Here is a 57671-nt window from a genome sequence, read left to right as displayed (position 1 = left end):
ATTCGTCGCATTTCTGGAATATAATTCAAAGAATTAGGTAAGGATTCGTTTGGCATGGTTTTCTCTTTTTGATAGTCGGTTTTATTATTCATTAATAATGAATGCGTATGAATGTGGTAATTTTAGACAAAAAAATTATTGTAACACACTTTATTTGTTTTTGTAATTACATGGCGTATTTATGATTTCACCAAATATTTCCAAATTTCATCAGCGACCAATTCAGTGGATTTAGGCATGGCTAACTGACGGGCTTTTTCTGCCATTTGCAAGCATGTGTTACGGTCTAAACCTTTTAAAATTTTCTGCAAACTTTCACCATTTAAAGTATTTTGAGGCATTAAAATACCCGCTTGATGGTCGGTCAACGATTTGGCATTGGCGGTTTGATGGTCATCCACTGCATGAGGCAGGGGCACAAAAATTGCTGCGATACCTGCATTACTAATTTCGGTTACTGTTAAAGCGCCCGCTCGACATATCACCACATCTGCCCATGAATAAGCTGCTGCCATATCATCAATGAATGGCAATAATTCTAAAGTATGTAAACTGGTATTAATATTTGCTTGAGAGTAAGCAACCAGCATTTCTTGATGATTAGCTTTGCCACATTGGTGGCGTACCGATAGGGGAAAATCACTTATTTTTAACAGTTCAACCACTGCTTTATTGATGGCTGCCGCTCCAAGCGAACCTCCTACTACCAAAACTTTTAATGGGGTTTGGTCATTTAAATTGTATCGCAAACTTGGTTGAGCAATGCCAGTAATATTACCACGCACAGGATTACCCACCGTCATAGGTGGACTTTTTAGAGTGCTTGCCATGCCATCAAATACACCCGGGAAAGCCTGGAGCACCCTATCTGCATAACGCGCCAAATTGCGATTACTCATACCACCTATGGCGTTTTGTTCATGAATAATCAATGGTTTTTTGCTTAATTTAGTTGCCAAACCACCAGGCGCGGTAACATAGCCACCAAAGCCAACACTAACAGCAATGTCATTTTCTTTAATGATATTTTTTGCTTTCAGTACCGTTTTTAACAACATAAATGGCAATTTAATCATACGCAATAAGCCCTTGCCGCGAAGCCCTTGCATATCAATGGCGTGAAACTGATAGCCATGCTTTGCCACCAATTCATTTTCCATGCCCGTTGGTGTCCCCAACCAATGAATGGTTGCACCGCGCTTTTGTAATTCATCAGCAACCGCCAAAGCAGGAAATACATGACCGCCCGTTCCTGCTGCCATCATTAACACATTTTTTGTCATTTGCTGCCCTTATTTAACTTATTTTCAATGAACACGATAAAATCAGTGGCAATCGTTGTACCACACTGCTCATCAATCTCACGCACACATGTTGGACTGGTTACATTAATTTCTGTGATTTTTGCCCCAATTAAATCCAGACCCACAAAATATAAGCCTTTTTGCATTAAAACAGGCGCAACTTTTTTAGCAACTGCCATTTCTTCTTCGGTCAAAGCCATGGCAACACCGCGACCACCTGCTGCCAAATTTCCTCTTGTTTCACCAGCTTTTGGAATTCTTGCCAAGCAATAAGGCACAACTTCACCACCAACAATCAATACACGCTTATCACCATCTTTGATTTGAGGCAAATATTTTTGTGCCATAATTGGTAAACTTTCTTGCTGGGTAAGCATTTCAAGCGTTGAACCGATATTGGGATTGTCCGCTGTTAAACGGAAAATACCCATACCGCCCATACCATCTAAAGGCTTAACAATCACATCCTGATGTTGCTCAATAAATGTGCAAACATGGGCTTGTTTGGCAGTTACAATGGTTGGGCTCATCTCATCACTAAACCAAGTGGCAAATAATTTCTCATTGCAATCACGAATTGATGATGGATTATTAACCACTAAAACACCCGAAGACGCAGCTTTGTCCAAAAGATAAGTGGTATAAATAAAATTCATATCAAAAGGTGGGTCTTTACGCATTAAAATCACGTCAAAATTTTGTGCTGGTTGTGTGCTTTTTTCACCCAACTCATAAAATTTTTCTGGATTTTTAAAAACATGAACAGACTGACTATCCACCTGCAACTCGCCCATATTTAACCACAAATCATGGATTTGACAATAAGATACGCTATGTCCGCGCTCGCAAATTGCCCACATCATCGCAAGTGTGGTATCTTTTTTATAATTAATGGTTGCAATGTCATCCATCACAATTAAAAACTTTAACATCATTATAACCCCCTTTTTATACACCGTATTCATTTCGATAAGCTCGCATTTTTTCCAAAATCTGATGCTCACCTTTATTACGCAAAAACTCAATAATATCGTCAATATCCACTAAAGAAAATACGGGCACGCCTAGGTCTTCTTTGATTTGTTCAACCGCTGAACGTGTGTCCTGACCCCGCTCTTTTCTATCAAGAGCAATGACAATCCCTGCTAATGTTGCTCCTGCACCACCTAAAATATCAACCACTTCACGCACTGCGGTACCAGCAGTCATAACATCATCAATCACCCAAACCGACTTGCCCAATAATGGGGCGCCAACTAAATTACCACCTTCACCATGCGTTTTAGCTTCCTTGCGGTTATACCCCCAATCCACATCAATTTGATGCTTTTGCCATAATGTTTGAGCTGTTGCCGCCACAAATGGAATGCCTTTGTATGCCGCTCCAAAAATTGTTGGGTTTGATGCATCTTTTAATTGTTTGGCTAAAATATCTGCATAGCCTGAGGCTAGCATATCCAAAGCTTTAGCTGATGATAACAGTCCTGCGTTAAAAAAATATGGACTTACGCGCCCAGATTTGAGTGTAAATTCACCAAATTTTAATACTTGATAATCTAATAATAGTTGAATAAATGTGTTTTTGTTAAAAGCAGTCATACTGTTCTCTCAAATAAAAATTGAGATTATTTTACCTTTTTTTGAATAAAATTTCTTGTAAAATTTAACCACCATTCTCATTAAAGCCCATATTAAAATCTTTAACACGAAACAAAACCCAGTAATAAACTGGGCTTTGATATAATAATTTAAAAATGATTAATTATTTGGCAGCAGCAGCCTGAGCAGCAGCAACTTCAGCAGCAAAGTCTTCTTGTTTTTTCTCAATGCCTTCACCCACTTCAAAACGTCTAAAGCCAAGTACAGTTGCACCTTCAGCTTTTAATACGTCGCCAACTTTTTGCTCGTTGTTCATAACGTAAGGCTGATTAACCAAAGTAACTTCGTTTAGATACTTTTGCAAACCACCAGTAATCATTTTTTCCATAACGTCTGCAGGTTTCCCTGATTCTTTGGCTTTAACTTCAATAATATCTTTTTCACGCGCTAAAACATCAGCAGGCACACTGTCTTCATTAACTGAAATTGGGTTAAATGCCGCAACTTGCATCGCGACCGCTTTGCCTACTTCTTCGTTTCCACCTTCATAAGATACCACCACACCAATACGGATGCCGTGTCTGTAAGTGGCAAGTGTCGCTCCTTCAATAATTTCAGCGCGACGAATTTGGATATTTTCACCGATTTTTTGTACCAAAGCAACACGGGCTTCTTCAACTGATACACCATCTTCATAGTTAAGAGCAGATAAAGCAGCAACGTCAGTTGTGTTGTTGTCCAAAGCAATTTGCGCAACTTTGTTAGCAAAGGCGGTAAAGTTTTCATCTTTAGCAACAAAATCGGTTTGACAGTTTACTTCTAAAAGCAAGGCTTTACCAGCAGTTTGGGCAATGATGATTGCGCCATCAGCTGCAATATTACCCGCTTTTTTAGCAGCTTTTGCTTGACCTGATTTGCGCAGATTGTCAATGGCAAGCTCAATATCACCACTAGCTTCTTCTAATGCTTTTTTGCATTCCATCATACCAAGACCTGTACGGTCTCTTAATTCTTTTACCAATTTGGCTGAAACTTGAGTCATAATTTAACCTTAATTCTTGATTTTTAAATTAAAATTTATTTTAAAATTAAAAGGCGCGAAGCATCTTTATTTGATACTGCACGCCCTTCATTTATTGATTAATTTGCCAAATTATTCGGCGGCAGCTTGCTCAGTTGTTTCTTGATTTTGAGCTTTACCTTGAGTTTTGGCATACTCTTTACCTGCAATGATAGCATCTGCCATAGCGGTAGCATATAGGCTAATAGCGCGAATAGCGTCATCATTGGCAGCAATTACATAATCTACATTGTCAGGATTTGAGTTAGTATCAACCACACCAATTACTTTGATGCCTAAGTTTTTGGCTTCTTTGATGGCAATAGCTTCGTGGTCAACGTCAATTACAAATAACGCATCTGGCAATCCGCCCATGTCCTTAATACCACCCAAGGCGCGCTCTAATTTTTGCATATCGCGAGTGCGTTCAAGAGCTTCGCGCTTAGTTAATTTAGCAAAAGTACCATCTTCAGCTTGTTTTTCAAGCTCACGCAAACGAGTGATTGATTGACGAATGGTTTTCCAGTTGGTCAAAGTACCGCCAAGCCAACGATGGTCAATATAAGGCATGCCAGCGCGAGTAGCTTGTTCACGAATCACGGCACTTGCCGCGCGTTTTGTACCGACAAATAAAATCTTATTGTTGTTAGCAGCTTCTTTGTTTGCAAAGTTTAGGGCTTCACTAAATTGTTTTACGGTGTGTTCAAGGTTGATAATATGAATGCCGTTACGAGCACCAAAAATGTATTGGTTCATTTTTGGATTCCAAAAACGAGTTTGGTGTCCAAAATGAGCACCGGCTTCAAGCAAATCACGCATTGCAACTTGAGTAGGGTTTGACATAAAAAAAGTCCTTAAAATTTTGGGTTATGCCTCCACAAACCAATTAACAAATCCAGCCAATCTTAAATTAGCCAAACACCCTGCTAACTTTATGGGTTTGTGTGTGTCATCTAGTCTGTTAAAAATACACAGAATTAAAATTATAACAAATTTTTTATTGTTTGACAAATCCAAATAAAAACACCAATTAAAAAAATTGGTGTTTAATAACGACTTGCAAACTAATCAGACATGTAATACAAATTACAAAATGCCATAAGCAACCAAAGCATTTGCAACTTGAGTAAACCCTGCAACGTTAGCACCTGTCATATAATCCACTGCGCCCTTTGTTGTGCCATATTTTTGAGCAGCTGCCAACGCATTATCATGGATGTTTTTCATGATTTGTTGTAATTGCACGTCAAGTTCTTCAAATGTTTTGTACTGACGCACTGAGTTTTGACTCATCTCAAGACCAGACACGGCAACCCCGCCTGCATTGGCAGCTTTACCAGGAGCGTAAGCAATGCCTGCATCACGCACTACATCAATTGCTTGGGCGGTCAGTGGCATATTTGCCCCTTCAGCAACGTATTTGACGCCCAATTTTACCAATGCTTTGGCATTGTCTTCATCCACTTCGTTTTGGGTGGCGCAAGGTAAAGCAACTTCGGCTTCAAACTGCCAAGGTTTTTGACCTTCTAGCCATTCACCACCAAATTTTTCAACATAGTCTTTTAAGGCAAAACCATTGGCTTTATGCTCTTTAACCCAATCAATTTTTTCTTGGGTAAACCCTGCTTTGTCCACCAAAGTACCTTTAGAATCTGAAAATGTAATCACCTTTCCACCAAGCTGCATGGCTTTTTCAGCGGCGTATTGAGCTACGTTACCTGCGCCTGATACCAGCACAGTTTTACCTTGTAATGTATCATTTTGAGTTTTTAACATACTATCCAAAAAGTACACAAGCCCATAACCTGTAGCTTCAGTACGAATCAAGCTACCGCCATGCCCCACGCCTTTACCTGTTAAAACTCCTTCAAACTGACGGGTTAGGTTTTTGTACATGGCAAACATATAATTAACTTCACGGCCGCCTACGCCAATATCACCTGCAGGAACGTCCATATCCTGACCAATGTTTTTATACAGTTCACGCATAAAGGCATAACAAAAACGGCGAATTTCAGCCTCTGATTTGCCTTTGGGGTCAAAATCAGAACCGCCCTTTGCACCACCCATAGGCAAGCCAGTCAAAGCATTTTTAAAGATTTGTTCAAATCCTAAAAACTTAAGCACACCCTCATTGACCGTTGGATGAAAACGGATACCGCCTTTATAAGGTCCAATGGCGTTACTAAATTGCACACGCCAACCGCGGTTTACCTGAACTTCACCTTGGTCATCTTCCCAATTCACCCGAAAATTAATGATGCGGTCCGGTTCACACAAACGCTCAAACACCTTTAAAGATTCATATTTTGGATTATCTGCATACACCTTTTCAACGCTCATGGCAACTTCCTGTACAGCCTGAATAAACTCAGGCTGATGAGCGTAATTTTTTTGTACTCTCTCAATGGCTTGCTGAATGGTCATAGTGACACCTTTTGTTTGCGATTAAAATAAAATTATCAGTTTTATCAAAAAAACTCATTAGGTCATAAGTAAATAAGATAATACCACTTTGTACTAAAAACACAAGGGTTTTTTAACGCTCATTTATGGATAATTATAATCTAAAGTTAATATTTTATAAATTTTTATGATAAATTTATTTAATATATTGATATTTAAGTAAAATTATTCTTTAATTTTGAAAAAATTGGACTTCTTTTTAAAATCATGTTAAGTTAAATTTTATTTGGATTTATGTAATGGTTTTACCCGTAAAATTTTGTGGACTGACACACTCTAAAGACATTGAAGTCGCTGTCCGTCTTGGCGTCTCTGCTATTGGGTTTGTTTTTTATCCACCAAGTCCGCGTTATATCACCCCACAAATTGCCCAAACTCTAGTTAAAAAAATTCCTGCATTTACCACCATCGTTGCTCTTGTTGTTAATATGGAATTAAATGAATTAAAAATTTTAAGCCAAACAGTGGCTTTTGATGTGATACAATTTCATGGCAACGAAAGCGCCAATGATTGTCAGCGGTTGGCAAATGCTATTAATAAACGCTGGATAAAAGCCATTCAAATAAACAGTGATTTAACCAGTGATGAGATTTTAACTAAAATTGATGAGCTTAAAAAATATGGGGCTAGCGGCGTGATTTTGGACGCCTACCACCCCAACAAACTCGGCGGTACGGGCACTGTTTTTGATTGGTCAAAAATCCCCAAACATTCACCTTTACCCATTTATTTGGCAGGTGGTCTCACACCTGATAACATTTCTGATGTTGTCCAAAACACTGATTTAACCAAAAAAATCTCGGGGGTTGATGTTAGTGGTGGTATTGAAAGCCAAAAAGGCGTTAAAGACGAATACAAAATGGATTTATTTATCAAAAACTTAACAACAGGTGGATTATGAACATTTTAATTACAGGTGTTACTTCAGGTTTTGGCAAACAAATTGCTATTGATTTGGTCAAAGCAGGTCATCAAGTGATTGGTACGGGCAGACGTCAAAGTAAACTTAATGAACTAAAAGATGAGCTTGGCGATGGTTTTACCCCCTTGTGTTTTGATGTGTGCGATACTCAAGGCGCACGTCAGGCTCTGCACAGTGTAAATTTAAGTGATATTGATGTCTTAATCAATAACGCAGGATTGGCATTAGGTTTGTCATCGGCAGACAAAGCCGATTTTTCTGACTGGCAAACGATGATAAATACCAACATTATGGGACTGACTTTAGTAACGCACGAAGTACTGCCTTTTATGACTGCCAAAAATGATGGTTATATTATCAATATTGGTTCAATCGCTGGTAATTATCCCTATTTTGGGGCAAACGTCTATGGAGCAACCAAAGCTTTTGTCAAACAGTTTAGTTTAAATTTACGAGCTGACCTCATTGGCAAAAAAGTTCGAGTCACTAACATTGAACCTGGACTTTGTGGGGATACTGAATTTAGTCAGGTACGCTTTAAGGGCGATACCAATAAAGTCTCACAAACCTACGCAGATATAAACTATATCACCCCTCAAGACATTAGTAATATGGTGCTTTGGCTTATCAATCAACCCAAACACATCAACATCAATCGTTTAGAAGTCATGCCAACCGCTCAAACCTTTGCAGGGCTTAGCGTAACTAAAAATTTATAAGGCATTAATCACAGGATAATCACAGGATTTTTTATGACTGATTTTACACAATTTCCTGACTCATTGGGTCATTTTGGTGTACATGGTGGGCGTTTTGTATCTGAAACGCTGATGGCAGCCATTGAAGAACTCGAAAAAATTTACAATCAAGTTAAAAGCAACCCTCAATTTTGGGAAGAATATCATCATGATTTAGTAAATTATGTTGGTAGACCCACGCCATTATATTTTGCCCAACGTTTAACACAAGAAACAGGTGGTGCCAAGATTTATCTAAAACGAGAAGATTTAAACCATACAGGCGCTCACAAGGTCAATAACACCATCGGACAGGCACTATTGGCAAAAATTGTTGGCAAAAAACGCGTCATTGCTGAAACAGGAGCGGGTCAGCATGGCGTCGCCACAGCAACCATCGCCGCACGACTGGGATTGGAATGTGTGGTGTATATGGGCGCTGATGACGTTGAGCGTCAAAAAATGAATGTTTATCGCATGCAGCTACTTGGAGCTACCGTTGTACCTGTTACTTCAGGTTCGCGCACTCTAAAAGATGCAATGAACGAAGCCATGCGAGACTGGGTTACAAATGTTGATGATACCTATTACGTCATTGGTACTGTAGCAGGCCCACATCCTTATCCGCAGCTTGTGCGTGATTTTCAGGCGATTATTGGTCGTGAAGCTCGCCTGCAGCACCTTGAAAAAGAAGACAAACTTCCTGATGCTTTAGTGGCCTGTGTTGGTGGCGGCTCAAATGCCATGGGGCTTTTTTATGAATTTTTAAACGATAAAGATGTTGCTATGTATGGTGTAGAAGCTGGCGGCCTTGGCATTGATACCGGCAAACACTCCGCTCCGCTCAATGCCGGAAAAATTGGCGTACTGCATGGCAATCGCACTTATTTGATGGCAGATGACGAAGGGCAAATTTTAGAAACTCACAGTATCTCAGCAGGGCTTGATTACCCCGGCGTTGGTCCTGAACACAGTTTTTTAAAAGATATGAAACGAGTAGAATATGCCGTTATCAATGATGATGAAGCGTTAGACGCCTTTCGTACTCTGACACGCACCGAAGGCATCATTCCTGCACTAGAAAGCTCTCACGCTGTGGCTTATGGTCTAAAACTTGCCAAAACCATGACCAAAGACCAATCCATTATCATCAATGTTTCTGGACGTGGTGATAAGGATTTACATACCGTAATGCGACTTGATGGCTTGCTAGTGGACTAACCTAAAAAATTAATAGACATTTACTTACCGCCCAAAAGTTTTTGGATTTTTGGGTGTTTTATTTATGGATGATTGTGATGACTTACGATTTAGATTGGTTAAAAAATAAACATAAAAATGGTGAAAACTTAAAATACATTTATTTTTGGGGACATACTCCAAAACATACACAAAAACTTGACGTTAGCTGTTTTAGCCAGTGGTGGCCTGCCAATTTTACTGTGGATGGTATTTTATACCCAACCGCTGAACATTATATGATGGCACAAAAAGCCAAGTTATTTGATGATGATAAAATATTTACCAAAATCTTAATGAGCAAACACCCCAAACAAGCTAAAGATTTGGGGCGAAAAATTCAAAATTTTGACGATGGTCGTTGGCAAAAACATCGTTTTGACATTGTAACTGCTGGTAATTTTGCAAAATTTAGTCAAAATCCAGACTTAAAAGCCTATTTACTGAATACAGACAATCGCATTTTGGTAGAAGCAAGTCCTGTAGATAGAATTTGGGGAATTGGTATGGCAAAAGATAATCCCAATATTCATAATCCCCACCATTGGCAGGGATTAAATTTACTAGGATTTGCTTTAATGACGGTTAGAGACCAATTGCATCAAGATAAATCAAATCAAGATTGACAATGTTTTTAATTTATCTGATAAGATTTACTCAAAAAATACTTTAATAGTTTTGCCTGTCAGTTGTCTACCCATAAATGGCGTGTTTTTACCTTGAGAAAGTAGCGATTGACTATCAACAAGCCAACTTTGTTTTGGGTCAATCAGCACCGCGCCTCCAATTTGGGCGTAATTGTCAATACCTGCAATCTTAGCAGGGTTTAGGCAGATTTTTTCAATCAATTGTTCAACCGTTAAAACACCATCGTGAACCAGTTTACATCCCAATGCGACAAAAGTATCAAAGTTACTAATGCCAGGTGTGCTTTCAGCAAATGGCGCTTGTTTGGCGCTTGATGATAATGGTTCATGATGGCTACAAATCGCATCAATCGTGCCATCTTGCAAACCTGCAATCAGTGCTTTTTGGTCTGTGTTTGAACGAAGAGGCGGCAGCACATAAGCATTGACATTATAACCTTCTATATCGTCATCAGTTAAATGAAGCTGATGCATAGCAACATCACATGTGATAGGCAATTTACGGGATTTTGCCCAACGAATTAGCTCAACTGAGGTTCGGCAGCTGATTTGACTAAAATGAGCATGAATGCCCGTTTCTTCCACCATTAAAATTTGCTTGGATAAAGCAATGGTTTCTGTCAGCCATGGAATGCCTTGTAGCCCGTGAAATGATGCAATATAGCCATCATGAGCTACGCCTCCTGCCAAAAGACTGGGTTCATTGGGATAAAAAAACACCTTTAACCCAAAGGTAGCAGCATATTCTAATGTGCGAAGCATTACCAAATCATTTTGAAAACCTTTACTGGCATTGGTCACAGCAATTGCTCCGCCCTGTTTTAACCCGGCAAGATTAGCAGGTTTTTCGCCATCCAATCCTGCCGTCAGAGCGCCTAAAATATGTAAATGGATTTTGCCATCAGCATACGCCTTTTCGCGAAGTCCTTTGAGTAGCGAACCATTTTCCAAAACTGGGTTGGTATCAGGCGGCAAAACCACATGCAAAATGCCATTTTCATAAGCCGCTCGCCCTTCACTGGCAAGCGTGCCATGCGACTGATAGCCAGGTTCACGAAGTCTTGCACATAAATCCACAATCGGTGGAATCAGCCACATGTCTTTTGTGTCTAAGCCTTGACTGGCTAAATCATTCAGAACGGTTTTATCAAATTGCCAGTCTTTTGGTAGTAAATTTTGCATAAGTTTTCCTAAATCTAAAGCTTGTATTCATCGTTTAACAATGGCTATTTATGGTTACAATAAACCATTTTTCTGTTCTTGTCCTTTTATTGCCATTGCCATAACCGCCATACGTACTGCAATGCCATTATTAACCTGCTTTAAAATGACTGACTGTTTACCATCCGCTACACCTGAGGCAATCTCAACACCACGATTCATTGGACCTGGATGCATAACCAAAGCATTTGGCTTGGCAAGTTTTAAGCGATTTTCAGTGATGCCATACATTTTAAAATACTCACTGGTAGATGGCAAAAGCGGAGAGCCAATGCGCTCGTTTTGAATGCGAAGCCCAATAATTACATCCACATCCGCCACGCCTTTGTCAATATTTTCAAATACACTAACTCCATAACGACTAATGCCTTTGGGCAGTAAAGTTTTTGGTGCAATCACTCGAATGTCTTTAACACCTAAAGTTTGCAAAGCACTGATATTCGAACGCGCCACTCGGCTGTGTTTAATATCGCCAATGATTGCCACTGATAACTCATCAAAAGGTTTTGGAGCTTCACGATAAATGGTGAGCATATCCAACATCGCTTGAGTTGGGTGAGCGTGCCAGCCATCGCCTGCATTAATAATGGCAACATTTGGAGTGACTTCTGTTGCCATAAAATGCGCTGCACCACTGGCAAAATGGCGTACGACAAACATATCTGCACTCATCGCCTCCAAATTCCAAAGCGTATCGCGTAAGGTTTCACCTTTATTGGTACTTGAGCGTGCAATATCTAAATTAAGTACATTTGCGCCAAGGCGTTTTTGGGCAGCCTCAAAAGTGGTGCGAGTGCGGGTAGAATTTTCAAAAAATAAATTCATCACCGTTTTTCCCGCAAGTTCAGTAGTATTGGTTAATCTGCCGGTATCATCAAAATAACCCATAGCCTTTTGAATGATGTTTTCCAACTGAATGCGACTTAAACCTTCTACTCCCAAAAAATGACAAATTCCGCCATCACAGGTAAGCTCTGGGCGACCTAAAGTTTGATTAAGACGTTCTTTGATATGATTTTTTGGCATAATACACCCCTTAAAGGATAAGCGTGGACTGTTATTTATAGTGCAAATTTGATAAAATTACTCAAATCCACGCTATAGTTTAGCGTATTTATGACCAACTAAAAAGTAAAAATCATGTAAATTTTTTTACTATTTTTAAAATAAGGACTTTTATGATAACACTGGCTCAATATCTGCAAACTCATGCCACACCTGAACTTGCTAGTATTATTACCACCCTTGCCACCGCAAGTGTTTCCATCAGCCGGCTTTTGGACAAAGGTGCTTTGGCGGATATTTTAGGAGAAGTTGGCAAAGAAAACGTTCAAGGCGAAGCCCAAAAAAAATTGGATTTAATTTCAAATGACTTGTTGCTATCTGCTTTGATTGGCAATCCAAACTGCGCAGGGGTTGCTTCTGAAGAATTAGAGGACATCAATCCTGCCAATGCCGATGGCTCAATGCTGGTATTATTTGACCCATTGGACGGCTCAAGTAATATTGATATTAATATGACCGTTGGGACGATTTTTTCTATTCTACCCCATCAAGCAGTAGGACAAAATGTAACACAAGCTGATTTTTTACAAGCAGGCAATCATCAGCTGGCAGCTGGTTACTTTATTTATGGAACCAGTACCATGCTGACTTTGACACTTGGCAAAGGTGTGGTGATGTTTAGTTTTGACCCTGTTAGTCAAACTTACTTACTTATCAACGACAACGTCAAAATTAGTCGCGAAACTGCTGAATACGCCATCAATGCTTCTAATGAACGTTATTGGCTAGCCCCAATAAAACAGTATATCCGCGAATTGGTAGAAGGCGATTTGGGTGTACGAAAAAAAGATTATAATACACGCTGGGTAGCAGCAATGATTGCCGATGTACATCGCATTTTGATTCGTGGCGGTGTATTTATGTATCCATTTGATACTAAAATTCCGGGGAAGGCTGGCAAACTTCGCTTAATGTATGAAGCCAACCCAATGAGTTTTGTAATTGAACAAGCAGGTGGTGCTGCCACCGATGGTGTGGCTCGCATTATGGACATCACGCCTGTACACATTCATCAGCGTGTACCCGTTGTACTTGGAGCAATAGAAGAGGTAGACTATGTTGCTACACTTCATAAACAAGCTGGGGTTGTTGCTGATGGCACAGCTTTAAATACCGACCGATAATTGAGCAATCTATATTGGACGTATCATGCACACAATCATCACATCCAAAGATAATAAAACCATTAAACACGTTCAGAATCTACTGACCAGTCATCGTAGTCGCAAAAAATCTTTGCAAACTGTGATTGAAGGTGTGCATTTACTAGACACCTATCTTAAACAAAAACTTTTGGTGGATTTGGTGATTGTAAGCGAAAAATCACAATATCATCACGAAGTTATGGATTTACTCACCAAAATTGATAACAAAAAAATTCTCATTGTTAGCGAATCTTTATACAAAAACATTCGCACACTTGGTGATGGCGTGGATGTGATGGCAGTGATTCCAATAAGCGTACCAAAGTTTGGTGATATCAACCAAGATTGCTTGATATTAGATGGACTGCAAGATGCTGGCAATATCGGCACACTGCTTCGCACTGCCAGCGCCATTGGTATCAATACAATTATTAGTACGCCAAACACTGCTTATCTTTGGTCGCCAAAATGCCTAAGAGCTGGTATGGGTGCCCAATTTTCTCTGCAAATTTTTGAACAAATTAGCGTTGACGAAATTCTGCAAGCAGTAAAAATTCCTCTGTTTGCTACCAGTTCCCACACCCAAAAAACAATTTATGATTATAATTTAACTAAAAAAATTGCTTGGGTTTTGGGTCATGAAGGGCAAGGCGTTTGTCGGGATTTTTTACAAAAATCAAATCTGGTAACCCTGCCCCAACCAAATGGACAAGAAAGCCTAAACGTTGCTGTGGCTGGGTCTGTGTGTTTTTATGAAATGTTAAGACAACGACAATTTAGCTAATAAAAATTAATGCACTGGTTTATTTATGCAATTTTTCAAGCTCCAGCAATGTTTTTTTAATTGCAAGCCCGCCTGTATATCCACCAAGCGTGCCATCAGCGGCAATAACCCTATGGCACGGCACGATTAAAGAAATCCAGTTTTTACCATTGGCATTTGCACAAGCACGAAAAGCAGTAGGCTTACCTATTTTTTCAGCAAGTTGTTTGTAACTAATGGTGGTACCGTAAGGAATTTGACACAGTGTTTGCCAAACTTTAATCTGAAAATCAGTACCATGTGATAAATCCAATGGCACATCAAATGTTTGTCTTTTGCCCAAAAAATATTCAGTCAGCTCACTTATGGTTTGCTGAGCAATTTTCTGGTCAAAGTTGTCAGGATTAAGATTGGACGGCTCAATAAATGCACTGTTTTGATTAATCTGATCAAATAATTTCGCTGTTTTGTCATTATACCAATCTAAAAGCAACAATTTTCCTTCTTTAACCGTAAGACTGATAGCGGGCAGACCATTAGGAGGAGTGTATTGAGTGCTAATCATGTTATTTTGCCACTTTAATCATTGTGTTCATTGGTTTAATGATTGAATATCATCAATCAAACATTCAACCATCTTTTGTGTAAATTGTTGTATGCCTGACACACCAGACTCTCTGGGTCCAGCAAAATTTAATTTTTGGATATGATATTGCTGAATAAACTGCAATAAATAGCTAACAGATAATTTTACATCAAAAACATTCATATCAATCAAAAGATAAGGTTTATTTTTGCTGATGCAGGTTTTTAGAGTTAATTCTGTACCACTTTTAGGCGCGATTTGGCTATGATAAATAATAACCGTGGCATCACTATCTATTACATTTTGACGGGTACGCTCACGGTAGCCTGCTTTTAATAAAGGCACAAGTGGATACTTATCATCTATCACACCGTCTTCCGCTCGTCTATCCTTTGGACAACAGCCGCCACACAATGCGCCTTTATTTAAAGCACCGTCTAAGGCACCTCTATCCACACCAGTTTGACCGCCAGAAATAATCATTGGAATTATCATTTTAAACACCTTTGTGTCATTACTTAGTTAATAATAAATCGCTGAATAAATCATGCAATCTTTTAGATGTTTTTTTTAATTCCTATTTTTCTTCAGTAAATAAAGCATCTACAAATTCTTTAGGATTAAAGGGCTGTAAATCATCAATGCCTTCACCCACACCAATATAACGAATGGGGATGTTGGTATTTTGCGCAACATTAAACACCACACCGCCTTTGGCTGTGCCATCAAGCTTGGTAATGCTGATACCTGAAAGCGGAGTTGCCTCACTAAAGATTTGCACTTGATTGATGGCGTTTTGACCTGTACCTGCATCTAGGACAATCATACATTCATGTGGCGCTGTAGGGTCGGCTTTTTTCATCACACGCACTACTTTTTCAAGCTCATTCATTAAATAAGTTTTGTTTTGCAAGCGCCCGGCAGTATCTGCAATCAACACATCAATGCCTTTGGCTTTGGCAGATTGCATTGCATCAAAAATGACAGACGCACTGTCAGCACCATTACCTTGAGCAACTACTGGAATGTTATTGCGTTCACCCCAAATTTGCAATTGTTCAGTTGCTGCCGCCCGAAAGGTATCGCCGGCTGCCAACATCACCGATTTTCCTTCTTTTTGCAAACGTTTAGCAAGTTTACCAATGGTTGTGGTTTTGCCAACACCGTTTACCCCAACCATCAAAATGACAAATGGTTTTTTTTCTGTATCAATGGTCAATGGCACGACTTTTGGTTCTAAAATATCCACCAATTCTTTTTTTAACGCTTTATACAAAGCATGTGAATAAATCAAATCTCCACGCGCAGTAGCTTCAGTTAAATTTTTAATAATGCGATTGGTTGCATCCACACCAATATCGGCGACCAATAATTGGTCTTCTACTTCTTCAAGCAGTTCATCATCGATTTCTTTACCTCCAACCAAAACATTCATCAAACCTTCTGTTAGGCTTTTACTGGACTTAGACAGTCCTTGTTTCATGCGTGCAAACCAGCCACCTTTTTCATTTTCACTCATAATATGCCTTTTTAATTTTGTTAAAATTTTACTATTTTAACACGCTTGTTGTAATTTTGCCTTATAATGAGCACTTTTATCTTTTTGCTATCTTGTATCTTTTTTCCACCTATGAAAAGACCTTTTATTTATTTAAAGCTTACTTTATCAGCCCTGCTTGCAATCCATTTAAACGCCTGTCAAACCCTCACAGCTCAAAATAACACATCGGCTGATTCTACCTTTTTGACACACACTGATTTTACCTTAAATCAAAATACCCAAAAACGCACTTTAGATAATGGTTTAACCGTCATCATCAAAGAAGACCATCGCGCACCAATCGTCATGACTCAAGTTTGGTACGATGTTGGTTCAAACAAAGAACCCATTGGAAAAGGTGGGCTTTCACATTTTTTAGAACACTTGATGTTTAAAGACACCCCAAAAGTATCGGGCGATGAATTTAGTCAATTAATCAGCTATTATGGCGGTAATAACAATGCCTATACCAACCAAGATGTTACCGTTTATCACGAAATTTTACCCGCTAATCGCTTTGAAATGACTTTAGAACTTGAAGCTAATCGCATGAAAAATATCATTTTTGATGATGATAAAATTCAAAGTGAACGCAATGTTATTTTAGAAGAACGCCAAAGCCGAACCGATAGCAATCCCAACGCTCGTGCTTTTGAAAAAATTTTAGCATTTTTATACGGCAAAAATCCCAGAGCCAACCCCGTCATTGGCAGTCGGCAAGATATTTTAAATTTAAACAAACGCGATTTACAAAACTGGTATCAACGCTGGTACGCTCCTAATAATGCTACCGTAGTTATTGTTGGTGATGTTGATACCAATGAAGCGCTATTGGCTGTGAAACGTTATTTTGGTCAAATCAAACATCAAACTATTGACAAAACTAAACCTGATTTGACATTAACCGCTCCAAGCACCCCAAAACATTTGGATATTTATGAAGAAGTTACGGTGCCAAACATTGTGTTGGCTTGGCAAGTGCCAACTCTAAAAAGCCCAAATAATGCTCAGGATAGTTACGCTTTGTCGTTATTAGCCGATGTTTTTGATGGTGGTATGTCAGCACGTTTTGAAAATAATCTCATCCGTAAGGGCAAATACATCAGCTCTATTGGTGTTTCTTATGACGATTTGCAATATGGTGATGGCTATTTTATTATCAGCGCCACGCCCAAAGATGGTGTCAACCCTGATATGGTTAAAACAGCAATTTTGCATGAAATTCACAATATTTTGACTGGTGACATTCATGATGATGAACTAACCCGCCTGCCTATTGCCATCAAAGTATCAGACGTTATGGAAGCAGATAATATCGCAAGCCAAGCTCAAACATTGGGTAGACTGCATTATTTAGACCTGCCCTTTCATCAAAATCAAATCCGTTTGGAAAAAATTGGCAAATTAACTGCAAATGATATAAAAACGGTTGGCAAAAAATATCTTAATGAACAAAAATTATACAGTATTTATATTCTGCCAAATTCAGCCAAGCCTGCCAATCACCCCTAAGGAATGTTATGTTTTTTAAACGTTTATTTTTAACACCCATCATCACTGCCATCTTTTTGCTTTGTTCACCAACGTTATCTTTTTCCAGTGTACAAATAGCAACCGATACCGAATTTAATGCACAAAATTTGCCCAAGCTTGATAGTTTAAAAAAAGACAAACCACTTAATTTAAACATTCCAAAAATGCAGCGTTTTACCACAACAAACGGTGTACCTGTGATTTTTACAGCTGTACATGAACTGCCAATCGTGGATATCAGTATTTTATTTGATGGTGGAAGTAGTAAAGATAGTGAGTTAAAAAAAGATGGTTTTGGTATTGCTAATATGACAGCAAATCTGATGACCAAAGGCACTAAAAATTTAAATGAAGATGCATTTAGCTGGCAAGCAGAACGACTTGGGGTAACATTAGGCGCAAATGTCAATCAAGATAGTTTTGCTTATATTTTTAGAAGTTTGGCAGGTGATGATGAACTTTTGCCCGCCTTATCGCTCTTTACCAATATGATTGCCAATCCCTTATTTGATAAAGACACTGTCAAACGCGCTAAAGAAACCACCTTGATTGGCTTAAAACTTTCTGAACAAAGTGCTGATTATTTAGCAACCACAACTTTTTTAAATGCTATTTATGGCACACATCCCTATGCCAAAGACACCATCGGCACACAAAGCAGTGTTGCCAACATTAGCGCAGATGATTTAAAACATTATCACCAAAAATACCTTGTTGCTCAAAATGCCTACATCAGCATCACAGGCGATTTAAGTGAACAAAAAGCACGACAAATAGCTGAACAATTATCTATGGTCTTACCAAATGGCAATAAAGCGACTTTAACTCCCGCCCCTAAAAAACCTAAACCTACTCATATACACGTTGATTATGACAGCCCCCAAACCGTCATCATAATAGGTCATCTGGGCGCAAAAGATGCCAAAACTGCCAAAGAGATTGAACAAGAACTTAATTTTCGTTTGGGTAATAAAGTTTTGGCAGGTGGCGATTTTAACGCTCGCTTAATGACCGCTATTAGAAAACAAGGCGGTTATACCTATGGCATTACAGGTTCTATGATTACATATGCCCAAAATGGCATTTATCGCATTCGTTTTTCTACCACCACAGATAAAGCCAAAGAAGCCATTGAAAAAACCCTAAAAATTGTCAAAGACACCCTAGAAACTGGAATTAGCGAAAACGAATTACGTTTAGCCACGACCAGCCTACGCCACGCCTACCCAATGACTTTATCTAACAATCTTGCCATTCACAATATGGCAACTTATCTAAATAAAGAAAATCTGCCCGACAGCTATGTATCAGGATTTTTATCAAGATTGGATAATGTTACTGTTGCAAGCGTCAATCATGCTCTAAAAAGCCAGATTCGCCCCGATGAGTTTATCATTGTTACGGTTGGTAAACAAAAACCTGATTTGTCTGATTTATTTTGACCGCTAGACAAACAACCAAAATGCAAATGAGTAATATTTTATGAGATTTTTTGTTGATGCCGTTTTAAACACCGATAACAACCTAACTCTTCCTGATACGGTTTATCATCATTGGGTAAAAGTTTTGCGCGCCAAAATTGGTGATAAGGCGGTTTTATTTAATGGTCAAGGTGGTGAATTTACCGCCACATTAACACAGATTAATAAAAAAACCGCCGAAGTAATAATTGGTGAATTTTGTTCAAATAATCGCACCCCACACCAAAAAATCACCCTAGCCCAAGCCATCAGTAAAGGCGAACGTATGGATTACACCATACAAAAAGCCTGTGAAATGGGCGTATCATGCGTTTATCCAATTATCAGTGAACGCTCCGAAAGGCTGCGTTATGAGCGCGATACTAAAAAACAAACTCATTGGCAAAACGTTGCCATCAGTGCTTGTGAACAGTGTGGACTTAACATCATACCTAAAATTATGTCGCCTGTAACGTTTGATGAATTTATCCAACACTGTCAAGATGATTTAAAACTTATCATGACATTACCATCCAATCATACCGCTTTTCACCCCAAACTTCCCCTACCCCAAAAAATCAGTATTGTCGTAGGTCCTGAAGGTGGTTTTTGCACCGATGAACTCAATCTTGCCCAACAAAATGGGTTTTTAGCTTGGGCAATTGGCGAACGAGTTTTACGCACCGAAACTGCTGGCATTGTGGCAATGGCGGGGCTTTTTGTTTTAGCCCAGCAGTCCAATTTATCAACATAATTATATAATTATAAAGACAGTTTATTTTTCATCAAAACTTTATTATTCATTAAAACAAACTTCAACCTAAAAAACCCCAAAATCTTATTTTGGGGTTTTGGTGTTATTGCAATTAAAGTACATCAATCGCCTTGATAACCTTTTAATTTTAAACGTGCTTTATGTAGCAGCGGCTCAGTATAACCAGATGGCTGAGTTTGACCTTTAAAAATCAAATCGGCTGCCGCATGAAAGGCAATGTTGTTTTCAAAATCATCTGCCATTGGACGGTAATTTGGGTCAGATGCATTTTGCTCATCCACCACTTTTGCCATGCGTTTTAACACTTCCCAAACTTGGTCTTTAGTAACAATACCATGACACAACCAGTTAGCGATGTGCTGACTTGAGATGCGTAACGTAGCACGGTCTTCCATCAAACCAACGTTATTAATATCAGGCACTTTTGAACAACCAACACCCAAATCCACCCAACGCACCACATATCCTAAAATGCCCTGACAGTTATTCTCAAGCTCACGAATTTTTTCTTCTTCACTCCAGCCTGTATCATTTGCCAAAGGAATGGTTAGCAGTTTATCCAAATCAGGAGGGGCAATTTGACGCAGTTCATCTTGACGACGAGCAACATTACACTGATGGTAATGAATCGCATGAATCACCGCTCCTGAAGGTGAAGGTACCCAAGCACAACTGGCACCTGCTTGAGGATGTTCAATTTTTGTGCTATACATTTGCGCCAACTCATCAGGTTTTGGCCACATACCCTTACCAATTTGAGCCTTACCACGTAGTCCTGCTTGCAAGCCAATAGCAACATTTCGCTCTTCATACGCATCAAACCACGTTTGAGCTTTAATATCGCCTTTTTTAACAAAGGCGCCTGCAAGCATTGCGGTATGAATTTCATCGCCTGTTCTGTCCATAAAACCAGTATTAATAAAGATAGTACGGTCTTTGGCTTTTTCAATGCAATTTTTCAAATTGGCAGAAGTTCGTCGCTCTTCATCCATAATGCCAATTTTAAGAGATTTTTCAGGCAATCCCAATGCCTTTTCAGCGCGCTCAAAAAGCTCTACTGCAAACGCCACTTCTTCAGAACCATGCATTTTTGGCTTAACGATATACATTGAGCCTGTGCGAGAATTACGCAAAGCGTTCTCACCGCGAATATCAATGGCGGTCAGCATTGGCGTAATCAAAGCGTCCATAATCCCTTCATAAATCTCTTTACCATCAACCAAAATGGCAGGATTAGTCATCAAATGCCCAACATTGCGCAAAAGCATCACCGAGCGCCCGTGCAAGGTTTGTAAATTACCATTTAAATCAGTGTAAGTGCGGTCAGCATTTAAAGTGCGATTGATGGTTTTGCCATTTTTTTCTAACGTTTCTGACAAATCACCCTTCATCAAGCCCAGCCAATTGCGATAGCCTTCAACTTTTTCTTCAGCATCAACCGCTGCTACTGAATCTTCTAAATCCTGAATGGTGGTTACTGCCGCCTCTAAAATAACATCTTTTACGCCCGCTTTATCGCTTTGTCCGATGACACTGGTTTTGTCAATAACAATAATCGCATGCAGTCCATTGTTTTTTAAAATAATTTCTGTTGGGTTTTCTTTATCGCCATTAAAACCTACAAGCTGTTCAGCGTTTTTAAGTGTGGTGATTTTATCATCAATTTTAGCCAATAATTGACCATTATCAATCTGATAAACCGTTACATCAGCGTGTGAACCGTCTTGCAAAGCAAAGGTTTCATCAAGAAAATTTTTAGCAAAAGCAATGACTTTTTCACCACGTTTTGGATTGTAACCCTTAGTTTTTTCCGCTCCGTCTGTCTCAGGGATAACATCAAAACCATACAAAGCATCATAGAGCGAACCCCAACGAGCATTGGCGGCATTTAAACAATAACGAGCATTACGCACTGGCACAACTAACTGCGCTCCTGCAATGGTGGCAATTTCATCATCAACATTATCCGTGGTAATGGTAAAATCAGCAACCTCAGGTTCAAGATAGCCAATTTCAGTTAAAAACTGCTTATAAGCACCCAATTCATAAGCGTTATTTTTATGCCAATCGTCAATTTTGGCTTGTAATTCATCACGACGAGCAAGTAATGCTGAATTTTTTGGAGTTAAATCCAATACGACTTGCTCAAAGTTTTTCCAATAAGTTTCACTGTCAATTTTTGCTACCGGCAATGCTTCATTTTCAATAAAATCGTATAAAATTTTATCAATTGCTAAACTGCCTTTTTGGACACGTTGAGTCATTATTTCTTCCTTATATTTTGCATCAATTTAATCTGGATACAAAAACGGTGTTTTATTGGAAACCCAAGAAAACACCGCTTTTTATTAATTTGTAAACGATTTACAAAATTAGTTACCGAATTGGTTCATGGTGTTTTTGCTAGCATCGCCTGCTTTTAGGGCATTTTCACCAGAGAAGATTTCTTTGTGGTCATCACCAATGTCAGAACCCGCCATCGCTTGGTGTTTTACGCAAGCAATACCGCCACGGATTTCTTTACGTTGAACACCAGCCACATAAGCCAACATACCTTCTTCGCCAAAGTAACCTTTTGCCAATTCATGGGTAGAAAGCGCGGCAGTATGGTAAGTTGGCAACGTGATTAAATGATGGAATACGCCCGCTTCACGCGCAGCATCGGCTTGGAAGGTACGGATTTTTTCATCTGCATCGCGAGCCAATTCACTATCATCGTATTTTGCATCCATCAAGTTTTCACGTTCATAAGCAGACACATCACGACCTTCAGCTACCCAACGGTCATAAGCTTGTTTACGGAAGTTGATGGTCCAGTTAAATGATGGTGAGTTATTGTACACAAGTTTGGCATCAGGTACTTGTTTTTTGATGTCGTTCACAAAACTTGCAATGCCTGCTACGTCTGGAGTTGGGGTTTCAATCCAAATCATATCAGCGCCATTTTGTAGTGAAGTTACGCAGTCTAATACTACACGGTCGTGTTGTGTGCCTTCACGGAACTGATAAAGACCCGATGGCAAACGAGTTGGGCGATGAAGTTTGCCATCACGTTTGATTAGAATTTCATCTTCTTTGGCTTCAGAAATATCAATTTCGGTAGTTTCTAAGTAACTGATGTATTTAGAAGCCAAATCACCAGGTTCGCGGCTTACAGGGATTTTTTGGGTCAAATCCGCACCTTCAGAGTCAGTACGAGCAACAATAACACCTTCATCCACGCCCAATTCAAGAAATGCGTAACGAACAGCATTAATTTTAGCTAGGAAATCTTCGTGTGGTACGGTTACTTTACCAGCTTGGTGTCCGCATTGTTTGGCATCGGATACCTGATTTTCAATTTGAATGGCACACGCACCGGCTTCTATCATTTTTTTAGTTAAAAGGTAAGTGGCTTCTTCGTTACCAAAACCTGCATCAATGTCTGCAATGATTGGCACAACGTGCGTTTCAAAGTTGTTAATTTTATCTTCAAGTTCTTTTACTTTGGCATTATCGCCAGCAGCTTCTGCTTTTTGTAAGGCACGGAATAAGTCGTTTAATTCTTTAGCATCAGCTTGACGAAGGAAAGTATAGATTTCTTCAATCAATTTTGGTACGGCGGTTTTTTCGTGCATGGATTGGTCAGGAAGCGGTCCAAATTCAGAACGCAAAGCAGCAACCATCCAGCCAGATAGATAGATATAACGTTTATTGGTTGTGCCAAAATATTTTTTGTTGGCAATCATTTTTTGTTGAGCAATAAAACCATGCCAGCAACCTAAAGATTGGGTATATTTACTGTGGTCAGCATCATACTCCGCCATATCACGGCGCATAATGGCAGCGGTATATTTAGCAATGTCAAGACCCGTCTTAAAGCGGTTTTGCACAATCATACGAGCCGCATCTTCGGGGCGAATGGCATTCCATGTTCCACCTAATTTGTTTTTTACGTTACGAACGTGCTCTAAAGCTGATTGATAAGTCATGATAAAATCCTTATAATTGTCATGGGCGAAATTGCCAAAACTTATAACACCAACCACACCAAAAATGGTTTTGCCTACTTTTGGGTAATTCGTAGCACTAGAATACCCAAAGCTAATATATTTATCCAGTATTATAAAAAAATAATGATCATTTTTTAAAAAAATAGTTAATAAAATTCTACAGTTGAGCAATTTTTTATAGAAAATATCATCTATTTTTAATCTGTGATAAAATTTCTTATCTTGTTAATTTTTATCATCATGTTAAAATCAGAAATTGCACCAAAATTATTGCCTTTTTTAACCACCACTAAATCACTGACTAAAAAACTAGAAAATCTTAGTAAAAAACCCTTAACAGTCAAAGTATTATCTCAAAAATCTCGCTTGCTTACCTTGACTGAAAAAAAAATGTGTCAATTACCACTGCATCGCCCAATTTTGGTATGGGAAAGAAAGGTGCTGCTATTTGGGGACAATCCACCCAGTCAAATGCTTGAGCATCAAAATTCCAATCAAAATGCATGGATAGAAGCAACCAGCCTATTTCCTTACAACAGTCTACTAGGCAAAAACAAACGTCTAAAACACCTAAAAAACACCCCTATTGGTTATATTTTATTTAAAAAAAATAAAGAATTGCCATTTAAACGCCAATTTATAATTTTACCCCATCACATTAGCCGACAAACTGTCTATCAGCTTAACCATAAGCCCATTATAATTGAAGAGATTTTTTTGCCAGCATTTTTGGATTTTTTATTGCAAAATCATTGAAAAACTGCTTAAAATAAAAAATGGCTTAATTAAATTAAGCCATTATTTTTAAGTTGATTTAGTTTTGGTTTATTGAGTTTAATGGTTATTTTTGCGGTTTTTCAGGTCGCACCCAACCTTCAATCACAACTTGACGACCGCGCGCAACCACAAGTTTATCAGCTTCGCAATCTTTAGTAATCACGCTTCCTGCTCCAACCGTTACTTTATCACCAATATGAACCGGGGCAACCAAAACTGCATTTGAGCCAATGCGTACATGATTACCGATAATGGTTTTAAATTTATTAACACCATCATAATTTGCGGTAATTGTACCCGCTCCGATATTGGTCTTTTCACCAATTGTGCTATCACCTAAATATGCTAAATGATTAGCTTTTGCTCCCTGCGCCATCTGAGTATTTTTCAGTTCCACAAAATTACCAATGTGTACATCATCAGCCGTAACGGCATTTGGGCGAAGACGCGCAAACGGTCCGATTTGATTATTTTTACCAACCGTAGCATTTTCAAACACGCTATAAGGTGAAATTACGGTATTATCAGCAATGGTTGTGTTCTTAATTACTGAGCCTGCACCAATTTTTACGTTATTGCCAATAGTGCAGTCGCCTTCAATAATAACGTTAATGTCAATAGTAACATCGTGCCCAAAAGTTGCTGTTCCTCGCAAATCAAAACGATTTGGGTCAATAATATGTACACCTTGTTTCATCAATTCATCTGCTTGATGAAGTTGCCATTGTCTTTCCAAACGAGCCAATTGCATACGGTCGTTTACACCGTCCACCTCAAATGCCCAGCTAGGTTCAACCGACACAATGTCCATGTCATCTGCCACCGCCATTGCAATGATATCTGTTAAATAATATTCACCCTGAGCATTGTTATTATGAAGTTTGGGTAGCCATTCATGCAATTTAGTGTTGTTTACACAATAAATGCCTGTATTAATTTCTTGAATTTGTTTTTGAGCGTCATTGGCATCTTTGTGTTCTACAACAGCAATAATTTTTCCATTTTCGCGTACAACTCGCCCATATCCTGCTGGATTATCCAGCGTTAATGTTACTATACCAAAGCCAGTATCCGCGGATTTACCAGCAAGTTCTTGCAATGTCTGAAGCTGAACCAAAGGAACATCACCTGATAAAATAAGCGACATGCCATCTTTAGGTAAAATTGGCAATGTGCTTTTAACCGCATCACCCGTGCCAAGCTGCTGAGTTTGCTCTGCCCAAATCATATTTTCCGATGCAAACGCATTTTTAACCAAATCGCCTCCATGTCCAAAAATAGTAATGATATTTTTAGGATGAAGCTGTTTGGCAGTTTTTAATACATGAGCAAGCAGCGGCTGACCTGCCAAAGGCTGTAGCACTTTTGGTAGACTTGACTTCATGCGTGTGCCTTTGCCAGCGGCTAAAATGATAATCGATAATGACATAAATTTATCCTAATTTCACAATTTTAGCCATTGTAACATAAGAGCATTCCCCAAACTCTCCTTTTACAAAAATCCTATAATTTTAAAACCAAAGTCGCCAGCAAATCCACACTACCGCTGACATAATGCCAGCTAAAATATCATCGAGCATGATTCCAAAACCACCTGATACTTTTTTATCCACCCAATTAATTGGAAAGGGTTTAAGAATATCAAAGATACGAAATAATAAAAACACCAATAAAATAGATATCCATGCTAAAGGCATCGCTTTTTGACCAAGATACACCACAGGCAGCAGGGCAATCCACACCCCCACCCATTCATCAAACACAATGTGTGGGTCATCATGAACAGCCATCAGTTCAGACGTTTTGCCACAGATATAGCTACCAACCATACAACCAAGCAAGGTTATCATTAAAAACCCTACAAACCCCAAATGCATGATTGGTAGCGCCACAAGCAAACCACCAACTGTTCCCCAAGTTCCTGGTGCCTTTTTAGGAAGTCCCGAACCCAAACCAATAGCAAACCAATAAATACATTTTTCAAATGTAGTGGCAGTTTTTGGGCAAGGTGGACAACGATTGGGTTTTTTAATATCGGGTTTACTAGACAAGGTCATAACAAAATAATAAACAACATTCAAATAAAATTAAATTTAAAAAAATTCCACCAAAAGGCTAAAAATGCTGATAGCCTTTTACGCAAAAATTGACTGGTTTTTGATGATTTAAAAACACGAGTTTTTTATCAGCGATAATTTTGCCAATGGCAAAAATACGGTTTGGGTATTTTTGACTAAACAAAGTAAAATTTTCTGGCGATAACGTAAAACACAGTTCATAATCATCACCGCCATTGAGCTGATATTGCCATCTTTTATCATCTGATAAAAGTGATAACTCATCAGCACAAGGGATTTTATCCAAAAACAACATCGCGCCAACTTCTGAAGCTGTTAAAATATGTCCCAAATCCTGACCCAATCCATCGGATATATCAATCATGCTATTGACCCATGGCGCAAGTTTTTGAGCCAACTCAACTTGTGGATTAGGCAAATCCAGTGCAGACTGCAAAGTAGTGGCTTGCTGATGAAATAAGCAGTCCAAAGCGTAACTTGCTGAACCAATGTTGCCACTTACACACACTATATCACCAATCTGAGCGCCATCACGAGTAATTGCCGTGCCTGCTTTGACAAATCCTAAAGCCGTAACGCTGATGGTAAGTTTATCGGATTTGGTTGTATCGCCACCAATCAGTTCTACGCCAAATTTAGCGCAAATATCCGTGATACCTTGCGAAAATTCTGCCAGCCATACAGCATCGCAATCTGGTAAGCTAATTCCCGATAAAATCGCATATGGCACAGCGCCCATGGCTGCCAAATCTGATAAATTTACTGCAATGGATTTATAACCAATAGCATAAGCTTGGGTGCCTTCTGGAAAATGCCGACCCATTACCAGCGTATCCACACAACTGACCAATTGACAATCTTCAGGGATATTGGAAACAGCACAATCATCACCAATGCCCAAAACTGTATTTTTATGAGACGATGTCGCCGATTTAAAATACTGATAAATCAATGAAAATTCAGACATATCAAGCATCCAAAGAAGGAGAAAGGAATATTAAAAAAGGTACTTATGTACCTTTTTAAAGTGTTTAAGATGAAATATTTTGTGATGGGCTCGTTTGTTTTTTGTCTTTATCCGCCTGCACTTCTAGCGCTCGCACCTGCTTGGCGTATTTATCCAAAATGGCATTAATCAATTTGTGTGCGTCTGTCGCTCCAAAATGCGCATTTAATTGCATGGCTTCATCAATCACCACTTTATAAGGAATGTGCAAGCTGTTTTTAAGTTCATACGCCCCAATCAATAAAATTGCTCGCTCGACCAAGTCCAAACGGTTAAAATTACGGTCTAAAAACGATGAAATATCTACAATCAGTTGTCCCGCCTGCTCAGGAATATTTCTCATCAATTCATGATAATAACCCAAATGCACTGTATGCATGGCGTTGGTGGCACGAGTGCGTGCAACAATAGTATGCGGTTCATTACCGCCTAGCAAATCGCGATTTTCAGTAGCAAAACGATAATCAGTCATCAACCATTCATAAATACCCTGCAACGCAAAGCGGCGAGCTTTTCGAACGGCAGTATAGGTGGTTTTATAGCCCGATTCATGATTAAAGGCTTGCTTGCTGTCTTGGCTTTGGGTGTTTTTATGTTCTGTATCTTGAGTAATCATAATCGCCCTTTAAATCGCCTTTAATGTACTAACCATTTCAATCGCGGTCATCGCTGCATCATAACCCTTATTGCCTGCTTTTGTGCCAGCTCGCTCAATGGTCTGCTCTATGTTTTCAGTGGTTAAAATACCATTAATCACAGGAATATCATGATGCAAAGCAACATGGCTCAACCCTTTAGCGCTTTCGCTTGCCACAATATCAAAATGCGGTGTGCTGCCACGAATAATCGCCCCAAGCACCACGATTGCATCAAATTTGCCACTTTGCGCCATACGTTTGGCAGTCAAAGGCAGTTCAAACGCCCCCGGCACGCGTACGACTGTGATATTTTGCCCTAAAACACCATGGCGAAGCAACGCATCTAATGCCCCTTGAACCAAACTTTCAACCAAAAATCCATTAAAACGACCCACAGCAATGCCAATTTTTAGGGCTTGATTGTCGTATAATACCCCTTCAATATGAGTAACGGCGTTTTTTTGTTCGGTAAAAGTTGTCATGATGCCTGCTCGCTAATAAATTAAACTAAAATCAAAAATAAATAGTTGTCCATTATAACAAATTGCACTTTGCCAAAAAAGCAATTTTTCGGTATGATAGCCATTTTGATTATTTGAGACCGTTTTATGATGGATAAAATCAGCGAGTGGGTGCTGATAATCATGGAGCAGTTTGGGCTTTTGGGCGTAACTGTCATGATGTTTTTGGAAAATGTTTTTCCACCCATTCCCAGTGAACTGATTATGCCTGCGGCAGGTTTTGCAGCAGCAATGGGTAAGATGAACTTGGTTTTGGTGATTATTGCAGGAACGCTTGGTTCGGTACTTGGAGCACTGCCACTGTATTATTTAGGAACGGTTTTTGACGAAAAACGCCTATTTAGCCTTGCTGAAAAATATGGCAAATATGTACTGGTCAAACCATCAGACGTTACCAATGCCCAAGATTGGTTTCATAAATACGGCAAAACTGTGATTTTCTTTGGGCGTATGATTCCTGCTATCCGTTCACTGATTTCCATTCCTGCGGGTATGGCTCGTATGCCCATGTTACCGTTTTTGGTGCTGACAGCGATTGGTTCGGCAATCTGGACAACAATTTTGGCGTACGCAGGTTATATTTTGGGAGCAAACTACGAACAAGTAGAAGCTTTTATTGAACCTATCAGCAAAATTGTTGTGATTGTTGTTTTGTGTATTGGTGCGGTCATTGCGTTTATGCGTATTAAAAGCGTATTTTTTGATAAAAAATAACCCAACCAATCCAACCAAAATACCCAAAGGCAAATTTATTTTGCCTTTTTATTTGTCTGGTTTGATTATATAATCGGCTATATTATTTTAATAAGGATTATTTTGATGAAAGCAAAATTACTAGAAATCCAAAACCATCTTAACGCCTCACTTATTGGGCGAGACAACATCATCAAATCAGCTTTACTTGCCTTGGTTGCTAAAGAAAACTCTTTGTTAATTGGACCGCCCGGCACCGCCAAATCCCTGCTGGCAAGACGCATCAGCCAAACCCTACAACCCTTATCAGAAAACGAACACATTTATTTTGAATATCTTTTAACCAAATTTTCCACCCCTGAAGAAATCTTTGGACCACTTTCCATCAGTGAACTCAAACAAGACCGATTTTTGCGTAACACTCAAGGCTATTTGCCCACAGCACAAGTTGCTTTTTTGGATGAAATTTTTAAAGCCAGTTCATCAATTCTAAACGCCCTATTAACCATTTTAAACGAACGAAAATACCATAATGGTACAACCAGCACCAATGTGCCACTGATTAGCTTAATTGGAGCATCCAACGAACTGCCCACAGGTCAAAGCGAGCTGTCAGCGCTGTATGACCGCTTTTTGATTCGCTGTTTTGTGGATTATGTGGAGGCAAATCAGCTTTATCAATTTTTTGACATCACCCCGCCGAGTTATCTTTTAAACCATCTAAGCAAGGATGATATTGACCAGATTCACCAAAAAGCTGCAAATGTTGTATTTCCCAAAGAAGTTCAAGAAGCTGTATGTAAAATTTGGGCAGACCATAACGAAGCCTTTAAAGAAAATAGCGATGAAACGCTTTCAGATAGACGTTTTGTCAAAGTGATTAATCTGATGAAAATCTCTGCTGCGACCAACGACCGAAACAGCGTGGACTTTTCAGATGTGTTTTTATTAAAAGATTGTTTGTGGAATCATCCTGATAACAAAACCAAAGTCATTGACATCATCAAAACTGTTTTGAAACAATTTGATAAACCAGTCGCCATCACCTCAAACGATATGACTGACTTTAATAATCAAGTTACCAGCTCCACCCCAACCAAAAGCCAACATAAAACTCATGGCTTGTCGGGCTCTGGAACTGAAGACGACCCAATACTGATTGAAAATCTTCAGCATTTAAAACGTCTGGAAAAACCCGAAATCGGTCAGCAAGGTTATTATTTTAAACAAACAGCGGATATTGATTGCGGTGTGATTGTTGCGGATTGGTGGGTTAGTAATGGTAAAATCATCGCGCCTGTTTTATTTACCCAAGATTATTTTGAGCACGATTTAGGGTGGGATTTTACCACTATTTGGCAGTGGAATGATGAGCGTAACGAACCTGAACTGCGCTCATACACCCAAACTACAGAACCACAAAGCAGCAGTCAAAACCTTTCTGTGAATACAGGCTCACTGCTTGCCCAGCAGCTTCAAGCCAATATCTGGTTATAGGATGGCTATGTTTGGCTTGATAACAAATTTTGCAGGCAGTTTGCTGGGCAAACTTGGGTCAGCATTTGGGCTGCCAAGCGTTGGATTAAAACCCATAAATACTTTATTGACAGTCAATTTAGAGACCACGTCATTCCCACCGAAGGCAGTGTGGTGTATTGCGATTTATGGGTGGGAGCGGAGCATTCAGGTATTTATGTTGGCGATGGGCAAATCAGCAATATTGTGGTAACAGATATTGCCGAAAGTTATGTGCGCCTAAGTGACCCAGATGATTTTACCAGCAAAAGCATCTTAGGACGCAAAATTTACGTATCGTGTGATAATTATGGTGCGGTTGGTGATTTTAATGTTTCTGATGGCGCCATCGGTCATGTTGGCGAAAAATCGTTTTATGGATTGGTATTTAAAAACTGCCACACTTTTTCCACCAAATGTGTAAATTACGCTCCTTATTCGCCGTCTTTGTTTCAAAAAGCGTATCATCGTTTTTTATCGTTATTTGATAGTGAATGGGAAACATCTATTCGCAAGTTAAAACACACCTCAAGAAAGCGATTGGGAGCAACCACATGGCGACTGTGGGACTGGGATAACAGTGCCAAAGATACGCCCGAACCTGATTGGCAGGCTCAAAATGACTTTTTTAAACAACAGGCTCTAACGCCTGATTTTATTAAAGCGTTGCGTATGGAGCTGGGTGACCTGCTTGACTATGAAGACGAAATAAAAGACGAAACCATTCCCGATGACATTCGCAAGAAATTGCAGACTTTTCGGAAAACGCTGGTAAACATTTCTGACAAATACGATGAAGTGGCAGAGTTTTTGACCCAATACCCCAATGCAGGTTTTTGTTATGAAGATTTAATACAGTGCCAAGATACTGATTTTGTAGCGCTTGCCAAAGAACTGCAAAACAACACCGCCATCAAAAATTTAGTCAATAAATTGGGAAGAAACTACATCAGCCAAGAACGTAAAAAACAGCAAAAAATCCCCAAAGCCAATAAAAGCGAAGTGTATGGCACTCACCAAAGCGATGATTTGATGCGACTTTTGCCTAATGAACTTGCGAATTTAGACGATGATACTTTAGAAACGCTGTTTTATGCTCGGCTTTTGGAAAAACGATTATTAACTTATGAATTAAGTGGCACAACATGGGAAAACCAGACCAAAAGTGAATTTTACAAACAAAAAACAGGTCCAGTGGTTGCGTGTTTGGATACCTCTGCCAGTATGTCGGGCAGCCCTTTACAAAAAGCCAAAGCCCTCCTGTTTGCAATTGCTCACATTCTAAAACAAGAAAAACGTTCATTGCACGTTATTTTATTTGGTGCTAGCGGGCAGACCAAAGAATACACGCTGCATAATGAAACCAACCTGTCAGGACTGCTTCGGTTTTTACAACATGGTTTTGGCGGTGGTACGGATTTTCAAACCCCACTACAAACAGCACTTAATATCATCAAAAACACATCCAACTACCAAAAGGCAGATATTTTGATGATTTCAGATGGAGATTGTCAGTTATCACATTCTTTTATTCAAACACTTAATACCCAAAAACAACAGTTAAATTGTATGGTATATTCAGTATTGTGTGATGGTAAACGCGTTGATGATAATTTTAGCGATGAAGTGATGGTTTTATAAGCCAACACTTCTATCAATTACAAGTATCCATTACAAGCATCTTTTGGGTGCTTGTTCTTTATTTAATGACGTTTGACAACGCCAGATGGATTCACCCTGCTTATTTTTTGTATGATAAATAACCAAATTTTGCCCATTTAGATAACGCACAGGGTATGGAGCTTTGGTAACGGTAGCAATAATTGCACAATCCGTCTGAAAATTAAATGCTTTATCAGTAACTTCAATGCTGATTTTTTGATTGCTTGATGTTGCTGGCATTCCCACTGGGCAGTTTTTTGATGTGTTATAAATCACTTCTACGCGTTTTTGTACTGCATCAGCATACTGATAGCTCTCAAGAATCAGTGCTTTTTCTTTTTGCATGGCGATAATTGGCACAAACTGCAAAGCAATGATAGATAATAGCGTTCCAAAAATTCCAAAAGCCCCCAAAAGCCCTAACAAACTTACGCCACCATGTTGCTGCAAATATTGCTTTTGAGTTGGTTCATCAGTATAAAAATCCACCGCATCAGCAATTTCACGGCGCGCCATACGATAATAATAGGCATCTGCCCAACGCGCTACCATTGCCGACCAAAATAGCCAAATTGACAAACCAATGCCAATGCGTACTGGCATTTGTAAATCAAGGGGTAATTTATCAATAAATAAAAACTGGCACATGACAAGAATAATAACGATATTAAGTTTGATAAATGACCAACCAGCAACGCAATACACCAAGCAATCCAAATAGCGTTTGCGGTACAAAAGCCAACCAAAAGTTCCAAAAAATGCTGCCCAATTCCAACGGGGGTACAGTTTACCTTTGGTATCAAATTCTTGAAATCTTTTTAAATAATAGGTTTGTGAACGACTACCAATAAACCATTTATCCAATTGTGTGCGTTTATTTTGGTTTAATTGGGGTAGATAAAACGGTGGCGGCGTGGTGTCTTCTAAAAAGGGTAAGCGAAACATGTGAAAATAGCTTATTTACGGTATAATGATAATGGATTATTTTACGCTTTTTTTTATTTATGACAAACACAAATCACACTTTTACGCCTTTAGCTCCTGTTGGTGGCGACCGTCAAACTCCAGATATGGATAAAAACAGTATCAAGCAGGCGATTGCTGCTTTGGAAAAAACCCCCATTGAATTTCGTAAAATTCGCACCTTTATGCGCAGGCGCACCCATATCAATCAAAACGCCCTATTGGCTCTAACTGATTCTAGTTTTGCACCCTTTATCATCAATCACGGCACGCCTGTTGGGCAACTTGGGCTTGTGGATGCAATTACAGATTTACGTTGTTATTTTGATAATCCAGATGCGCCGCTTAATCTTGAGATTGGTTTTGGCATGGGCGACAGTTTATTGCAAATGGCACAAAATCAGCCGAATAAAAATTTTGTTGGTATTGAGGTGCACGAACCGGGAATTGGTCGGGTGGCATTTACCGCAAAATCGCTTGGACTGACCAACCTAAAAGTGATTAACGGCGATGCGATTGCTTTATTAAAAAATTTACCCAACAATCATTTAGATGCTGTACTGCTTTATTTTCCTGACCCTTGGCAAAAAAAGCGGCATTATAAACGCCGTTTTGTTACCCAAGAACGTATGACATTGGTTGCTCGCACTCTAAAATCTAATGGTGTTTTTCACAGTGCTACTGATTGGGAGCATTACGCTTTATGGATGCTGGATGTGCTGGATAATATGCCCGAATTTCAAAATTTGGCAGGTGCTGGTAATTTTTCAGAACGCCCCGATTATCGCCCCCAAACCAGATTTGAAAAACGTGGTTTGGATTATGGACGAGCTTCTTGGGATTTACTTTATCAAAAACTGTAATTTATCAAGACATGGATAACTAACTTATTGCATAAATTTTTTTGTGAAACCTATTATTTTTTTAATGCAAAATCTATAAAAATTGCAAAAACTTTGCCAATAAAATAAATTTTTGGGGATTTTTATTAAAATTTAACTCTTTGTTATTTTTAAGATTTCTAAATTCATATGTTAAAAATCCCCACAATTTTCCCAACTTTTCCCCAAAATCTGTGGATAACCTTGTGGATAACTAAGATATTTTTATGATAAAAAGCAATAAAATTAAGCGATTCAGCTTTATTGATTAAATTTTAGTCAAATTTTTATAAAATTTTTTTGTTAAAATCAAATAGTTATAATGGTATTTTTGAATAATTTTTATCAATCTAATTTTTTAGCAATAATTGGGTAACAATGTTCCACAAAAAATATAAATAAAAATCCCTAAAGCCAAAACTTTAGGGATTGTTTAGAAGCAAAGGCAAATTACATCATACCGCCCATGCCACCCATACCGCCCATGCCACCCATTGCAGCAGCTGAATTATCCGCAGGAGCTGGTTTGTCAGTAATCATCACTTCTGTGGTTAGCATAAGACCTGCAACAGATGCTGCATGCTCTAGTGCAGAGCGAGTTACTTTGGCAGGGTCTAAAATACCCATCTCAATCATATCGCCATACACGCCAGTAGCAGCGTTATAACCATAGTTACCTTGACCGTTTTTCACTTCATTTACAATCACAGATGCTTCATCACCTGCATTGGTAACGATTTGGCGAAGCGGAGCTTCCATGGCACGACGAAGGATGTTAATCCCTGCGTTTTGGTCGTCGTTATCACCTTTTAAGTCTGCCAACGCAGATAATGCGCGTACCAAAGCCACGCCACCACCCGGAACAACGCCTTCTTCAACTGCGGCGCGAGTTGCATGTAGAGCGTCATCAACACGGTCTTTTTTCTCTTTCATTTCGGTTTCGGTCGCTGCGCCCACTTTAATCACAGCCACACCACCTGAAAGTTTGGCAACGCGTTCTTGTAGTTTTTCTTTATCGTAGTCGCTGGTAGCTTCTTCTGCTTGGCGACGGATGGATTCAACACGGGCATCAATATCTGCTTTGTTGCCAGCACCATCAACGATGACTGTATTTTCTTTACCAACGGTTACTTTTTTGGCGGTACCTAAATGCTCAAGTTCAGCACTTTCAAGGCTTAAGCCAACTTCTTCAGAGATAACCACGCCACTAGTTAAGATAGCGATGTCTTGCAACATGGCTTTACGTCTATCGCCAAATCCAGGTGCTTTTACGGCGCAAGTTTTTAATCCACCGCGTAAATTGTTTACCACAAGAGTTGCCAAAGCTTCATTTTCCACATCTTCAGCGATGATAAGCAAAGGACGGCTTGATTGCATTACCTTTTCAAGTAAAGGCACAATTTCACGGATATTGCTGATTTTTTTATCAACAAGCAAAATTAATGGATTGTCAAATTCACAAGTTAGGCTATCTTGTTTGTTGGCAAAGTATGGGCTAATATAACCACGGTCAAACTGCATGCCTTCAACAACTTCTAAAGCGTCTTCAAAGCCTGAACCTTCTTCGACAGTAATAACGCCTTTTTTACCCACTTTTTGCATGGCTTCACTGATAAGCTCACCAATTTTAACATCAGAGTTAGCAGAAATAGAACCAACTTGAGCAATTGCTTTGTCATCATTAGCAGGAGTAGATAAAGCATGGATTTGTTCAACCGCTGCACGGGTGGCTTTATCAATACCACGTTTTAAATCCATTGGATTCATACCAGCAGCAACTGATTTCATGCCCTCAATTAAAATGGCTTGAGCCAATACCGTTGCGGTGGTAGTGCCATCACCTGCCACATCATTTGTTTTTGAAGCCACTTCACGCACCAATTGCGCGCCCATATTTTCAAACTTATCTTCAAGTTCAATTTCTTTGGCAACTGATACGCCGTCTTTGGTAATGGTTGGAGCACCAAACGACTTATCAATGACCACATTGCGACCCTTTGGTCCCAAAGTTACCTTGACAGCGTTCGCTAAAACATTAACGCCTTCAATCATTTTTTCACGGGCTGATACGCCAAATTTTACATCTTTTGCCATTATAATTTCTCCAATTTATTAGTTTTCAAGTACGCCAAGCACATCGCTTTCTTTCATAATCAAAAGTTCTTCACCATCCACCTTAACGGTTTGACCTGCATATTGACCAAACAACACTTTATCACCAACTTTAACCTCTAAAGGACGAACGCCATTTTCGGTGATTTGACCATTGCCAACTGCTAGCACAGTACCTTGTTGGGGTTTTTCTTGAGCAGAGCCGGGAAGTAAGATACCACCTGCGGTTTTTTGTTCTTCTTCGGTGCGACGCACAACAATGCGATCATGTAAAGGACGAATATTCATAAAAACTCCATAAATCTAAACCTAAAATCAGGTTACTAGTTAAAATGGCGTTTGACGGCAAAATTTCAAGTAAAATTTCTAAATTCATTTAACAATTCTTGTCAAAAGATAGATATTTTGACAAAAGTTGAACAAAATTATAAGATTGCCATATCAAATAAGCAACAAACTTTATTTATGATGATGACCGTAAAGAAGGTTGGATAAAAAAGGTTATATTATGAAACTTGTTCCCAAAATTTCTGGATTGGGTGTTTTTTGTTTGTCTTTAGCTCTATCAATGCCAGCACTGGCGGCAGACTTGACTGGTTTTTCAGCAACTTACAACGTTAAAGCCAACGGTAAGTCAGGCACAGCAACACGAACATTAAGTAAAAATGGCAATAACTATACTTACAGTGTCAAAGCCAGCGCCGCAGGCATCGCTAGCGTCAATCAATCATCACACTTTTCATTATCTGGCGGAAAAATTTTGCCGTCCAATTCATCCATGTCAGTCAAAGTCTTAGGGGTTGGCAGCACTCATAACATTAGTTTTAACAATGGCGCTAAAACCGCAACCAGTACTTATAAAGGCAAAACCAGTACCTATAAAATGACCGGTCAAGCTTATGACGATTTGAGTTTAGAATCACAAATTCGTCAAGAATTGATTAATGGACGTTTTACAGGTAATTATTATTTGGTTAAAAAAAGCGGAATTGAAAATACTAAATTTAAAAAATCTGGTTCAAGTAAAATTACGGTTGCCGCTGGCACTTATGATGTGATTCGTATTGATAGAATTCATCATGATACCAATCGTGCGACCAGTTTTTGGGTTGCACCAAGTTTAAACTACCTACCCATCAAGGTCAGCCAAACCAGCGATGGCAAAACCATCTCTATGGAACTTAGTAAAGTAAATTAATCATTAATAAATCAAATCTAAAAGATGGATGTATTAAGAAATAAAACGGCTCATTCATAAATGGCCGTTTTATTTTTTTAATCTAAAGATTTCTATTGCAATCAATTAATACGATATTTAGTATCTAGCATTTTTTGGATTTCAATTTTGCGAGTTTTGCAATAGCCTGGTAAATCTTTTTCTAATTGAGCGGTAAACTTAGGAACAAACGTTTTTTCCAACTCTTCTTGAACCTCTTGATTTAACTCGTCCACTTTTTCCTTAGATAAAAAAGCGTCACATTGATACAATCTTAAATTCAACTTTTCATAACCATCATTTTGTAAAATTTCAGGATTTTCAATATCTTCTTCACAAGGAACGACATAGCTCATTAAACTATAAACATCCTTATAAACACTTTTACAAATTTGCTCATTAACAGGTTCAGCGTAGGCTGTGCCGGCTGAAGCCAATAATGCGGCTAATGCAATGCATAGTTTTTTCATAAAAACTCCAAAAGTTGTCGTCAATAACCACCAAATTTTGCCAATGTGGTTAATTTACGAAAATCAGCCACTGACAAATTTTGATTAAATAAAAAAATACTTTGGTGTGCAAACGAAGGTTCATCAAAATAAAAATCTAATTTGAGTACCACTAAAAACCCAAAATCCATCAGCTGCACACGATTTAAATACGCTTGAAACACCTCTATTTCATCACCAAAGACAATCCCAAGCTGCCATAGTTCCTTGGGGTTACTTGTACTAATACTGCAGATAGCAAGATTGTTTTTCCAAAACAAACATATCAAAGCTAATATTAGCACAAACAGATACTGCCACCAAGCCAAAGCCGCAAATAGTGATAAAACGAGCATTAGTAACACAAACAACAGCTGCATTACCCTAAAATGATAACTTGGGCGAACATCTGCGTCAAGATACATGATTTTGATGTTTTAGGCGTTTTATTTTGTCAATAAGTACCATCACCGCATCATCGTCAGCTTGTGCCTGTCCCAAAAAAAACAATAACAAATCTGGGTCTTCATAACCAAGCAATTTTTCAAAAGTTGCTTGCTCTTTGGCATCAGCAATTAAATAATGATTTTTTACGTAAGGGTCAATATAAAAATCAAGTTCTTTTAAGCCGCGTCTTGCCTGATAAATAGTGCGACGCTGGGCATCTGTGGGCTGTATCATAAATTGCCTTTAATTGGAAATTTAAATAAAAACTGCAAAGTAAATATACAGTAAACTAAATTGATGTGTGACCTATCTGAACAAGCAGCTGATTTATTGTATCATAAACTGCATCGGATAAAACAGCTTTTACGGGTAATATCCAGATATTATTGAAAATTTTATGCTTTGAAGTCTTGGCAAGTACCGCTATCTTTACTGCGTCTTTACTGGTAGTAATGATTGGAAAATCATCCAAATCAACGAAATCTTCTAAGCAAAAATCGTGATGGTCAGAAAATGGTTTTGGAATCACCTCAAAACCTAGTTCTGTTAATGTCTGAAAAAATCGTTCTGGATAACCAATGCCACTCACTGCATAAACTTTAGTCGATTTTGGTATGGATTGATTTTGAATGAATAAAAGCGGCATCAGTGCATCAGGCTCAAGATGCATCAAACGAGTATTTTTGGGATAATTTTGCACATTTTTATCATGATAAATGACAGTTGCCCCCACCAAACGACTGACTGGTTCTCTTAAAAATCCTTGCGGTAACAGTTTTTTATTGCCAAAACCACGGGCACCATCCACAACAATCCACTCAAATTGTCTTGCTAGTGCATAATGTTGCAGCCCATCATCACTTATAATAAAAGTGATATCGGGGTGATGTTTTAAAAGCAATTCGATGGCTTGTTGACGATTACTGCCAACGGCAATTGGCGCGCCTGTACTTTGAAAAATCAAATACGGTTCATCGCCTGCCTGTTGCGGTGTAGCATCTTCTGTAACAAAATATGGTGTATTTGAATCTTGTCGACCATAACCACGACTAATAACGCCCACTAAGATATTTTTACTTTGTAAATACTGAACCAAAGCAATGATCAAAGGCGTTTTTCCTGAACCGCCCACTGTGATATTACCGACCACTAGCACTGGGACAGGGGCTTGATAAACTGGCAAAACACCCTGTTGATAAAGCTGTTTTCTAGCAAGACTAATCAGTCCATACAATCCTGATAATGGTGCTAATAGCGACAAATAAGGTGAATTTTTCTGCCAAGCGCGAGTGAGTATCAGCTCAAAATTTATCATCACTTGCCATCACTTTTATAAATCATCATCTTGTTTGAAGGTGCGTTCATACATGACTTTATAAATGCCATTTTTTGCTAAAAGCTCATCATGTGTACCAATCTCGGCAATTTTTCCTTTATCCATTACCACAATACGGTCGGCGTTTTCGATGGTTGATAAACGGTGTGCAATCACTACTGTAGTGCGCCCTTTCATGATAGTTTCTAAAGCTTTTTGTACAAAAAATTCCGATTCATTATCCAGTGCTGATGTTGCCTCATCCAAAATCAAAATTGGAGCGTCCTTTAATAAGGCTCTAGCAATGGATAATCTTTGTCGCTGACCGCCTGACAATTGCAGCCCATCAGTTCCGATAAAACTGTCATAGTCATTGGGTAAATCCATAATAAAATCATGAGCATAAGCGGATTTTGCTGCCGCTTTTACTTCATCAAATGATTTATCACCCAATAAACCATAAGCGATATTTTTTCTAACCGTGTCTGAAAATAAAGTGATTTTTTGATTTACCATAGTAACTTGTTTACGCAAATCCGCCAAATTGATTTGCTCAATGGGTGTATTGTCAATCAGCACTTGCCCACTACTTGGTTCAATGGTGCGAGTCAATAAATTAACCAATGTGGTTTTGCCACTGCCAGAACGCCCAACAATTGCAACCGTTTCACCAGCTTTAATGTGTAAATTAAAATCGGTTAAGGCGTGCACGCCATTATCGTACTGCAAATTGACTTTTTCAAAGCGAATATCACCCTGCACATCTATAATTTGACCGCCTTTATCGTTTTCTTCTACCGCATCCAACAGATGAAAAATAGACACTCCCGCCGCAATGCCACGCTGAAGTTTTTGATTAACATCGGTTAAAGCTTTGATGGGACGAGCTAAAAGCCCTGCCGCCACCAAATATGCAGCAAATTCGCCTGCGGTGGTATTACCAAAGACTTCAGGACGCAGCGACAGCCAAACCACAAAACACATGCCCATCGCCATTAGCAGCTGCACCATGGGCGTATTAATCGCCGCAAAAACACTCATCTTCATGCCTTGGGTTAAATTATCTTTGGATGCTTTATCAAATCGGGCTTGCTCATAGGCTTGACCGCCATAGTTTTTAACCACATCAAAACCAGTGATTGCTTCATTGGCGATATGACTGATGGCTGACATGGACTCTTGAATTCCCATAGACAAACGGGCAAATTTTTTGGAGACTGTTTTTATCAGCCAGAAAATGGGTGGTACCACCGTTAAAAGTACCAAAGTAAGTCGCCAATTAGTATAAAACAGATAGCCAAACAAAGCGATGGTTGTAATACCATCTTTTAATAAAGTTGTTAAAGAATCGGTTGTTGCAGCGGTTACTTGCTCAACATCAAAAATCAGCTTGCTAGAAATGGTTCCAGCTGGATTATATAAATAAAAATGACTGGGTAATTTTAATAACTTTTTAAATACTTCTGTACGAATTTCATAAACCAAACTGCGTGCCATAAATGCTGAATAATAACCGCCTAAAAAGGATGCTAAGCCGCGACAAATAAACAATAAAATCACCAAAAACGGAAACCAGAATTTACGGGTTTTATCATCTTGGTTGATGGCATCAATGATATATTCAAATAATTTGGCACTGGCAACTTCTGAACTTGCCCCCATAGCAAAGCCGATTACCACCAAAATAAACGCCCACCAATAGGGTTTTAGGTAGGCGATTAAACGTAAAAAAACGGCAGTTTTGTTATTAATATCAAAGGTTGTTTGTTTGGTCATGGATTTTCACTTTTTCTTGCACTAATTGGCACAACGGTGCTGATATTAAGATTTAAAAAACCCATTTTTCCCGCCACATCCATCACTTTAACCACTGACTGATGAGAAGCGTTGGCATCTGCAGCAATGACAAATAATTGTTTACGGTTAGAACCTGCTTCTTTTTGTAGCATATTGATGAGTTCTGCTTCACTGTTATTTGCCAATGCAATGCCATTTACTAAATAACTGCCATCTTTTTGTACAGCCACCTCAATTTGCTTGCCTTCATTTAAAACCTTAACCCCTTCAGCCTCTGGCAAAATAATGCTTAAACGACTAAAATGATTAAATGTTGTTGCCATTAGCAAAAAAACAATCAAAAACAACAAACAAACAATCATTGGGGTAAGATTGATTTCTAAGGGTTCCACAGTGGGTTTTCTAAAACGCATTTTATCGCCTTCAGTTAAATCAGTAAACCGCTTAAATGTTATCCAGCTCAAAATGAGCGGAATTTTGATTGGTTTTTTGAGTATTTGGTATCAAATGATAATCGTACATTTCTTGAATCAAAAGCCCTGCTTCTGTTTCAAATTTAGCATTGATATCTACAATGCGTCTTTGGTAAAAACGATATGCCACCAGTGCAGGAATTGCCACAAACATACCGCCTGCGGTGGTAATCAACGCTTGAGATACGCCTTCAGCAAGCATCGCAGGGTCTTGCATGGCTTTACCTGATACTGCTAAAAACGATGAAATAATCCCCAAAACTGTTCCTAAAAGCCCAAGCAGTGGCGTAATTGCACCAATGGTTCCTAACATGTTGATGTTTTTTTCTAAGGCGTGAATTTGTACGCTGGCACGATTTTGCATATGCATGGTCATTGAATCCAGACCATACTGTCTATAAAGTAAACCCGTAGCCAAAATATCACCCAATGGTGAGTGCTCCTTGACTTCTTGTAAAAAATTTTTACCCAAATCACCCTTACTGCGTAGCTGACCAATTAACTCCTCTCGCATGCCTTCTGGGGCAACTTCCGAGAATCTGAGCACCTTCGCACGTTCAATAATGATAACCAACGCGACCACCGAACATAAAATGATTGGCAACATCAACCAACCGCCGGCTTGAACCAAACTCCACATAATTTAACCTTTATTTATCCAATAACCATCAATGAATTGCAGTATCATTACTACTGCGTTAAGGTTGCAAATTTTATACCTTTTTTTTATTCAACCTGCATATTTCAATCAGGATATTATAACGTTATACCAAGTTGTTTTATAATTTCCGCCAATTCATCATCACTGTGAAAAAATATCTCCAAACTGCCTTTGCCTTGGGTGTTTTGCTTAATTTTTACCATGGCACCAAAATAATCCGATAACTTTTGATTTAATAATACAGTGTTAGGATTGTCTTGGGTGGTTTTAATTTTATGAGCTGCGTCTTGATTGCCATTTTGTGGGTCAAGTATAGATTTGACTAATTTTTCAGCATCGCGTACCGTCATTTTTTGCTGAATGATTTTTTTAGCAATGATTGGCTGCTGCTGGCTAGATAATGCTAACAGGGTGCGAGCATGCCCCATATCCAAAAAACCATCAGCTAACAAATCTTTTACTTCATTATTAAGCTGATTTAAGCGTAAAAGATTGGTTACGGTTGCGCGAGCTTTGCCAACCACATCAGCAATCATCGCATGACTCATACCAAATTCGCTATGAAATCTTTGCAAAGCCTCTGCTTGCTCCAGCACCGTCAAATCTTCACGCTGAATATTTTCAATCAAAGCCAGCGCAATTGCCACTTCATCAGATAATATACGCTCAATGGCTGGAATTTTGGTAAGCCCTGCCATTTTTGCTGCTCGCCAACGCCTTTCGCCAGCGATAATTTCATGGGTTACTTTTTCATGCTCTTTTTTTTCGTTTGCCAATAGCGGACGGATTACAATTGGCTGCATAACGCCATGTTGACTAATCGAACTGGCAAGTTCTGCCAGTGATGTTTCGTCCATATTGCGTCTAGGCTGATATTTGCCTGATTGCAAAGTATTGACATCGACATCGGTTAATATCAAATTTTCATTATCGGGCAGTTTATCACCATCTTGAACAGAATTTAAGGGCGATTTTATAGGGTGACCGTCTTGGGTAAATTGTTTTTCTTTTTTGATGCTGTTCATTAAGGCACTCAAGCCGCGAGCGCTGCCCAAACCACGTTTTTTTGTCATAATATTACCCATCCAATCTATTCAAATTTAAATCGCCTATTTTTTAGGCATTTTGTCCAAAAATTCCTGCATAAAATCACGATATGCCTTGGCACCCGTTGATGATTTACTATAAGAAAAAATGGATTTTCCAAAACTTGGTGCTTCGGCAAGACGAATGTTTCTTGGAATGTAGGTTTGGTATAATTTATCACCAAAATACGCTAAAAGCTCTGAACTGACATCTTTGGTTAGAGTGCTTCTGCCATCATAAAGTGTGCGCAAAACTCCATAAATTGTTAGATTGGCATTAAATTCTTTTAATCCATCAATGGTTTGCAGTAAATCGGCAACCCCTTCTAATGCATAATATTCGCATTGCATTGGGATAATCACGCCGTCCGCCGCTGATAGTGCATTGACCGTTAATAGGCTTAAACTAGGTGCACAGTCTATAATGACATAATCATAGTTTAACTTGCTATTTCTTAATGCATTTTTTAATAAAAACGCTGCATCTGACTTTTGGTTTAAAGCAGTATCAATGCCTGACAATTCACCGTTTGCACCAAGAACATCAACACCGTTTTGGGTGGTAACTTTAACATCTGTAATAGCAACATCATCCAATAAAACATCAGCAATGGTATAATCTAGGTTATTTTTATCTAGCCCAAAACTGGTTGTAGCATTACCTTGCGGGTCCAAATCAACTAATAACACTGATTTTTTAGCAAAAAATGCTAAAGCATCTGCAAAATTAACTGCTGTGGTGCTTTTTCCAACGCCGCCCTTTTGATTGGCAATGGCTATAATATTCATGATTTTTCCTTGTTGTTTGTCAAAGTTTTGATATAAACCACGCAGCGGCTTTCGTTTAAGCCAGGAACACTAATAGGGGTGGTTTGAACAAAAAAATCTGGGTTAATAGCCCTTAGGGTTTGTACGTCCTCTTCGGTTGGCATTTTGCCTTTCATCGCATAAAAAACACCATTTGTTTTTAAATAAGGCATCGCAAGACTGACAAAATCATTTAAAGATGAAAACGCCCTAGACGTAATAATATCATATGGCTTTGTGGTTTGATGGTTTTCAATACGCTCATTGATGGGTGTTAAATTTTTAAGCGCTAACTCGCCTACCATTTGGCGAATAAAACGAATTTTTTTATTATTACTATCCAAAGCGCAAATCTGCCAATCGGGTCTAAAAATAGCCAAAATTACAGCAGGCAGTCCCGCGCCTGTGCCAATATCCAAAAGACAAATATCCTGTTTATCCAAAAATGGTAATTTTGGCAAAATCGCCAAACAGTCAAAAATATGTTTGACTAAAGCATCCTTTGGGTCGCTGATGGCAGTTAAATTATAGGCTTTATTCCACAATAATAGTCCATCTAAATAATGTAACAATTGATAAACTTGCTCATCCGTCAATAGCAAATCCAACGACCCAGCTGCTGTTTTTATTTGATGAAAAAAATCCAAAGCCACATGATTAATTTTTGAATAAGTTTTTAAATGAGTTGTTGTCATTGTCGTCAATTATCGTGATAGGTTTTTATGCAAACTTGCTATTTTATCATGGTTTTATCTGTTACAATAGCACAAATTTACCATAACTTATCAAGTATTGTTATAGATTCATGACCAAACTGATACAACAAGACCCACAACATCTAACTCTTTATGATTTAGATTATCACACTGACCCAAACACGTTGCCCAAACGCCACCAGCTAAAAAAATTTGATGTATATTTTGGGCAACAGCGAGCGCGAGAAGCTATTTGCACCGCTTTGGATATAAAACAACCAGGCTATCATATTTTTGCATCGGGCAGATTAGGACTTGGTAAAAAAACATTGATTTTAGAATTACTCACCCAGCATGCCAAATATCAACCAACGCCTGATGATTGGGTCTATGTATATAATTTTAAGGATGCCAATCGTCCATTGGCTCTTAATTTTGAGGCTGGTACAGGGCTAAAATTTGCCCAAACAGTTCATGAAATTTTTAAAAAAGCCAAAAAAAAATTACGGATAAAATTTTCATCGCCTACCTACCAGCGCAAAATTGACCGTCTAAAATTAGATTTTTCAGATACTCAAAGCAAATTTTATGAGCGATTGGATAATGATGCCAAAAACCATCACTTAACATTGATTATTAATAATGACGGTCAAGCTGATTTTATCCCTAGTCGTACAGCTGATAAACCTTTGGATACAACAGTAAAAAATCAATTACTAAAACAATATTATGATATTGAATATCAATTAAATGGCTTAGAAAAAACGCTTTACCAACAACTAGACGCCCTTTATCACGATGCTGCTTGTGCAATCATTAAACCGCTTTTTGCTGTTTTATTAGATGCATTTACTGCGCCAAAGGTTCATCAGTATTTAATCAATCTTCAAGATGATATGATTAAAAATGCATCTTTTATCACAGAAGAAGCTGATGGTTTTTTTGGCAATTTCCAAAACCCCATTCCTGCTCGTTATTTTGTCAATGTACTAAGCCATCACAGCAAACAAACAGGCTGTCCTGTGATTTTTGCAGAAAGCCAGTCATCAAGCTACGCCAAACTGTTTGGTTCAATCCAATACACCACTGAGCAAGGCACGACCTATTGCGACCATAGCATGATACAGTCGGGTTTATTACACCAAGCCAATGGGGGTTATTTGGTGTTAAATGCTCAAACGCTTTTTGAGTATTCTTACGTTTGGCAAGGGCTAAAAAATTCACTACAATCCCAAAAAATCACCCTTTGCAATCTTGATGAGCTGTTTACCACAAGCACAAATCTTTCTTTAACGCCTGATGATATTCCTTTAGATGTTAAAGTTATTTTATTGGGGACGCTCGATTTATATTATGATTTGGTAGAAAACGACCCCGATTTTGAACGTCTATTTAAGATTCGGGCAGATTTTGATGATAAAATCGCAAAAAATGCTGAAAGTACGCTTTTTTTAGCACAAAAAATAATCAAAATTGTTAAGGAAAATAAGCTGCCGCCTTTTGATAATACAGCCATAGCAGCGATTTTAGATGAACTTTGCCGCCTAAGCGAGAATAAAAATTTCTTTGATTTTCATAAAGATACCTTAAATAATCTGCTGTTTGAATCGGCTTATATCGCCCAAAAAGTACAAAGTCCTTTGGTGCTAAAAGCGCACGTTAAAACCGCTTTACAAAATCTAGAAAAACGCCATAGCCATATCTCATCGCTGTATTGGCAAGAAATTAAAAACGGTCATCAATTATTTAGTATGTCAGGCAGCGCAATCGGACAAATCAATGCATTGACGATTTTAGATTTTGGTCATAATGATAACGACAAAGATGCCTTTGGTTTGCCATGCAAAATCACCGCTCTAATTCAGCCTAATTTTGGCACAGGCGACGTTTTGGATATTGAGCGAGATATTGAACTGGCAGGCAACATACACGCTAAAGGCATGCTCATTATGGCAAGTTTTTTACGGTCGCTGTTTGGCGAATTTGGCGAACTTAATTTTAGCGCATCCTTGGCAATGGAGCAAAATTACACATATGTTGATGGCGATAGTGCCACACTCGCTCAAATGTGTGTGCTGTTTTCGGCGCTGGCACAAGTTCCAATTCAGCAAAACCTTGCCATTACAGGTTCGATGAATCAATTGGGTTTTGCTCAAGCAGTTGGGGGCGTTAGCCAAAAAGTTACAGGATTTTTTAACGCCTGTCAAATAGATGGTTTGACTGGCAATCAAGGCGTGATTCTTCCCAAAAGTAATGTGCAAAATTTATTATTATCGGATGAGATTTTAGAAGCGATTGACAATAAACAGTTTCATATTTATGCCGTATCGCATGTTTTTGAAGCCTTGGCACTACTAACAGGGCAAAGCGTCTGTGATAAAAATAAACGCGGTGATTACAAAAAAGACAGTTTGTTTGGTAAGATTATTAGCCGTTTTACACTTTGGGAAAAATCATTTAATAAAAAATCATGAACAAAACACCTTCTAAATCCAAAAAATTAACCACCACAAAAACCGCTCAAACGCCACCTTCTCGGCGTATGAGTAAAGAAAAAGTGCATCAATTTTTTCAAATTTTAGCTCAAACCATTAAAGAACCAGTTACTGAATTAAATTATTGCAATGAATTTGAGCTTTTAATTGCGGTTATTTTATCAGCTCAAGCAACTGACAAAAGCGTCAATATTGCTACAAATAAACTTTTTAAAGTTGCCAATACCCCAAAACAAATACTGGATTTGGGTGTGGATGGTTTAAAAGAATACATCAAAACCATTGGGCTGTATAATGCCAAAGCAAACAACATCATCAAAGCCTGTCAGGATTTACTGGATAAATTTGATGGCAAAGTACCCAATACTCGAGAAGATTTGGAATCACTGGCTGGTGTTGGACGAAAAACCGCTAATGTGGTGTTAAATACTGCTTTTGGTCAACCTGTCATGGCAGTGGATACGCATATTTTTCGAGTAGGAAATCGCACAGGGCTTGCCACTGGCAAAACCGTTAGGCAAGTTGAAGATAAACTAATGCAGGTCATCCCCAAAGAATTTTTACTGGATGCGCATCATTATTTAATTTTGCATGGACGCTACACCTGCATGGCGCGCACGCCTAGATGCGGTGCTTGTCCTGTTTATTTGGTATGTAATTTTAAAGATAAAACCAAATGGGCAGAGCAATAAAATAAAAAAACCGATTAAAAATCGGTTTTTTATTTTGATCTAATTTTAAGCAATTGGTGGAGTATAAGTACCGTTTTGAATATCGGCTTTGATTCGATAAGCCTCTTTTAAAACATCATTTAATAACGTTTTTACGTCATCCAGTGTTGCAATTGGACTTAGAGTGGTCATTTTTAGGGACTGAACATTACGGTTTTTATCAATAACTCGAGTAACGCCAATATTGGCTTCACCGCGCGCAAACAGTTCATCAGCGACATTTTGATTTAAGCTATCAATGAATTGTTCTGGATAATCTTTTGGTGCAACTCTAAATAGCACAGACGCAAATTGTGGTTCAACCAAAAGCTCAAGCTCATCGGTGTTTTTAATGTATTCTGCCACTTCACGGGTTAAATCCACGCCATGGTCAATCATGGAACCGTACAAATCTTCACCAAGCGCTTCTACCGTTAGCCATAATTTTAACGCATCAAATCGGCGAGTGGTTTGCAAAGATTTAGATACCAAATTTGGCACGCCATGTTCTTCATCATAAGCTGAATTTAGATATTCGGCTTCATAATGCATAAATCGGTAGTTATCTTTATCTTTTAATAAAAATGCGCCGCAGGATATAGTTTGGAAGTAATGCTTATGAAAGTCTAGTGTAACTGAATCCGCCTTTTCAATACCTTGCAGTAAATGACGGTATTGATTGGACAAAATCAGCGCCCCACCCCAAGCAGCATCGACGTGCAGCCACGCACCACAAGCATCGGCAATATCACGAATGGCATTCATATCATCGATAGCACCAGCATCAGTTGTGCCAGCGGTGGCGACAATGCAAGCAATGATTTTGCCATCGTCGCTAAGTTTTTTAACAATCTCTTGTAAAGCACTGACGTCCATTTGAGCGCATTCATTAACAGGCACAGCAACCACTGACTCAAAACCCATGCCCATCATTGCCATATTTTTTTGAACGCTAAAATGAGCATTTTCTGAACATAAAACTTTAACTTTTTGAATGGCTTCTGGTGGCAGACCATTACGCTGCACCGACCAAGGTTTACCATCTGCTGCTTGATAATGTTTGGCAATGCAGGCATCGCGAGCTAAAAGTACGCCCATCAAGTTAGACTGAGTGCCACCTGACGTAAATACGCCAGCGTCGCCAGTGCCAAAACCCACTTTTTGACGAAGCCAATCAATTAATAAAACTTCCATCAAAGAACCCGATGGGCTTTGGTCCCATGAGTCCATAGATTGGTTGGTGGCATTAATCAAAACTTCAGCAACTTGGCTGGCAACCATAGTTGGGCAATGTAGATGCGCCAAAGAATGCGGATGGTGAACTTTTAAGCTTTTATTTAAAAATAAATCAATTGCCCGCTCCAAAGCACCATCCAGCCCCAAGCCTTCTTTGGATGGTAAAAAACGAATTTGAGACCGCAATTGGCGAATGCTGCCGCCCGTATACATTTTATCGTCATCAAGCCAATTTTTAACCGCTTGAATGGCACGATTCATAGCGGTTTCATACTCTAAAATGGCTTTTTCATCTTTACAAAATAACGTTTGGCGGTGTTTGGATAAATCAGACATACATGCTCCGAATTAATATTTGTTTCATTGTAACATGGTTTGGAAAATTTTTTTTATAAAAACCACCTGCACACTATTTGATAAAATCAATTTCTTTAAACTTCTTAACAAAGGCATCAATTTTTTGGAAAACTCTTCCTTTTTTGTCATGGTATTGCGGATTAAGTGGGCTCATTTTGGGTAGAGCATCATTTAAATCCGTACCTTGCTCACTCGCGTATCCACGTTTTAAGGATACGTTAATATAACGTTTTGCCGCTTCAATATTTAATCCTTCACTGCTAATTAATTCATTGGCTTCTTTTTGTAGCTCTTTTTGGGCAAATTGGAAGAAAGATTCAATAATACCAACTTTATCAGCAATGTTATCCAAGTCAGTTTGATTAATAAAATCCACAATCAAAGTTTCTTTGGCTCGGTTTCCTAGGCTGGCTCGGGTTGTGGTTCGAATCTCATCAATGAGTTCAGATTTATTTTTGATTTTTTTGTTATGTTCAAAAATCAATTCTAAAATGTAATCTAAATTAATTTCTTGGGATTTTAATAAATCCACTTCAAACACCACATCATCCCAATCAATGGTTGATTTGGCTTTTTCATCCCCTTCTTTTTGGCGACAGAGCCAATCGCGAATATCGTTGTAAGTTGAACGGTAATTCTGAATGCTGCGTTCACTTGGCATATCAATCGGTTGCATTTTAGCAAAAGCATCATCTGTTAAATAATAGTTTTCTTTAAATGCTTCAACAGCTTTTACATCGCTGATATCAAGCGATTGAAATGCTTGTAAGGTAGCGAACTCATCATAGTTTTGCAGAATGTTTTCAACCTGCAAATATTCACCAAATAATTTTACAAAGGCTTTTTTATCTTTTTCGGTTTGAATTTCATCTGGATTTGGGAATCTTTCTTTTAACTCAGTAATGACATCCAAATACCCACGACGGGCCACGCCAGCATCGGTAAAGCCTTCCATATATTCTTGGTAACTTTTTTCTAATACGATATTGCGCGTATTGGATTTACCGAAAAGGGTAATCGCATCAATGGTATCTTGTTCCAAATCACGGAAGGTTACGATGTTGCCAAAAGTTTTGGTGCTGTTGTAAATGCGGTTTGTACGAGAATAGGCTTGAATCAAACCATGATAGCGAAGATTTTTATCCACAAATAACGTGTTTAAGGTTGGGGCATCAAAACCGGTTAAAAACATCCCAATGACAATCAATAAATCCACTTCTTTATTTTTGACACGTTTGGCTAAATCACGATAGTAATTTTGGAAGGATTTACCATCCACATTATAATTCGTCTTAAAATAGCCGTTATAATCGTCAATCGCTGATTTTAAAAATTCTTTGGCAGTAGAATTCATCGCATCCACTTCAAGGCTTTCATCGGCAATATCGCCAACCGCATCTTGTTGGTCTTCATTGGCTGCAAATGAAAAGATTGTCGCAATTTTTAGTGGATTTTTGATCGCACTTTGTAACTGTTTAAAAGTTTGATAATAAGCTTTGGCCGCATCCACGCTACTTACAGCAAACATCGTATTAAAGCCATTATTACCGGCATTAAAACGATGAGTCTTTTGTCTAAAATTATCTAAAACATATTGGGCAATTTGCTTGATACGTTCTGGGTGTAAAAAAGCTTGTTTCTTCTCAAGTGTGGTCAGTTTTTCAAGATTTTTTTCGGTTTCAATACTCTTAAATTGTGGGCGAACATCATTGTAATCCACTTTAAATTTCAACACTTTTTCATCACGAATCGCATCGGTGATAATGTAAGAATGAAGTTTAATGCCGAACACGCTTTCAGTGGTTTCCGCACCCAATGCATTATCTGAAAAAATCGGCGTGCCAGTAAATCCAAATTGATAGTATTTTTTGAACTTTCTCGTTAGGTTTTTTTGCGCTTCACCAAATTGAGAACGATGACATTCATCAAAGATAAAGACGACTTGTTTATCGTAAATCGGTAATTTAGCTTCGGATTTCATCAGGTTATTGAGTTTTTGAATCGTAGTAACAATAATTTTGTTATCGTCTTTTTCAATATTGAGTTTCAGTCCAGCCGTACTTTCCGAACCATTCACGCTATCTGGCGAAAAGCGCTGGTATTCCTTCATGGTTTGATAATCCAAATCTTTTCTATCGACCACAAAAAACACTTTTTCAATAAAGTCTAATTTGGTTGCAAGGCGTGCGGCTTTAAAGCTGGTGAGCGTTTTGCCTGAACCGGTGGTGTGCCAAATGTAGCCGCCGCTTTCTTTATTGCTCCAATTTTTAGCCAAATAAGAACTTTTGATTTTCCATAAAATACGCTCAGTGGCGGCAATTTGATACGGACGCATAATCAATAGGGTATCGGAAACATCAAACACGCAATAATTCACCAACACATCAAGCAAAGTACGTTTTTGTAAGAATGTTGCCGTAAAATCCTTTAAATCTTTAATTGGAGTATTTTTTGCTATCGCCCAATTCATTGTAAAATCATAGCTGTTTTTATCGCGTTTGGTGGTGTTGGCAAAATAGCGGGTATCTGTGCCGTTGGAAATAACAAAAATCTGAATGTATTTAAAGAGCGAATTTTCTTTATTAAAACTTTCTTTGCTGTAACGATGAATTTGATTAAAGGCTTCACGAATCGCCACACCACGTTTTTTGAGTTCAAGATGCACAAGCGGTAAACCATTCACCAAAATTGTCACATCATAGCGATTGTTATAGCTGCCAGTTTGCTCAAATTGATTAATAACTTGCAAGGTGTTATTGGCAAGATTTTTTTTATCTAGCAAATAGATGTTTTGAATGTGTCCATCATCAAACACAAAATCATAAATAGAGTCCTCATGAATTTTGCGAGTTTTTTCAATCAAGCTATCGCTCGGTTTATCCAAATATTCCTCTAAAAAACGCTGCCATTCAGCATCGGAGAAAACCACATTATTTAAGTGTTGTAATTGTACCCGTAAGTTTTTAACCAGTGCATCATGATTATTAAGACCCTGCAAATACTCATAGCCTAGCCTCTGCAAATCACTAATCAATTCACGCTCAAGACTTCCTTCTGTTTGATAGCCTGCATTAGGTTCTTCAACAAATTTGTCATATTGATTTAAAACGATAAAATTGTTGGATTCGGCGATGGTTTTATGTTGGGTCATAAGGGTTCCTTATCATTAATTTTTTTCTGCCCTACGGGTTACGAGAAATTTAATAGCAATTCTCGGTAATATTCATACCTCTTTTGGCTTTGCTTAATCGCCAAAGGCAAGCCTTCAGTGATGGAATTGATGAGAGTTTCAAATTTATCTAAGATTGAAACGATGCGTTGTTGTTTAGGAATACTAGGAATTGGTATTTTAATGCTATTTAGATTCTTCTTATTTAATTTTGGCTGAGCAGCACCTGAAATATAAGGAGTTAAATCTATTTTGTTTAAATAAAATTCAATGAATCGACGTTCTTCGTAAGAGTTAAATTTTAGAATATGGGCATGATTATTTACCCATATTTTTCCAGTGGCACTAAATGCAATAGGCGTATTTCTAGCTAATAAATTAGCCCCATCTTCAGAAATAAGTAAAAAATCTCCATCAAATATGTAATCCCCTACATAATCAACAATACCAGAAGCTCCATAATAAGGAATTTTACCTGAAGTACGTAAGCCACTTGTAATAGGTTTTCTTTTAGAATCTAAATTTTCTGAAATTTGATCTAGAGTTTTCCACTCAAACCCAACCTTCCCAAGCTCTTCTTCACTTAACAATTTCTCCCGATAGTATTGATATTGTTTTTGACGTAGTGTAAGCTCGCTGGTAAGCGCTGTCAATGCGTCCAAAATTTTTACGATTTCGGTTTGAACGGAGAGTGGGGGATGGGGATTTCTAATTTTTTTAGCTCGCTAGCGTTTAGCGCTGGAATCCCTGTAAAAGAGCATAAATTATGAATCTCTTTTTGAAAATGGAGCAGTATATGGTAAAGAAAGCGAACATTTAATTCATATTCTGATTTGATTGTTACAGAATAATTAAGATTTCCTCGGAAATATTTACCTTCTTGCCAAGTAATTGAGCCAACGCCAGCACCTCTTGTTGTAATACCAATAGGATCATTTTCAGTGTTCCACTCATCAATAAATCCTAAGGGCTCACGTCCACTGTTGATGACAGGGTATATTCCAGGGTTTTGTGCAATAATATTTTTGCTAACTGACTGACCTGTTTTTATATCAGTGACTTTTCCTAAGGGTTTCCACTTCACCTCAGCCTCATCCAATAATTTTTCTAAAAAAGTGCGGTTGTTTTTCATGGTGTTTTTACCCCTTAATCTCCGCCACAATCTTATCAATCTCGGCACGCAAGCGGTCAATATTGGCAACGGTTTGTTTAATTTCTGCGTTGAGTTTATCGATATCAATCACTTCTCGAGTGTCTTTTTGCTCCACATAAGAACTCACCGCAAGGTTGTATTCATTGTTAACGATGTCTTCAAAGAACACGGATTTGGCTAAATGTGGCACATCTTTTTTATCGGCAAAGAGTTTGAGAATTTGCTCAATATGTTCCTCCTCCAAAATATTGTTATTGGTGGCGGATTTAAATAAACCGCTGGCATCGATAAATTGGATTTTTGAACGGTTTGAGTATTTTTTGGAAAGCACCAAAATATTCACCGCAATACTGGTACCATAAAATAGATTGGGTGCTAAGGCAATCACCGCGTCCACATAGTTATTATCCACCAAATATTGGCGAATTTTTTGTTCGGCACCGCCACGATAAAAGATACCGGGGAAGGAGACAATCGCCGCGCGACCTTTTGCTGAAAGATAACTTAACGCATGCAAAATAAAGGCAAAGTCCGCTTTGGATTTCGGCGCAAGTACGCCGGCAGGAGCAAAGCGTTCATCGTTAATCAGCGTTGGGTCATCCGAGCCAATCTATTTCACGGAGTAAGGTGGGTTAGAAACGATAGCATCGAAGGGTTTATCCTCGCCGAATTGCGGATTCATTAAGGTGTTGCCAAGGGCGATATCAAACTTGTCGTAGTTGATGTTATGCAAAAACATATTCATACGAGCAAGGTTGTAAGTGGTGTGATTAATTTCCTGCCCGAAGAATCCCTCTTCGATGATGTGTTCATCAAATTGTTTTTTCGCTTGCAATAATAAAGAACCCGAACCGGCCGCCGGATCGTAAATTTTATTAACTTTATCTTGTCCATATAAAGCCAGTCGAGCAATCAGCTTGGAAACACATTGTGGCGTAAAGAACTCACCACCCGATTTACCGGCATTAGCGGCATAGTTGGAAATTAAAAATTCGTAAGCATCACCGAATAAATCAATATGATTATCTTCAAAGTCACCAAAATCTAACTCGGCAACGCCTTTTAATACAGCAGCTAGACGGCTGTTTTTATCGGCAACGGTATTACCTAATCGGTTGCTGGTGGTATCAAAATCAGCAAATAAGCCTTTGATATCCTGTTCAGAAGGGTAGCCTATGGCGGAGTTTTCAATGTCGTTAAAGATTTGTTTTAATTCGGTGTTAAGATTTGGATTGGTGTTGGCATTCGCCACGACATTTTTAAATAATTGGCTCGGGTAAATAAAATAACCCTTGGTTTTTACCGCATCTGCTTTAATTTCTGGCGTGATGATGTCATCAGATAAGCCAGCATAGTTCACGCTTTTATCACCACCTTCAATATAATTAGCAAAGTTTTCGCTAATAAAGCGGTAGAAAAGTGAGCCCAAAACGTATTGTTTAAAATCCCAACCATCGACAGAACCGCGGACATCATTAGCGATTTGCCAAATACGGCGTTGAAGTTCGGCGCGTTGTTGAATGCTTTTTGTCATAATTTTCCTTAAATTAAATAATCTAGTTAATCAGATAATTAAATCATTTGATTTTTTGCGTTTACATAATTACTCTTATCCAATCTCGCCCCAAACTTTGCCACCACTTGACTAGCAACCAATCCTGCCAGCATGACACACTTTTTTATGTCCAACCCTTGAGTTAAGCCGTATAAAAACGCGCCTGCAAAGTTATCGCCTGCTCCATTAGTATCCACCACCGCTTTTGCAGAAGGTACGGCGATTTTCTCAATGCTGATATTTTCAGCCAATTTTTGGGCAAGATGAGTTGGATTTTTACCATTGGTTACAACTGCTAAGTTTACGTAATCCAGCAGTGTTTGCACTGCTTTTTCATCGTCATCGCTATCTGAAAAAATTTTGGCTTCGTCCAAATTGCAAAAAATCATATCCGCACCCAAAGCCAGCCAGTCCAACAGCCCTTGTTTAGCAAATGTTACGACTGCTGGGTCAGCAAAACTAACTGCAATTTTAACATTATTAGTTTTAGCGGTACTAATCAGCTGACGAATGACAGGCAGTAACGTTTCATTCATCGCCAAATAGCCTTCTAAATATAAAATTTTTGCACCCTTTAGAACATCAAAATCAATATTTTTCATGCCAATTTCACTGCTTGCTCCCAAATAAGTTTGCATTGTACGCTCACCATCAGGTGTAACCAAAACCGCGCAGCTTCCCGTTACTCCATGAATCATGGCTTTATCTTTGCAAGTCCTTACACCAAAATCAGCTAAATCTGATAAATAAAACTCTCCAAACTCATCATCGCCCACACAGCAGTGATAATAAGCCGTTCCACCCAACCCAGCAAAAGCACACACCGAATTGGCAGCACTGCCACCGCCTGTTTTTTTAGCAGAATAAACTTGATGGCTGGCAAGCTTTGAAAACAAAGCGTTTTGAGCATCTTTTTCGGCAAGCGTCATACTGCCACGAGCAAGCCCTATTTTCGCCAAAATTTCTTCATTCAACTCAAATTCAGTATCTACCAGTGCATTTCCAATCGCAATAAAATCGTACATAAAAACCCAATTTAATTTAAAAAAATCATTATAGCAAAATCAACCCATAACACAAATTAAAATTATTCCATTAAATTTATTATTAT

General features: G+C 38.6%; 55 protein-coding genes and 1 pseudogene (1 of these 56 only partly in view). 17 read left to right on the top strand and 39 right to left on the bottom strand.

The annotated features are described in order from the left end of the window. The 7 genes from murC to gdhA form a co-directional block, all read right to left on the bottom strand. Positions 1 to 56, bottom strand: the 5' portion of a protein-coding gene (gene murC, locus ACZBKJ_RS05545) for a UDP-N-acetylmuramate--L-alanine ligase (RefSeq protein WP_463199945.1). 1387 nt of this gene lie to the left of the window's left edge; only the first 56 of its 1443 coding nucleotides appear in the window; the start codon lies at positions 54 to 56; its stop codon lies off the left edge, out of view. 123 nt (positions 57 to 179) lie between these two features. After that, positions 180 to 1283 (bottom strand): undecaprenyldiphospho-muramoylpentapeptide beta-N-acetylglucosaminyltransferase, encoded by a 1104-nt coding sequence (gene murG / locus ACZBKJ_RS05540; protein ID WP_463199944.1) that lies wholly within the window; start codon positions 1281 to 1283, stop codon positions 180 to 182. After that, complete coding sequence (gshB, locus tag ACZBKJ_RS05535; protein ID WP_463199943.1) at positions 1280 to 2239, bottom strand: glutathione synthase; 960 nt, start codon at positions 2237 to 2239, stop codon at positions 1280 to 1282. The genes murG and gshB overlap by 4 nt, the downstream gene beginning before the upstream one ends. 13 nt (positions 2240 to 2252) lie before the next feature. Beyond that, positions 2253 to 2903 (bottom strand): orotate phosphoribosyltransferase, encoded by a 651-nt coding sequence (gene pyrE, locus ACZBKJ_RS05530; protein WP_463199942.1) that lies wholly within the window; start codon positions 2901 to 2903, stop codon positions 2253 to 2255. 163 nt (positions 2904 to 3066) lie between these two features. Continuing rightward, positions 3067 to 3945 (bottom strand): translation elongation factor Ts, encoded by an 879-nt coding sequence (gene tsf / locus ACZBKJ_RS05525; protein WP_463199941.1) that lies wholly within the window; start codon positions 3943 to 3945, stop codon positions 3067 to 3069. Positions 3946 to 4056: 111 nt separating this feature from the next. Continuing rightward, entirely contained in the window at positions 4057 to 4806 is a 750-nt protein-coding gene (gene rpsB, locus ACZBKJ_RS05520; RefSeq protein ID WP_463199940.1) for a 30S ribosomal protein S2, read from the bottom strand. 243 nt (positions 4807 to 5049) lie between these two features. Continuing rightward, positions 5050 to 6390 (bottom strand): NADP-specific glutamate dehydrogenase, encoded by a 1341-nt coding sequence (gdhA, locus tag ACZBKJ_RS05515; protein ID WP_463199939.1) that lies wholly within the window; start codon positions 6388 to 6390, stop codon positions 5050 to 5052. A 278-nt stretch (positions 6391 to 6668) separates the two neighbouring features. Between gdhA and ACZBKJ_RS05510 the strand changes: the two genes are divergently transcribed. The 4 genes from ACZBKJ_RS05510 (at position 6669) to ACZBKJ_RS05495 (ending at position 9954) form a co-directional block, all read left to right on the top strand. Next, a complete protein-coding gene (locus tag ACZBKJ_RS05510) occupies positions 6669 to 7331 on the top strand; it encodes a phosphoribosylanthranilate isomerase (protein ID WP_463199938.1) in 663 nt (220 codons plus the stop codon). Beyond that, entirely contained in the window at positions 7328 to 8071 is a 744-nt protein-coding gene (locus ACZBKJ_RS05505; protein ID WP_463199936.1) for an SDR family NAD(P)-dependent oxidoreductase, read from the top strand. Before ACZBKJ_RS05510 ends, ACZBKJ_RS05505 begins: the two co-directional genes overlap by 4 nt. 33 nt (positions 8072 to 8104) lie before the next feature. Beyond that, on the top strand, positions 8105 to 9310 hold the full coding sequence (gene trpB, locus ACZBKJ_RS05500) for a tryptophan synthase subunit beta (RefSeq protein WP_463199935.1): 1206 nt from the start codon (positions 8105 to 8107) through the stop codon (positions 9308 to 9310). Positions 9311 to 9387: 77 nt separating this feature from the next. Continuing rightward, positions 9388 to 9954, top strand: a complete 567-nt coding sequence (locus ACZBKJ_RS05495) for an NADAR family protein (protein ID WP_463199933.1) — start codon at positions 9388 to 9390, stop codon at positions 9952 to 9954. Between the two features lie 27 nt (positions 9955 to 9981). Here the strand turns inward: ACZBKJ_RS05495 and ACZBKJ_RS05490 are convergent, their stop codons facing one another. Further along, a complete protein-coding gene (locus ACZBKJ_RS05490; protein ID WP_463199932.1) occupies positions 9982 to 11157 on the bottom strand; it encodes a dihydroorotase in 1176 nt (391 codons plus the stop codon). 54 nt (positions 11158 to 11211) lie between these two features. Next, positions 11212 to 12222, bottom strand: a complete 1011-nt coding sequence (locus ACZBKJ_RS05485; RefSeq protein WP_463199931.1) for an aspartate carbamoyltransferase catalytic subunit — start codon at positions 12220 to 12222, stop codon at positions 11212 to 11214. Between the two features lie 152 nt (positions 12223 to 12374). Between ACZBKJ_RS05485 and ACZBKJ_RS05480 the strand changes: the two genes are divergently transcribed. Both ACZBKJ_RS05480 and ACZBKJ_RS05475 read left to right on the top strand, forming a co-directional pair. Further along, positions 12375 to 13385 carry a class 1 fructose-bisphosphatase gene (locus tag ACZBKJ_RS05480; RefSeq protein WP_463199930.1) on the top strand — a complete coding sequence of 337 codons (1011 nt, stop codon included), beginning with the start codon at positions 12375 to 12377 and terminating at the stop codon, positions 13383 to 13385. Positions 13386 to 13410: 25 nt separating this feature from the next. Further along, a complete protein-coding gene (locus tag ACZBKJ_RS05475) occupies positions 13411 to 14190 on the top strand; it encodes a TrmH family RNA methyltransferase (protein WP_463199929.1) in 780 nt (259 codons plus the stop codon). Positions 14191 to 14209: 19 nt separating this feature from the next. On the opposite strand, the gene ACZBKJ_RS05470 is transcribed toward ACZBKJ_RS05475, so the two are convergent. From ACZBKJ_RS05470 to ftsY, 3 genes are all read right to left on the bottom strand, one after another. Then, positions 14210 to 14734, bottom strand: coding sequence for a methylated-DNA--[protein]-cysteine S-methyltransferase (locus ACZBKJ_RS05470; protein WP_463199928.1), 525 nt, complete (start codon positions 14732 to 14734; stop codon positions 14210 to 14212). A gap of 27 nt (positions 14735 to 14761) precedes the next feature. Then, positions 14762 to 15250, bottom strand: a complete 489-nt coding sequence (locus ACZBKJ_RS05465; protein ID WP_463199927.1) for a putative molybdenum carrier protein — start codon at positions 15248 to 15250, stop codon at positions 14762 to 14764. Between the two features lie 82 nt (positions 15251 to 15332). Further along, complete coding sequence (gene ftsY, locus ACZBKJ_RS05460) at positions 15333 to 16274, bottom strand: signal recognition particle-docking protein FtsY (RefSeq protein ID WP_463199925.1); 942 nt, start codon at positions 16272 to 16274, stop codon at positions 15333 to 15335. 111 nt (positions 16275 to 16385) lie between these two features. Here ftsY and ACZBKJ_RS05455 point away from each other — a divergent pair, with 111 nt between their 5' ends. The 3 genes from ACZBKJ_RS05455 to ACZBKJ_RS05445 are packed head-to-tail and all read left to right on the top strand — an operon-like array spanning position 16386 to position 20042. Beyond that, positions 16386 to 17807, top strand: coding sequence for a M16 family metallopeptidase (locus ACZBKJ_RS05455; protein WP_463199924.1), 1422 nt, complete (start codon positions 16386 to 16388; stop codon positions 17805 to 17807). 8 nt (positions 17808 to 17815) lie between these two features. Then, positions 17816 to 19270, top strand: a complete 1455-nt coding sequence (locus tag ACZBKJ_RS05450; protein ID WP_463199923.1) for a M16 family metallopeptidase — start codon at positions 17816 to 17818, stop codon at positions 19268 to 19270. A 40-nt stretch (positions 19271 to 19310) separates the two neighbouring features. After that, complete coding sequence (locus ACZBKJ_RS05445; protein WP_463199921.1) at positions 19311 to 20042, top strand: 16S rRNA (uracil(1498)-N(3))-methyltransferase; 732 nt, start codon at positions 19311 to 19313, stop codon at positions 20040 to 20042. A gap of 122 nt (positions 20043 to 20164) precedes the next feature. Here the strand turns inward: ACZBKJ_RS05445 and ACZBKJ_RS05440 are convergent, their stop codons facing one another. Both ACZBKJ_RS05440 and ACZBKJ_RS05435 read right to left on the bottom strand, forming a co-directional pair. Next, complete coding sequence (locus tag ACZBKJ_RS05440; RefSeq protein WP_463199920.1) at positions 20165 to 22327, bottom strand: malate synthase G; 2163 nt, start codon at positions 22325 to 22327, stop codon at positions 20165 to 20167. A gap of 108 nt (positions 22328 to 22435) precedes the next feature. After that, positions 22436 to 24037 (bottom strand): isocitrate lyase, encoded by a 1602-nt coding sequence (locus tag ACZBKJ_RS05435; protein ID WP_463199962.1) that lies wholly within the window; start codon positions 24035 to 24037, stop codon positions 22436 to 22438. 258 nt (positions 24038 to 24295) lie between these two features. On the opposite strand from ACZBKJ_RS05435, the gene ACZBKJ_RS05430 reads away from it, so the two are divergent. After that, positions 24296 to 24811, top strand: a complete 516-nt coding sequence (locus ACZBKJ_RS05430; RefSeq protein ID WP_463199919.1) for a chorismate--pyruvate lyase family protein — start codon at positions 24296 to 24298, stop codon at positions 24809 to 24811. Positions 24812 to 24896: 85 nt separating this feature from the next. Here ACZBKJ_RS05430 and glmU read toward each other — a convergent pair whose 3' ends face one another. The 5 genes from glmU to ribH all read right to left on the bottom strand — a co-directional run bounded on the left by glmU (position 24897) and on the right by ribH (position 29036). After that, positions 24897 to 26261: a bifunctional UDP-N-acetylglucosamine diphosphorylase/glucosamine-1-phosphate N-acetyltransferase GlmU gene (glmU, locus tag ACZBKJ_RS05425; RefSeq protein WP_463199918.1), complete on the bottom strand. Its 1365-nt coding sequence runs from the start codon at positions 26259 to 26261 to the stop codon at positions 24897 to 24899. 82 nt (positions 26262 to 26343) lie between these two features. Further along, on the bottom strand, positions 26344 to 26889 hold the full coding sequence (locus ACZBKJ_RS05420) for a phosphatidylglycerophosphatase A family protein (RefSeq protein ID WP_463199916.1): 546 nt from the start codon (positions 26887 to 26889) through the stop codon (positions 26344 to 26346). Positions 26890 to 26947: 58 nt separating this feature from the next. After that, positions 26948 to 27877 (bottom strand): thiamine-phosphate kinase, encoded by a 930-nt coding sequence (gene thiL / locus ACZBKJ_RS05415; protein WP_463199915.1) that lies wholly within the window; start codon positions 27875 to 27877, stop codon positions 26948 to 26950. A gap of 64 nt (positions 27878 to 27941) precedes the next feature. Next, positions 27942 to 28532, bottom strand: a complete 591-nt coding sequence (gene nusB / locus ACZBKJ_RS05410; RefSeq protein ID WP_463199914.1) for a transcription antitermination factor NusB — start codon at positions 28530 to 28532, stop codon at positions 27942 to 27944. Positions 28533 to 28541: 9 nt separating this feature from the next. Continuing rightward, entirely contained in the window at positions 28542 to 29036 is a 495-nt protein-coding gene (gene ribH, locus ACZBKJ_RS05405) for a 6,7-dimethyl-8-ribityllumazine synthase (RefSeq protein ID WP_463199913.1), read from the bottom strand. Between the two features lie 129 nt (positions 29037 to 29165). Between ribH and ACZBKJ_RS05400 the strand changes: the two genes are divergently transcribed. Further along, positions 29166 to 29789 (top strand): DedA family protein, encoded by a 624-nt coding sequence (locus ACZBKJ_RS05400; protein ID WP_463199960.1) that lies wholly within the window; start codon positions 29166 to 29168, stop codon positions 29787 to 29789. A gap of 105 nt (positions 29790 to 29894) precedes the next feature. Continuing rightward, positions 29895 to 31265 carry an AAA family ATPase gene (locus ACZBKJ_RS05395; RefSeq protein ID WP_463199912.1) on the top strand — a complete coding sequence of 457 codons (1371 nt, stop codon included), beginning with the start codon at positions 29895 to 29897 and terminating at the stop codon, positions 31263 to 31265. Here ACZBKJ_RS05395 and ACZBKJ_RS05390 read toward each other — a convergent pair. Then, positions 31260 to 31394 (bottom strand): hypothetical protein, encoded by a 135-nt coding sequence (locus tag ACZBKJ_RS05390; protein ID WP_463199911.1) that lies wholly within the window; start codon positions 31392 to 31394, stop codon positions 31260 to 31262. The genes ACZBKJ_RS05395 and ACZBKJ_RS05390 overlap by 6 nt on opposite strands. A 24-nt stretch (positions 31395 to 31418) precedes the next feature. Here ACZBKJ_RS05390 and ACZBKJ_RS05385 point away from each other — a divergent pair, with 24 nt between their 5' ends. Beyond that, positions 31419 to 32924: a VWA domain-containing protein gene (locus tag ACZBKJ_RS05385; protein WP_463199910.1), complete on the top strand. Its 1506-nt coding sequence runs from the start codon at positions 31419 to 31421 to the stop codon at positions 32922 to 32924. 30 nt (positions 32925 to 32954) lie between these two features. On the opposite strand, the gene ACZBKJ_RS05380 is transcribed toward ACZBKJ_RS05385, so the two are convergent. After that, positions 32955 to 33890 carry a DUF2628 domain-containing protein gene (locus tag ACZBKJ_RS05380; protein ID WP_463199909.1) on the bottom strand — a complete coding sequence of 312 codons (936 nt, stop codon included), beginning with the start codon at positions 33888 to 33890 and terminating at the stop codon, positions 32955 to 32957. 125 nt (positions 33891 to 34015) lie between these two features. On the opposite strand from ACZBKJ_RS05380, the gene trmB reads away from it, so the two are divergent. Continuing rightward, positions 34016 to 34771 (top strand): tRNA (guanosine(46)-N7)-methyltransferase TrmB, encoded by a 756-nt coding sequence (gene trmB / locus ACZBKJ_RS05375; protein ID WP_463199959.1) that lies wholly within the window; start codon positions 34016 to 34018, stop codon positions 34769 to 34771. A 468-nt stretch (positions 34772 to 35239) separates the two neighbouring features. On the opposite strand, the gene groL is transcribed toward trmB, so the two are convergent. Then, positions 35240 to 36883 carry a chaperonin GroEL gene (gene groL, locus ACZBKJ_RS05370; RefSeq protein ID WP_463199908.1) on the bottom strand — a complete coding sequence of 548 codons (1644 nt, stop codon included), beginning with the start codon at positions 36881 to 36883 and terminating at the stop codon, positions 35240 to 35242. An 18-nt stretch (positions 36884 to 36901) separates the two neighbouring features. Continuing rightward, complete coding sequence (locus ACZBKJ_RS05365) at positions 36902 to 37189, bottom strand: co-chaperone GroES (protein ID WP_463199907.1); 288 nt, start codon at positions 37187 to 37189, stop codon at positions 36902 to 36904. A 220-nt stretch (positions 37190 to 37409) separates the two neighbouring features. Here ACZBKJ_RS05365 and ACZBKJ_RS05360 point away from each other — a divergent pair, with 220 nt between their 5' ends. Then, entirely contained in the window at positions 37410 to 38099 is a 690-nt protein-coding gene (locus ACZBKJ_RS05360) for a DUF3108 domain-containing protein (RefSeq protein ID WP_463199906.1), read from the top strand. Positions 38100 to 38200: 101 nt separating this feature from the next. Here ACZBKJ_RS05360 and ACZBKJ_RS05355 read toward each other — a convergent pair whose 3' ends face one another. The 10 genes from ACZBKJ_RS05355 to rsmG all read right to left on the bottom strand — a co-directional run bounded on the left by ACZBKJ_RS05355 (position 38201) and on the right by rsmG (position 45885). Further along, positions 38201 to 38587, bottom strand: a complete 387-nt coding sequence (locus tag ACZBKJ_RS05355) for a hypothetical protein (RefSeq protein WP_463199905.1) — start codon at positions 38585 to 38587, stop codon at positions 38201 to 38203. A 20-nt stretch (positions 38588 to 38607) separates the two neighbouring features. Beyond that, on the bottom strand, positions 38608 to 39030 hold the full coding sequence (locus ACZBKJ_RS05350; protein WP_463199904.1) for a hypothetical protein: 423 nt from the start codon (positions 39028 to 39030) through the stop codon (positions 38608 to 38610). Continuing rightward, entirely contained in the window at positions 39020 to 39286 is a 267-nt protein-coding gene (locus tag ACZBKJ_RS05345; protein WP_463199903.1) for an FAD assembly factor SdhE, read from the bottom strand. The genes ACZBKJ_RS05350 and ACZBKJ_RS05345 overlap by 11 nt, the downstream gene beginning before the upstream one ends. Positions 39287 to 39341: 55 nt before the next feature. Continuing rightward, a complete protein-coding gene (gene lpxK / locus ACZBKJ_RS05340) occupies positions 39342 to 40367 on the bottom strand; it encodes a tetraacyldisaccharide 4'-kinase (RefSeq protein ID WP_463199902.1) in 1026 nt (341 codons plus the stop codon). A gap of 15 nt (positions 40368 to 40382) precedes the next feature. After that, complete coding sequence (msbA, locus tag ACZBKJ_RS05335; RefSeq protein WP_463199901.1) at positions 40383 to 42143, bottom strand: lipid A export permease/ATP-binding protein MsbA; 1761 nt, start codon at positions 42141 to 42143, stop codon at positions 40383 to 40385. Beyond that, complete coding sequence (locus ACZBKJ_RS05330; RefSeq protein WP_463199900.1) at positions 42140 to 42577, bottom strand: ExbD/TolR family protein; 438 nt, start codon at positions 42575 to 42577, stop codon at positions 42140 to 42142. Before ACZBKJ_RS05330 ends, msbA begins: the two co-directional genes overlap by 4 nt. A 31-nt stretch (positions 42578 to 42608) precedes the next feature. Continuing rightward, the gene (locus ACZBKJ_RS05325; RefSeq protein ID WP_463199899.1) at positions 42609 to 43277 is read right to left on the bottom strand and encodes a MotA/TolQ/ExbB proton channel family protein; all 669 of its coding nucleotides are present in this window, start codon (positions 43275 to 43277) and stop codon (positions 42609 to 42611) included. 116 nt (positions 43278 to 43393) lie between these two features. Then, the gene (locus ACZBKJ_RS05320) at positions 43394 to 44371 is read right to left on the bottom strand and encodes a ParB/RepB/Spo0J family partition protein (protein ID WP_463199898.1); all 978 of its coding nucleotides are present in this window, start codon (positions 44369 to 44371) and stop codon (positions 43394 to 43396) included. A 36-nt stretch (positions 44372 to 44407) separates the two neighbouring features. Further along, entirely contained in the window at positions 44408 to 45175 is a 768-nt protein-coding gene (locus ACZBKJ_RS05315; RefSeq protein ID WP_463199958.1) for a ParA family protein, read from the bottom strand. Continuing rightward, complete coding sequence (gene rsmG, locus ACZBKJ_RS05310; protein WP_463199897.1) at positions 45169 to 45885, bottom strand: 16S rRNA (guanine(527)-N(7))-methyltransferase RsmG; 717 nt, start codon at positions 45883 to 45885, stop codon at positions 45169 to 45171. Before rsmG ends, ACZBKJ_RS05315 begins: the two co-directional genes overlap by 7 nt. A gap of 110 nt (positions 45886 to 45995) precedes the next feature. Between rsmG and ACZBKJ_RS05305 the strand changes: the two genes are divergently transcribed. Together ACZBKJ_RS05305 and nth are read left to right on the top strand one after the other, a co-directional pair. After that, on the top strand, positions 45996 to 48359 hold the full coding sequence (locus ACZBKJ_RS05305) for a Lon protease family protein (protein WP_463199896.1): 2364 nt from the start codon (positions 45996 to 45998) through the stop codon (positions 48357 to 48359). A 68-nt stretch (positions 48360 to 48427) separates the two neighbouring features. Beyond that, the gene (nth, locus tag ACZBKJ_RS05300; RefSeq protein ID WP_463199957.1) at positions 48428 to 49072 is read left to right on the top strand and encodes an endonuclease III; all 645 of its coding nucleotides are present in this window, start codon (positions 48428 to 48430) and stop codon (positions 49070 to 49072) included. A 45-nt stretch (positions 49073 to 49117) separates the two neighbouring features. Here the strand turns inward: nth and ACZBKJ_RS05295 are convergent, their stop codons facing one another. The 6 genes and pseudogenes from ACZBKJ_RS05295 to ACZBKJ_RS05270 form a co-directional block, all read right to left on the bottom strand. Continuing rightward, on the bottom strand, positions 49118 to 50662 hold the full coding sequence (locus tag ACZBKJ_RS05295) for a pyridoxal phosphate-dependent decarboxylase family protein (protein WP_463199895.1): 1545 nt from the start codon (positions 50660 to 50662) through the stop codon (positions 49118 to 49120). A 73-nt stretch (positions 50663 to 50735) separates the two neighbouring features. Then, entirely contained in the window at positions 50736 to 53834 is a 3099-nt protein-coding gene (locus ACZBKJ_RS05290) for a type I restriction endonuclease subunit R (protein WP_463199894.1), read from the bottom strand. A 38-nt stretch (positions 53835 to 53872) separates the two neighbouring features. Then, a complete protein-coding gene (locus tag ACZBKJ_RS05285; protein WP_463199893.1) occupies positions 53873 to 54514 on the bottom strand; it encodes a restriction endonuclease subunit S in 642 nt (213 codons plus the stop codon). Between the two features lie 5 nt (positions 54515 to 54519). Further along, positions 54520 to 54984 carry a restriction endonuclease subunit S gene (locus tag ACZBKJ_RS05280; RefSeq protein ID WP_463199892.1) on the bottom strand — a complete coding sequence of 155 codons (465 nt, stop codon included), beginning with the start codon at positions 54982 to 54984 and terminating at the stop codon, positions 54520 to 54522. Between the two features lie 7 nt (positions 54985 to 54991). After that, positions 54992 to 56539 (bottom strand): annotated as a pseudogene (locus ACZBKJ_RS05275) (type I restriction-modification system subunit M). Between the two features lie 38 nt (positions 56540 to 56577). After that, the gene (locus tag ACZBKJ_RS05270) at positions 56578 to 57585 is read right to left on the bottom strand and encodes an adenosine kinase (protein ID WP_463199891.1); all 1008 of its coding nucleotides are present in this window, start codon (positions 57583 to 57585) and stop codon (positions 56578 to 56580) included. Between the last annotated feature and the right edge of the window lie 86 nt (positions 57586 to 57671).

It is taken from the genome of Moraxella sp. I5G (genome assembly GCF_055193055.1).
The sequence above is the reverse complement of the archived record's forward strand: the minus strand, read 5'-3'. Positions and strand labels throughout refer to the sequence as shown.

Coding starts and splice junctions, on each gene's coding strand:
- trmB (WP_463199959.1), top strand. CDS start 34,016: ATGGATAAAAACAGTATCAAGCAGGCGATTGCTGCTTTGGAAAAAACC.
- ACZBKJ_RS05330 (WP_463199900.1), bottom strand. CDS start 42,577: ATGCGTTTTAGAAAACCCACTGTGGAACCCTTAGAAATCAATCTTACC.
- ACZBKJ_RS05490 (WP_463199932.1), bottom strand. CDS start 11,157: ATGCAAAATTTACTACCAAAAGACTGGCAATTTGATAAAACCGTTCTG.
- ACZBKJ_RS05305 (WP_463199896.1), top strand. CDS start 45,996: ATGACCAAACTGATACAACAAGACCCACAACATCTAACTCTTTATGAT.
- ACZBKJ_RS05345 (WP_463199903.1), bottom strand. CDS start 39,286: ATGATACAGCCCACAGATGCCCAGCGTCGCACTATTTATCAGGCAAGA.
- ACZBKJ_RS05420 (WP_463199916.1), bottom strand. CDS start 26,889: ATGACCTTGTCTAGTAAACCCGATATTAAAAAACCCAATCGTTGTCCA.
- lpxK (WP_463199902.1), bottom strand. CDS start 40,367: ATGATAAATTTTGAGCTGATACTCACTCGCGCTTGGCAGAAAAATTCA.
- ACZBKJ_RS05400 (WP_463199960.1), top strand. CDS start 29,166: ATGGATAAAATCAGCGAGTGGGTGCTGATAATCATGGAGCAGTTTGGG.
- ACZBKJ_RS05465 (WP_463199927.1), bottom strand. CDS start 15,250: ATGATAATTCCAATGATTATTTCTGGCGGTCAAACTGGTGTGGATAGA.
- tsf (WP_463199941.1), bottom strand. CDS start 3,945: ATGACTCAAGTTTCAGCCAAATTGGTAAAAGAATTAAGAGACCGTACA.
- ACZBKJ_RS05510 (WP_463199938.1), top strand. CDS start 6,669: ATGGTTTTACCCGTAAAATTTTGTGGACTGACACACTCTAAAGACATT.
- ACZBKJ_RS05455 (WP_463199924.1), top strand. CDS start 16,386: ATGAAAAGACCTTTTATTTATTTAAAGCTTACTTTATCAGCCCTGCTT.
- ACZBKJ_RS05290 (WP_463199894.1), bottom strand. CDS start 53,834: ATGACCCAACATAAAACCATCGCCGAATCCAACAATTTTATCGTTTTA.
- ACZBKJ_RS05295 (WP_463199895.1), bottom strand. CDS start 50,662: ATGTCTGATTTATCCAAACACCGCCAAACGTTATTTTGTAAAGATGAA.
- ACZBKJ_RS05430 (WP_463199919.1), top strand. CDS start 24,296: ATGTTAAAATCAGAAATTGCACCAAAATTATTGCCTTTTTTAACCACC.
- thiL (WP_463199915.1), bottom strand. CDS start 27,877: ATGTCTGAATTTTCATTGATTTATCAGTATTTTAAATCGGCGACATCG.
- msbA (WP_463199901.1), bottom strand. CDS start 42,143: ATGACCAAACAAACAACCTTTGATATTAATAACAAAACTGCCGTTTTT.
- gshB (WP_463199943.1), bottom strand. CDS start 2,239: ATGATGTTAAAGTTTTTAATTGTGATGGATGACATTGCAACCATTAAT.
- ACZBKJ_RS05320 (WP_463199898.1), bottom strand. CDS start 44,371: ATGACAAAAAAACGTGGTTTGGGCAGCGCTCGCGGCTTGAGTGCCTTA.
- ACZBKJ_RS05445 (WP_463199921.1), top strand. CDS start 19,311: ATGAGATTTTTTGTTGATGCCGTTTTAAACACCGATAACAACCTAACT.
- ACZBKJ_RS05475 (WP_463199929.1), top strand. CDS start 13,411: ATGCACACAATCATCACATCCAAAGATAATAAAACCATTAAACACGTT.
- ftsY (WP_463199925.1), bottom strand. CDS start 16,274: ATGAGTGAAAATGAAAAAGGTGGCTGGTTTGCACGCATGAAACAAGGA.
- rsmG (WP_463199897.1), bottom strand. CDS start 45,885: ATGACAACAACTCATTTAAAAACTTATTCAAAAATTAATCATGTGGCT.
- nusB (WP_463199914.1), bottom strand. CDS start 28,532: ATGATTACTCAAGATACAGAACATAAAAACACCCAAAGCCAAGACAGC.
- ACZBKJ_RS05280 (WP_463199892.1), bottom strand. CDS start 54,984: ATGAAAAACAACCGCACTTTTTTAGAAAAATTATTGGATGAGGCTGAG.
- ACZBKJ_RS05325 (WP_463199899.1), bottom strand. CDS start 43,277: ATGTGGAGTTTGGTTCAAGCCGGCGGTTGGTTGATGTTGCCAATCATT.
- gdhA (WP_463199939.1), bottom strand. CDS start 6,390: ATGACCATTCAGCAAGCCATTGAGAGAGTACAAAAAAATTACGCTCAT.
- nth (WP_463199957.1), top strand. CDS start 48,428: ATGAGTAAAGAAAAAGTGCATCAATTTTTTCAAATTTTAGCTCAAACC.
- pyrE (WP_463199942.1), bottom strand. CDS start 2,903: ATGACTGCTTTTAACAAAAACACATTTATTCAACTATTATTAGATTAT.
- ACZBKJ_RS05380 (WP_463199909.1), bottom strand. CDS start 33,890: ATGTTTCGCTTACCCTTTTTAGAAGACACCACGCCGCCACCGTTTTAT.
- ACZBKJ_RS05395 (WP_463199912.1), top strand. CDS start 29,895: ATGAAAGCAAAATTACTAGAAATCCAAAACCATCTTAACGCCTCACTT.
- trpB (WP_463199935.1), top strand. CDS start 8,105: ATGACTGATTTTACACAATTTCCTGACTCATTGGGTCATTTTGGTGTA.
- ACZBKJ_RS05470 (WP_463199928.1), bottom strand. CDS start 14,734: ATGATTAGCACTCAATACACTCCTCCTAATGGTCTGCCCGCTATCAGT.
- ribH (WP_463199913.1), bottom strand. CDS start 29,036: ATGACAACTTTTACCGAACAAAAAAACGCCGTTACTCATATTGAAGGG.
- ACZBKJ_RS05480 (WP_463199930.1), top strand. CDS start 12,375: ATGATAACACTGGCTCAATATCTGCAAACTCATGCCACACCTGAACTT.
- ACZBKJ_RS05505 (WP_463199936.1), top strand. CDS start 7,328: ATGAACATTTTAATTACAGGTGTTACTTCAGGTTTTGGCAAACAAATT.
- ACZBKJ_RS05485 (WP_463199931.1), bottom strand. CDS start 12,222: ATGCCAAAAAATCATATCAAAGAACGTCTTAATCAAACTTTAGGTCGC.
- ACZBKJ_RS05450 (WP_463199923.1), top strand. CDS start 17,816: ATGTTTTTTAAACGTTTATTTTTAACACCCATCATCACTGCCATCTTT.
- ACZBKJ_RS05270 (WP_463199891.1), bottom strand. CDS start 57,585: ATGTACGATTTTATTGCGATTGGAAATGCACTGGTAGATACTGAATTT.
- rpsB (WP_463199940.1), bottom strand. CDS start 4,806: ATGTCAAACCCTACTCAAGTTGCAATGCGTGATTTGCTTGAAGCCGGT.
- murG (WP_463199944.1), bottom strand. CDS start 1,283: ATGACAAAAAATGTGTTAATGATGGCAGCAGGAACGGGCGGTCATGTA.
- groL (WP_463199908.1), bottom strand. CDS start 36,883: ATGGCAAAAGATGTAAAATTTGGCGTATCAGCCCGTGAAAAAATGATT.
- ACZBKJ_RS05355 (WP_463199905.1), bottom strand. CDS start 38,587: ATGAAAAAACTATGCATTGCATTAGCCGCATTATTGGCTTCAGCCGGC.
- ACZBKJ_RS05365 (WP_463199907.1), bottom strand. CDS start 37,189: ATGAATATTCGTCCTTTACATGATCGCATTGTTGTGCGTCGCACCGAA.
- glmU (WP_463199918.1), bottom strand. CDS start 26,261: ATGTCATTATCGATTATCATTTTAGCCGCTGGCAAAGGCACACGCATG.
- ACZBKJ_RS05440 (WP_463199920.1), bottom strand. CDS start 22,327: ATGACTCAACGTGTCCAAAAAGGCAGTTTAGCAATTGATAAAATTTTA.
- ACZBKJ_RS05360 (WP_463199906.1), top strand. CDS start 37,410: ATGAAACTTGTTCCCAAAATTTCTGGATTGGGTGTTTTTTGTTTGTCT.
- ACZBKJ_RS05350 (WP_463199904.1), bottom strand. CDS start 39,030: ATGTATCTTGACGCAGATGTTCGCCCAAGTTATCATTTTAGGGTAATG.
- ACZBKJ_RS05495 (WP_463199933.1), top strand. CDS start 9,388: ATGACTTACGATTTAGATTGGTTAAAAAATAAACATAAAAATGGTGAA.